Here is a 57,671-nt window from a genome sequence, read left to right on the forward strand (position 1 = left end):
TAGGGAACCGCCAGGTTATTATTAAGTGAAGAAGCCACCCATTGGGTGGCTTTTTTGCGTTTGGGCGAAAAGAAAAACATCTTTTTCACCTGAATACGTGTTCTGAACCGGATAGAATGAACCAAATTTTGCTAAGATAGTGACGGACAGAAGCAAACAGTATCGGGGTCAGCGTTGAAAGAGAAAAAAAACTGGTCCGTCCGGTATGTCGCAGGGCATCCGGCACGACAAATCCGCCCGATGTCAGCAGACATGCTGGGTAACGGATTACCGGTTGGTTTACCATTATCCGCACCGGATAAAACTATCCGGGTTGTGGTCTGGAATATCTACAAACAACAGCGTCCTGACTGGCGTAAAACACTTGATCGTATTCTGCATGACACACAACTGGTCCTGCTTCAGGAAGCACAGCCCTCTCCTGAACTGGTCAGCCTGGCAGGCAAACATCAGCTGGTTGCCGATCAGGTTCCCGCGCTGCACTTTCAGCAGCATCCTTCCGGTGTGATGACACTGGCTACCTCTCATCCGATTTATTGTTGTCCGTTACAGCAGAAAGAGCCGTTACTGCGTCTGCCTAAGTCTGCATTAGTGACGGTATATCCGCTTCCTGACGGTCGTCAGCTGATGGTGATTAATGTCCATGCTATTAATTTCAGTTTTGGTGTGGATGTTTACCGGCGGCAGCTGAATACGGTTGGCTCTCAGATCCGCTGCCATATCGGACCGGTTATTCTCGGCGGTGATTTTAACGCCTGGAGCAGGCAGCGAATGAATGCCCTGAAGCGTTTTGCCCGTGCCCAGGGACTGAAAGAAGTACTGTTTCCGCATGATATTCGTACCAAAGCATTTGGTCATCCGTTGGATTATCTGTTCTATCGCGGATTTAAACTGATTTTATCGGATGTTATGCAGACAGATGCTTCAGATCACCATCCTTTGATAGCAGAATTTCAATAATTCGCTTTGTATCAAAAAAACAATATATAAGTATAGATTATATAAGTAAGAATGATTAACTAACTGCTATAGTTAACTCTGTGTTGGTGTTGTGTGTCATTTATTTAATTTTAATGTTAAATAATTAACCGGAGAAACTAAATGCAGCGTATTGTTATTGTTGGCGGCGGTGCCGGCGGCACGATGGTCGCAAATATTCTGACCAGAAAGCTGTTAAATGATATTTATCAGAAGAAAGTGGAAGTTGTCCTGATTTCGGACAGTGAATGGCACTATTATAAACCTGCGTTTATGTATGTTGCTTTTAATCTGTATCTGAAAGAAGAATTACGCAAGTCGCAACGCTCCCTGCTTCGCCCGGAAATTCAGTTTATTCATGACCGTGTTGAACATTTTGATTTTGCATCCCAGACATTGCAGGGAAAAAACGGCACCAAATACGGGTATGACTACCTTGTGATCGCAACCGGTTGTCAACCGCGACCTGACCGGATTTCCGGAATGAAAGAAGCGGCCGATCATTTCTATCAGTACCAACCTGCCCGCCAGCTGGCTGAAAAACTGGCTAAGTTTGAAAAAGGGCGGATTTTTATTACTGTTTCTTTCCCGAATACTCCGAATGTACCTCACCAGTGCGGCATCGCTCCGATGGAAACCACGCTGATGCTGGATGATTATTTCCGCCAGCGCCGTGTCCGTCAGGATATCGAAATCGTTTATACCTATCCGACCGTATCGCAACTGCTTCGTAACTGCCTGTTTATGCAGAAAGATGTCTGTGAAGTACTCCCGTCCGTTTTTCAGGAACGCAACATTCAGGCGCAGCGTGGCTTTACGCTGGAGCGGGTTTGCCCGGAGAAAAAGATTGCTTACTCCAAAGAAGGCGAAGAGCAGCCGTTTGATCTGCTGATAGGTACACCGCCGATTTCTGCGGTGGAATCTGTACGTAATACCGGATTATCCGACGGCGACCCGGAAGAAGGCTGGCTGCCGACAGATCCGGAAACGTTGCAGGTGTACGGGCTGAAAAATGTCTATGTCCTCGGGGATACCGTGGATCTGCCGATCAGTAAAGCGGCGGGCAGTTGCCATAATCAGTCAACTGTCGTGGTGGATAATATTATCGGTGAGATGCGTTTCGGCTATACCACGGCTATTTATGACGGACGGGTTCAGGCGGTCGCGCAGATGGGACTGAATGCGGGGATGCCGCTCCAGTATGATTATAAGCATGATGTGTTACCGACACCGGCAACAAAACTGGGCGGTCTGCTGCGTACCGGTTTTAACCGCGGCTTGTACTGGTCAACCGTTCGTGGCCTGGTATAACGGAGGAAACAACAATGTCTGCAACAGAACAAATGAATGAACACGCGGCTGCACCAAAACCTGAATTATCCGCAGAGACAGCGGAAAAACTGGCGGTGTTGATGCAGCTGAATCGCTTTGATAATGTGATCGATCTGCTGTCCCTGGTATCGGATCTGGTTGATATTATCGGTAAAAATGAAGTCAATAAACTGGCCGATAATGCGGAGTCCGGTATTGCATTACTGTGGGAAAGCGGGCTGGCGCTGAATAAGGCTAAAATGGAAATGATGTACAGTGATGAAAAGTACAATTTCCGTAATACCTATAAGTTACTGAAAGATCAGGATACGCTTAAAGGTATTAATATGGTGCTCAGAACATTACAGATTATGGGCTCCCGCATTCAGCGTATTGACAGTGAACCCTGATAACAGGATATAAAAAAACCGGGTGTTTTATTCACCCGGTTTATTGTTTGCTGAACAGATAAATTATCTGTTTATGCCCGTTTTTTTACACCGGCAAAATAACCCACTGTCAGAATCAGCACCCAGGCAATTCCCACCATCAGTGCCACGCGGGTATCCGGGAAGTAACCCAGAAGTGCAATGACAAAGACCATAAAGGCGATGGTCAGAGCGGGTGCAACCGGCCACATCGGTACCGGGAATTTCAGCGTTTTGACCTCTTCCGGCTTCATCTTGCGGCGCATTGCCACCTGAGATAACAGAATCATCAGCCAGACCCAGACGGTTGCGAAGGTAGCGATAGAGGCGATAATGATGAAGATTTTTTCAGGGATCAGGTAGTTCAGAACCACACCGACCAGCAGAACCGCACTCATTACCAGAACAGTCATCCACGGCACACCATTTTTGGTGAGCTTCATAAAGGATTTCGGTGCCTGACCTTCCTGCGCCATACCGTACATCATCCGGCCTGCGCCGAAGATATCACTGTTAATGGCTGATACCGCTGCGGTGATCACCACCAGGTTCAGTATATTGGCCGCGTAAGAGATATTCAGTTTCTCAAAAATCTGCACAAACGGACTGCCGTTATGGCCGATCTGGTTCCACGGGAAGATACACATCAGAATAAACAGCGTCAGCACATAGAACAGCAGAATACGCAGGGGTACTGCGTTGATTGCTTTCGGAATGGTTTTTTCCGGATTCTGCGCTTCGCTTGCGGTAATACCGATAACTTCGATACCGCCGAAGGCAAACATCACAATGGCGAGTGAGGCTATGACCCCGCTTATCCCGTTCGGCATAAAGCCGCCGAATTCCCATAAGTTACTGATACCGGTAGGATGCGCGGTTTCCTGGCCGAAGCCGAACAGCATAATTGCGGCGCCGCCGACAATCATGGCAATAATCGCGGTTACTTTGATAATCGAGAGCCAGAACTCCATCTCCCCGAATATCTTCACGTGACATAAATTCAGCGCGCCAATGAAACAGACGATCCCCAGAACCCAGATCCACTGATCGACATCCGGGAACCAGAGTTTCATATAGAAGCCGAAGGCGGTGACGTCCGCAAGACAGACAATCAGCATTTCAAAAACGTAGTTCCAGCCGGTGAGGAAACCGGCGAGCGGTCCCATATAATGGCTGGCATATTGTGAAAATGAACCCGGGACAGGATGGTGAACGGCCATTTCGCCCAGCGCACGCATCACCATAAAGACTGCCGCACCTCCGATGAGGTAGGCCAGCAGAACAGCAGGACCCGCCTGCTCAATAGAGGCCGCCGAGCCGTAAAACAGGCCGGTGCCTATCGCCGAACCGAGAGCCATAAAGCGGATATGCCGCCCCGTAAGCCCCCGTCGTAGCGCCGTATTATTTTCTTTCATGTATTAATCCTGTCGCTGTCGTGATTAGCAGCGTTTTTACTGATGTGAAACGCGGTCAGAGTCAACCCGGTACTTTAACATAAAGAGTCATGCTGACGGGATAATTATCTGCAATAATACAGTCTTAAACGTAAGGAACAGATGAGTGATGCAATACCCTATTAACGAAATCTTTCAGACATTGCAGGGGGAAGGCGTTTTTACCGGCGTCCCGGCGATTTTTGTCCGCTTACAGCGCTGTCCGGTCGGGTGCAGCTGGTGTGATACCAAACATACCTGGGAACAGCTGCCGGAAAAAGCCTGCACAGCGGAAGATATGATGAGTAAAACACAGGAAGATGACCGCTGGGCTTCTCTGGATGCTGACAGCATTATTATGCAGTTTGAGGCGAAAGGTTATACCGCCCGGCATGTGGTGATCACCGGCGGTGAACCGTGTTTATATGACCTGCGCCCTCTGACAGCCATACTGGAAGCGCGGGGTTACGGGTGCCAGATTGAAACCAGCGGCACACAACCGGTGCAGTGCAGTGAAAACACCTGGGTGACAGTATCCCCGAAAGTGAATATGCGCGGCGGTTATGATGTGCTGACACCTTCTCTGCTGCGGGCTGATGAGGTCAAACACCCGGTCGGGCGGCAGCGGGATATTGATGAACTGGATTTACTGCTGGCAAAACTGCCGGGGGATAAACATCCGGTGGTGGCATTGCAGCCGATCAGTCAGAAACCGGCGGCAACCGCACTCTGTATTGAAACCTGCATCGCGCGAAACTGGCGTTTCTCGATGCAGACTCACAAATATCTCAATATTGCCTGATTATTCACCGCGGTAAACACAACCGGCGGTACAGGTCTCTTTGACCAGCACGGCACTCAGCATCGGCAGCAGCGGTTTGGTCTGCTGCCAGATCCACTCAGCCAGCACTTCACTGGTCGGATTTTCCAGCCCCGGAATCTCATTGAGATAGTGGTGATCCAGACGGTCATAAATCGGTTTGAACGCCTGTTTGACCTCGGCGAAGTCGATCAGCCAGCCGGTATGTGCATCCACTTCACCACTCAGTTCCAGGCGGACAAGGAATGAATGTCCGTGCAGACGCCCGCATTTATGGCCTTCCGGTACGTGCGGCAGGTGGTGGGCGGCTTCAAACTGGAACTCTTTAAAAATCGTGGTGGTCATAACTCTCTCCGGATAATGACGATATAGCGGATGAAAAGCGTCATTTTACGCAATATTCAGTGAAAATGTTACCAAAAAACAGCAAAGTGACAGATAAATAACAGAACCCCTGTGTTATTCCGGCATCGACAAATCACGTTCTTTTCTCTATGTTGAAACGTCAGAATAATAACGAATACACTCATTTACCGGGTTTACTATGACATCGCCGACCACAACCTGTCCGATCTCCGCACCTGACAGGCAGAAACTGCAACCGTTACTTCATACTCTTACCTCCGGACAACTGAACTGGCTATCTGCCTGGTGCCGTGAACGGGCAGAGGATACGCAGCCTGCGGCGGCACAGGAAGCCGCGGATATTCTGCTGATCGCTGCCTCTCAGACCGGTAATGCCCGGCGCGTCGCGGAATCTCTGCGCGATCAGTTATTCAGTGCGCAGCGGGCGGTACGGCTGGTGAATGCCGGGGATATCTCACTCACCGGGTTCCCCGGATCCCCGCTGGTGGTGCTTATCTGTGCGACCACCGGGGACGGGGATGCACCGGAAGAAGCCCTGCCGCTGTTCCATTTTCTTCATTCCGTGCAGGCACCTTTACTGACAGATACCCGCTATGCGGTACTGGCGCTGGGAAACCGGGCTTATCCGCAGTTTTGTCAGGCCGGAAAGAATTTTGATAACCGTCTCCACGCTCTCGGTGCTCAGCGGCTTCTGCCGCGGGCAGAAGCTGACAGTGATTATCAGACCACCGCAGATAACTGGATCTCTCAGCTGCTCCCTGAGTTACTGAATCTGACGCAGCCTGCGGATGAGGAAAAACTCCGCCGTTTTGTTCACAATACTGTGGTGCAGATTGATTCACAGCCGCATCAGCGAAACAAACCACAGTCTGCGGTTTTGCGCCGTGTTGTACGCCTGACCGCGCCGGCGTCGGAAAAACATGTCTGTCAGGTGGTGCTGGATATCAGCGGCACCGGATTACGCTATCAGACCGGTGATGCGCTGGGAGTGTATCCGGAAAACAGTCCGGAACTGGTCAGTGAGCTGCTGGGACTGCTCTGGTTTGATGGTAATGAACGCGTTACGCTGAAAGGAAAATCGTATTCGCTGCGTGAGGCTCTGCTGACACAGTGTGAACTGACCATCAACAGTGCGCCGGTTGTGGCGGCGTATGCCCGTCTCAGTAATGCACCGGAACTGCTGGATATGATTGCAGACCCTCAGCAGCTGACGGCGTATGCGCAGCGCAGACCGGTGGCGGATATGGTCCGTGAGTTTGCGGTACAGACCTCCGCACAGGCCTGGGCCGATTGCCTGCCTCCGCTGATGCCGCGTTTGTACTCCATTTCCTCTTCGCCGCTGATTTCTCCGGATGAGGTGCATCTGACCGCCGGTGTGGTGGAGTACAGCACAGACGGACGCGCCCGTTACGGCGCAGCAACCCGTTATCTGACATACCAGTTACAGCCCGGGGACACCGTCGCCTGTTTTATTGAGCATAATGACCACTTCCGCCTGCCGGATGATCCTGAAAAACCGGTGATTATGATAGGCCCCGGCACCGGTATTGCGCCGTTCCGTGCTTTTCTTCAGCAACGGGCGGCACAACAGTCCGGCGGGAAAAACTGGCTGATCACCGGCAATCCGCATGAAAAAAGTGATTTTCTGTATGAGACGGAACTGACGGATTTTGTGCGTCAGGGCGTACTGACAGAACTGACAACCGCCTGGTCGCGGGATCAGCCGCAGAAGATTTATGTGCAGGATAAACTTGCAGAAAGGCGGGAAACGGTCTGGCGCTGGCTGGAGCAGGGCGCATATCTGTATGTGTGCGGGGATGCCTTCCGGATGGCAAAGGATGTTGATGCCGCACTGCTGGGTATTATCCGCAGTGAAGGAGCCATGTCCGCGGAAGAAGCGCTGGTTTTTCTGAACGGATTACGGACAGCAAAGCGTTATCAGCGGGATGTTTACTGATCTTCTGTCCGAATAACGGACGGAACAGTAGCATCCGCGCCGATCTTATGGGAAGATTAGCCGATCTTTTCGGGGGCAGTGATGGGCAAACTGACGCTATTACTTTTGGTTATTCTGGGCTGGCTGCAATATTCATTGTGGCTGGGGAAAAACGGTATTCACGACTATGTATTGGTCAGTGAAGATGTTGTTGCATCAGAACAGGCAAATGTGAAGCTCAAAGCCCGTAATGAGCAGTTATTTGCTGAAATCGGCGATCTGAATGACGGGCTTGAAGCTATCGAAGAACGCGGCCGCAGTGAATTAGGCATGATCAAGCCCGGCGAAAGCTTTTACCGTGTCCTGTCCGAAAAACGGACTCAGCAGAATGCGCAGTCACAAAGTCGCAGTAACTAATCGCTATGACAATACTTTCTTCCGCAATGACCGGTTCACAACCGGCACCGGACTTATCCGGTATTTCTGATGATGCTCCGGTCACGGCATTGATCCCGGCTGCCGGTATCGGTACCCGGATGCAGTGCGAATGCCCCAAGCAATACCTCATGATTGCCGGAAAAACCATTCTGGAACACACACTCGCTATTCTGCTGGAACACCCGCGTATTACTCAGGTGGTGGTGGCGCTGCATCCGCACGATACAGTGTTCAGTACATTACCGGTGGCGCGCCATCCGCATATCAGAACTGTCACCGGCGGCGGCGAGCGCGCAGATTCTGTTCTGGCAGGCCTCGATTATCTCGCGGATCATACGCCGGAAAACAGCTGGGTACTGGTGCATGATGCTGCACGCCCCTGTTTGCAGTTATCCGATCTGAACCGGCTGCTGGCGGTTATGTCTGACACTCAGACTGATAACCGCGTGCAGGGCGCGATTCTGGCCTCACCGGTACGCGATACCATGAAGCGGGGGGTAACATCTGCCGGACATACCGGTATTGATCATACCGTTGAGCGCACACAGCTCTGGCATGCGCTGACCCCGCAATTTTTCCCGCTTCATCTGCTGCGCACCTGTCTGCAACAGGCGCTGTCTCAGCAGGCGGTGATCACCGATGAAGCTTCCGCACTGGAGTTTTGCGGCTATCAGCCTTTGCTGGTGCCCGGCCGGGCGGACAATATTAAAGTCACACAGCCGGAAGATCTCGCACTTGCCGGGTTCTACCTGTCCAATAACAATAAGGAACAGACAACATGATGAGAATCGGACACGGTTTTGATGTTCATGCCTTCGGCGGTGAAGGCCCGATTGTGATTGCGGGTGTCCGCATTCCTTACGAGCAGGGATTACTGGCGCATTCCGACGGTGATGTCGCCCTGCATGCCGCCACTGATGCATTGCTGGGCGCTGCGGCGCTGGGGGATATCGGTAAATTATTCCCGGATACTGATCCTGCCTATAAAGGCGCGGACAGCCGTGTGCTGCTGCGTGAAGCTTTCCGCCGTATTCAGGAAAAAGGGTACCGGCTGGGTAACCTGGATGTCACGATTATCGCCCAGGCACCGAAAATGCTGCCGCATATCCCGCAGATGCGTGTGAATCTGGCGGAAGATTTACAGTGTCATATGGATGATATCAATGTGAAAGCCACGACTACCGAGAAACTCGGTTTCACCGGCCGCAAAGAAGGGATCGCCTGTGAGGCGGTGGCGTTACTTGTGAAGGCTGAAGCATGAGTCTCCCGGTCAGTTACTTTCACGGTAAACCGGCGGCAACCGGTGTGCTGAAAGCGCAGCCGGAAGATTTTCTGGTACAGGAAGATTTGGGGTTTGAACCGGACGGTGACGGCGAACATGTGATGGTCCGCATCCGGAAAACCGGCTGTAATACGCGGTTTGTGGCGGAAGAACTGGCGAAGTTTGCCAAAATCGCCGCCCGTGCTGTCAGTTACGCCGGGCTGAAAGATCGCCATGCAGTCACCGAACAGTGGTTCTGTCTGCAGATGCCGGGAAAAGAAACACCGGATTTCACGCAGATGCAGCTTGAAGGCTGTGAAGTTCTGGCGGTTAACCGCCAGAAACGGAAACTGCGGATCGGCGCACTGAAAGGTAACCACTTTACCATTGTGCTGCGCCGGATCAGTGATCGTGCCGCGACAGAACAGCGTCTGCAACAGATTGCACAGTCCGGGGTGCCGAATTATTTCGGTGAGCAGCGTTTCGGGCGCAACGGACAGAACCTGTATTTTGCCCGGCGCTGGGCTGACGGCGAAATCAGTGTGAAAGATCGCAGCAAACGCGGTTTTTATCTCTCCGCTGCCCGCAGTGCCATGTTCAATGCGGTAGCGGACGCGCGTCTGACACAACATCTTCAGGCAACGGTATTGCAGGGAGATGCGGTACAACTCGCCGGTCGCGGCAGCTGGTTTGCGGTTCAGGCGGATGAGCTGGCGGATGTGCAGCAGCGTCTGGATAACCGTGAACTGCGTATTACCGCACCGTTACCGGGTAAGGGTGATTTGGGAACGCTGGATGCGGCACTGGCGTTTGAAACGGAACAGCTGGCACCGTGGCAGTCTCTGTGGCAGCTGGCGGCGAAAGAGGGGGCAGATAATGCCCGTCGTGCGCTGATGCTGTATCCGGAAGATTTCACATCGGAATGGATGGATGATGAAACCGTCCGTTTATCCTTTTTCCTGCCGGCCGGCAGTTTCGCCACCAGTGTTGTCCGCGAAATTATTGAGCTGGAAGCGGATCAGGCGGCAGAATTCAGTGAATAATCAACTGACTGATTAAAATGAAAAGGGCAGAAATAATATTTCTGCCCTTTTTTTGTCCTGTTTTTTTGACTGTATTTTTATTCTGTTTTTGCCGCGGCGGCTTTGTCTGTTTCAGTCAGCAACTCAGTCAGGTAAATTTTTGCATCCACCGGGTCGTTACCCGGCAGTTTCACCTGATACGGTTTACCGCTGACAGAAGATCCTGACGCCACTTTATCCACGAACTGCTCTGCGGTTTTCAGACGTTTTTTCGTTTTACTTAATTTCAGGCGCAGATGCGATTCTGCATCGGCGGCATTATGCTCACTGCCGTTGCGGATAAAAATCAGCTGTTCCTGCTTCCCGACCGCAGTCAGTAAATTTTCCACCCGCGTCTCTTCCTGAGGAGACAGCGCGAGTGCCTCTGAGACCAAAAGCAGTCCGGCCGTTAGTGCCGTAAGCAGGGTTGCTGTGATGCGTTGGCAGATAGCCATACAGAAATCCTTTCAGTTATAAATAATAATAGCAGTATCATGCAGGTGAATATGAAAAAAGCAATCAGACTAAATCTGTTATAACCCTTTTTTATCGCGGCTAACTTGATAAAATAGTTTTCTGTCGTGATAAATGATCTGTGACTGATAAAAAGGATACCGTTGTGCTGCGAATTCTGGTGAGTAATGATGACGGCGTCAGTGCGCCGGGTATCCGGACACTGTCTGAGGCACTGCGGCGTACTTATCATGTGCAGGTGATTGCACCTGACCGCAACCGCAGCGGGGCATCCAATGCGCTGACGCTTGATCGTCCGTTGCGTACGGTGGTGCATGAAAACGGCGATATTGCGCTGGTGGAAGGCACGCCGACCGATTGCGTCTATATTGGTGCGAACCTGCTGATGCGTCCGCGTCCGGAAATTGTGGTTTCCGGGATTAACTGCGGCCCGAATCTCGGGGATGATGTGATTTACTCCGGTACGGTGGCGGCAGCAATGGAAGGGCGCCATCTGGGATTGCCCGCGATTGCGGTCTCCCTGAACGGCGACACCCATTATGATACGGCGGCGGAGATCACCTGCCGTCTGCTGACCATGCTGCAACAGGTACCGCTGCGGGCCGGTAATATTCTGAACGTGAATGTCCCGGATATCCCGCTCAGTGAGATCAAAGGGATGAAAGTCACCCGCTGCGGAACCCGCCGGGCACCGGATGTGGTTTACACACAGACGGACCCGAAAGGAAATCCGCTGTACTGGCTCGGCCCTCCGGGGGAGAAACTGGATACCGGGCCGGATACCGATTTTGCGGCTGTCGATGCCGGTTATGTTTCCGTCACACCACTGCATGTTGATCTGACAGCCTACAGCGTGCAGGAAAAATTAGAAGACTGGTTACAAAAAGCAGGGGTGATACAGGAATGATCCGCCGGGTGGTACAGGATCTGATTACACAGTTACGTCAGGCCGGGATCCGCGATGAACGTCTGTTACAGGCGATGGCGGCTGTCCCGCGGGAGAACTTTGTCGATGAGGCGCTGACACACAAAGCCTGGGACAACACCGCGCTGCCGATAGGCTACGGGCAGACTATCTCCCAGCCGTTTATGGTGGCGAAAATGACAGAACTGCTGGAACCGGCTCCGCAGGCGCATGTGCTGGAAATCGGCACCGGCTCCGGCTATCAGACGGCGATACTCGCACATCTTGCGGCACATGTTTATTCGGTAGAGCGGGTCAAAGGATTACAGTGGCATGCCAAACGCCGCTTTAAACAACTTGATTTGCACAATATTTCCACCCGTCACGGCGACGGCTGGGAAGGATGGCCGTCCCGTGGTCCGTTTGACGGCATTATTGTTACCGCTGCCGCCAGTGATATTCCGCCCGCGCTGCTTGGTCAGCTGGCGGATAACGGGCGGATGGTGATACCGGTGGGGGAACAGCAGCAGATGCTTAAACTTATCCGCCGCCGGGGCAATGATTTTCATACCCAATCGATCGGAACAGTCCGGTTTGTTCCCCTGATCCACGGGGATCTTGGATAAAAATGGCTATTTTAGTAACAAGACTTTTTCATTTCGCTTAGTATCTGTTTTAATAATACAATCCTGCCATGCGGTCTGCGGCCGCGTGGTGAATTTCTGATTGTCAGTTTTCGCACTATTTCCAGTTTCGGGAGAAGGAATATGAACTCAAGAAACCCTATGAAAACAATACGATGGGTTGCTATTGGGTCACTGATGAGCACGGTTCTGGCCGGATGCTCAACGCCGTATCATGCCGCACCAATCAGCAGTGTGGAAGAAAGCAGCAGTGCTCCGGTTATGACAGCAGGTAATGATAACAACAGTACTTCTGTATCCACGCCGATGCCGGTACGTCCTCAGCTCAGTTCTGCCAATAATACACAGCCGGTAAGCCGGAGTGTACAGCAGCCGCGTGCCGCTGGTGTGCAGACCAGTAACGATGGCCGGATTCAGTACAACCGCAATTATGATGCGATCCCGAAAGGCAGTTACAACGGAAATACTTATACCGTTCAGCGTGGTGATACTTTATTTTACATTGCCTATATCTCCGGGTCTGACTTCCGCGAACTGGCAGCACAAAATAATATTCCTGAGCCGTACAGCCTGAACGAAGGGCAGGTGATTCGGTTAAGCAACGGCGGCAATACCGTTGCACCGGTCAGCAGCGGAACTCAGGTCGCGACAAATAAGAATACTCCGCAAAACAGGGTGGTTGATTCTCAACCAACTAATGCGTATTCTGAATCTTCAGGCGCTAAACCGGCCGGCGGTAAGATGCTCTCATCTCAGGTCACCGCACAGGCAAAAGCGAATAACGGCACTGCTGCTGCCACAGCGGCAACAACTGCAGCCGTTACCGCTCCGGCAACAACAACCAGCGCGCCTGTCGCCGTAAATAGTGGTTCCTTTAAATGGGGCTGGCCAGCGGAAGGCAAAGTCATTTCCAACTACACAGGACCTACCAGCGGTAACCGGGGTATTGATATCGGTGGTACACGTGGACAGCCTGTTTTTGCTTCAGCACCGGGTAAAGTGGTGTATACCGGTAATGCGTTACGCGGCTACGGCAACCTGGTCATCATCAAACACAACGATGATTTCCTGACCGCCTATGCACATAACGATTCCATCCTGGTTAAAGATCAGCAGGACGTCGCAGCTGGTCAGAAAATTGCCACGATGGGCAGCAGCGGAACCACATCCGTAAGATTACATTTTGAAATTCGTTACAAGGGAAAATCAGTCAACCCGCTGCAGTACTTACCGCAGCGATAAACGGCAGAACAGCTTGTTCTGCCTGAATTATCGGGGTAGGAGCAAGCTGATGAGCCGTAATCCACTGAACGCTAACGAGTTATACGACGAAGATTTTGCCGCCGGGCAGAATGAAGATGAAGAGCTGTTTGATGAGAAACAGCTGGCAGAGGAGAGCGAATCTGACGATCCGGGTCCGGACATTGAGTTCGTGCAGAATGTCAGTCAGCGTGTCCTCGACGCCACTCAGCTTTATCTTGGTGAGATAGGCTTTTCACCGCTGCTCAGCGCAGAAGAAGAAGTCTTTTTTGCACGGCGCGCCCTGCGGGGTGATCCCGCAGCGCGCCAGCGTATGATTGAAAGTAACCTCCGCCTGGTGGTTAAAATCTCCCGCCGTTACAGTAACCGCGGGCTGGCACTGCTTGATCTGATTGAAGAGGGTAACCTCGGCCTGATCCGGGCTGTGGAGAAATTTGATCCCGAAAAAGGCTTCCGTTTTTCTACCTATGCCACATGGTGGATCCGTCAGACTATTGAACGGGCTATCATGAATCAGACCCGCACCATCCGTCTCCCTATCCATATTGTCAAAGAGCTTAATGTCTATCTGCGTACCGCCCGTGAACTGGCTCAAAAGCTGGATCATGAGCCGACAGCAGAAGAGATTGCCGAACAACTGGATAAACCGGTGGGTGATGTCAGCCGTATGCTGCGCCTGAATGAGCGTATCACCTCAGTGGATATCCCTGTGGGCGCGGATTCAGACAAAGCACTGCTGGATATCCTGTCTGACGAAAATGATGTCACACCGGAAAACCGGTTGCAGGATAACAACATGCAGCAGAGCATTGTGAAGTGGCTGTATGAACTGAATCCGAAGCAGCGGGAAGTGCTGGCACGCCGTTTCGGCCTGCTCGGCTATGAGGCCGCGACACTGGAAGATGTGGGGCGTGAGATTGGTTTAACCCGCGAGCGTGTGCGGCAGATTCAGGTGGAAGGTTTACGCCGCCTGAAAGATATCCTGCATAATCACGGGCTATGTGAGAATTCACTGTTTAACTGAGTGATCCGTAAAACAACGTTCTCATGCTGTTATAAAAATTATTCATGCAAAAAGGGGGGGGATTTATTCCCCCCCTTTTTCTTTTGTCCGGCTGTCAGAGCATCTCTTTCAGACGGTAAAGCCAGTCCAGTGCCTGACGCGGTGTCAGTGAATCCGGATTAATCCCCGCCAGCGCATCCAGTACCGGAGCCGGTTCTTCCGGTGCATCCAGCAGATTCATTTGCGGTGTTTCCACATGGCTGGCGGTGGCATTCAGTGACAGAGATTCCAGCTCGCGCAGTTTCTGTTTCGCGCGTTTAATCACATCACGAGGCACACCGGCAAGCAGCGCCACTGCGAGGCCGTAACTTTTGCTGGCAGCACCATCCTGCACGCTGTGCATAAAGGCGATGGTATCACCGTGCTCAACCGCATCCAGATGGATATTGGCCACACCTTCCAGTTTCTCCGGCAGCGTGGTCAGCTCGAAATAGTGAGTGGCAAACAGTGTCAGTGCTTTGATCCGGTTTGCCAGGCTTTCCGCACAGGCCCAGGCCAGCGATAAACCATCATAGGTGGATGTCCCGCGCCCGATTTCATCCATCAGCACCAGGCTCTGTTCCGTGGCATTATGCAGGATATTGGCGGTTTCTGTCATTTCCACCATAAAAGTGGAACGGCCGGACGCCAGATCATCAGATGCGCCGACGCGGGTGAAAATCCGATCCACCGGGCCGATAACCGCTTTTTCCGCCGGGACAAAACTGCCGATATACGCGAGCAGCGTGATAAGTGCTGTCTGCCGCATATAGGTACTCTTACCGCCCATATTCGGGCCGGTGATGATCAGCAGGCGGCGCTGTGGTGACATTGCCAGCGGGTTAGCGATAAACGGTTCTGTCAGCACATGTTCGACAACCGGGTGACGTCCGCCGGTGATCTGAATACCGACTTTATCCGTCAGTTGCGGACAGGTGTAATTGAGGGTTTCCGCGCGTTCGGCCAGGTTGGTGAGCACATCCAGTTCCGCCAGGGTATCTGAGCTGCGCTGAAGCGCTTCCAGGTGCGGCAGCAGCAGATCAAACAGCTCCTCATAGAGGGCTTTTTCAATCGCCAGCGCTTTGCTTTTGGAAGTCAGAACCTTATCTTCATACTCTTTCAGTTCCGGAATGATATAGCGCTCGGCGTTTTTCAGCGTCTGGCGGCGTACGTAATGGATCGGTACCAGATGGCTTTGTCCGCGGCTGACCTGAATATAGTAGCCGTGCACACCATTAAATCCGACTTTCAGTGTATCGATACCGAGTTTTTCGCGTTCGCGGATTTCCAGTTTGTCGAGATAATCACTGGCGCCGTCCGCCAGGGCGCGCCACTCATCAAGCTCTTCATTGTAGCCGGGGGCGATAACACCACCATCCCGCACCAGCACCGGCGGCGCTTCAACTACCGCGCGTTCCAGCAGTGACTGTAATTCATCAAACTGACCGATACGCTGTTGCAGTGTCTGAATATAAGGATCAGAGACGGCGCTCAGCTGTGCCTGAATATCCGGATACTGAGAAAAAGCGTGACGCATCCGCGCCAGGTCGCGCGGGCGGGCAGTACGCAGCGCCAGACGCGCCAGCACCCGTTCCAGGTCGCCTATCTGGCGCAGAACCGGTTGTAAATCCGGGCTGATATCCGTCAGTGCCGCAATAGCCTGCTGGCGGTTGGTGAGTACGGCTCTGTCACGCAGCGGGGAGTGCAGCCAGCGTTTGAGCATCCGGCTGCCCATCGGGGTTACACACAGATCCAGTACGGAGGAGAGCGTATTTTCGGTGCCGCCGCTGAGGTTCTGGGTGATTTCCAGATTGCGGCGTGTGGCAGCATCCAGAATCACATTTTCCTGAAGATTTTCCAGTGTCACACTGCGGATATGCGGCAGCGAGGTGCGCTGGGTATCTTTGACATATTGCAGCAGACATCCGGCGGCCTGTAAGGCCAGCGGGGCATTTTCCACACCAAAACCGTGCAGATCGCGGGTGCCGAACTGTAATGTCAGCTGCTGACGTGCAGTTTCCAGTTCAAATTCCCACAACGGACGGCGGCGCAGCCCTTTCTGATTCTGAATAATGGCGAAATCCGCCATATCTTCCGGATAGAGCAGTTCCGCCGGGCGGGTACGCTGCAATTCTGCGGCCATCGCGTCTTTATCCTCTAACTGGAGGATACGGAAACGGCCGGATGTGATATCCAGGGTGGCATAACCAAACCCGCGCGCATCCTGCCAGACAGCAGCGAGCAGGTTATCCTGGCGCTCCTGTAACAGGGCTTCATCACTGACGGTTCCCGGTGTGACGATACGGATCACTTTACGCTCAACCGGGCCTTTGCTGGTGGCCGGATCGCCGATTTGCTCACAGATAGCAACAGATTCCCCGAGCTGAACCAGTTTTGCCAGATATCCCTCAACCGCATGATGCGGCACCCCGGCCATCGGGATCGGCTGACCGGCGGTCTGGCCGCGTTTGGTCAGTGAAATATCCAGTAACTGCGCAGCCCGTTTGGCATCATCAAAGAACAGCTCATAGAAGTCCCCCATCCGGTAAAACATCAGAATATCCGGATGCTGTGCTTTGAGCCGGAAATACTGCTGCATCATAGGGGTATGGGATTCGAAGTTTTGGTTGTCAGTCATAGGGATTCTGTTAACACACTGAGAGAGTTACGGTTTATCAACTGCCCGCCCCGGGTACAGTCTTCATTAATGTGCTTAAAATAACACAGATTCTGATGAAAAAGGGGATTCCTTCCCGCACTGCGGTGAATTATTGAAAAGGGTGGAGGAAGATCGCAAAACCAGCGAAGGATGAAGAATCCCGCCTGGCTTGCACCGATAGATAATATGTCGTCTGACTGACAATAATATATTGAAATGATGTTTTAATCGCCACGTATAATCCGGACACTTCCGAGCCGTTGACAATACTGGTTTTCATATTTAGTCGGTGGCATTTTATCGTTTGAACCATGTCGACGCTTACTGTTATAAAATATTTCTATGTAATCAAAAAGATCATTGTGGGCTTCTTTCCGCGTTCGATAGATCTTTTCCTTTATCCGCTCAGTTAGTGGTGGATCAGAACTATACGGTTGCAGATGCCGCAAACGCCATGAATGTCGGACTTTCCACTATGACCCGGTGGGTAAAGCAGTTACGGGATACTTACAACTCAGTGGAAATGACAAAAACAGGGCCATTTCCATGCTCCGGGGCGGATAACCCTGATGCGTATTTGACAGAGTATTTCGGTCTTTATCCTGACGGGTGTCGGTTATTACTGTTCTGCTATTATTAGGTACATATGAAATGTAAATCTTTATACCCCATATTTTTAAACAACTAATTATGGATTACTTTTAAATTCATTAAACCCACCATCACAGAACCAATCACTATTCATCATCGCCTGATAAGCTGCAGTGTTCCATGAATTAATATGATTATTTCTTCGAGATTCTTCCTCTTCTTCAAGGTAGGCCTTCACAGCATTTTTCCCACCTTTTTCATGGAGTCTGCTTAATCGAAACTGAATTTCCGTCACTGTTGAATTTGCATTTGACATATACAAATTCCCAAGAGCTAATTCTCTAAAGTGAAATTTAATTCTTTCATTGAGTACATCATCATAAGCATCAACATCCGACGTATAGAAATGAATAGTTCCAGGGCTTTCTTCTTTTACTTCGGCAAAGAGCCATTGCTCACTAGTAACATCATCGTAATAAGGGTGGAGTGTTTGTTTGCTTTCGTGGTCAGGGACTTTATCTAATTTTGCTTTGTTGCAATCCGAGCATGCTGGTATCAAATTAAGGGGAACGACGACCAATGAGGAGAAATCAGCTTTTGGTAGAAAATGGTCTAAAGTTGAGACTGTTCGCTGTCCACATAATGGACAGATTCCATTTGGCGCAGCGTTTATAAGTTGGTTATATAAAACTCTTCCTGGAGCGTTTTTTCCAACCATTCTTTGCGTATAAACTTTCTCCATCTCGGACTTGTTTACTATGCCGTCAACACCATCGCTACTCTCAATCAAGAACCATTGTTTATCCTCGGCCTTTTCTTGATACTCTTGAGCAGCTACCTCAATAGAACTCGAAATTTTACAAAGCTTCTCTTTTAGATCCTTATTTCTAACCTTACTTATACAAGTTTCATATACCTCTTTTGCAACTAGACTTGGCTTATCGATTACTCTCATTCTTCACCTCTCCCTACTTCCTTGTCGAGAAATAGTCCCCGCAATACGCCTCTAGCCTCAGCGCCAAGCTGTCCGTTGAACTTTCTCAGTGCTTGCTTATAGGTATCTGTAGACTCTGCTTCTTTCTGGAGCATCCGGTGGAATCCTGAATCGGTTACTTCCAACCCAAACACCTCACGTGTTAATACCCCCACATTTTCACCAAATGTTTCAGTTTCCAGCCTTTCAGCAACGGCATCCATTCCACTTCTCCTCAACTTCCATACACAACTTTTAGGTACCTCTTGAAGTATTACAGGTGAATGTGTGGCAATAACCGCCACAGCATTTCTATGAGCGAGTAATTCAGATAAAGTACGTATAAACGCCGAAAGTAGTGGAGGGTGTAGGTGAGATTCAGGCTCATCTAAAAGAACCAAAGTTTTTTCCTCAATTTTTTCAACTAGCTTAGCAATTGTCAGTAAAACAATTGCATGTCCTGAACTTAGCTTGGAAAAAATTTTCTGCGTATTCTTCTCCAAGTCATCATTTGAAGACATTACTACATCGGCAAGTGCAATATCTTTAAAAAGACTATCCGTTTCTAGACCTCGAATTGCCTCAACTAATCGATCTTGGTATCCAAATCGACGAATATTGCTCAAGCAATAGGAGAACTCTCTATTAAGCATTTGGCGACTCATAGGAATATGTTCGCCACCTTCGGTAGTTGATTCCTGTTTTAAACCTATATAAGCGTAATGTAATCCCTCTGTTTTATCTTGTCGCTCAGGTATCGGTTCAAAAGGATCAAATGCGCTAAATGCAACAGACACTACACCAGCAAACATTTCTAGGAGATCTTCACTTTTAGTTGACTCCTTACGATCAGTTACAACTGAAAAATACCCGTCACTCTCTTGAGATGTGCCACTATCCACGAGAGCCTTAACCATTTTATGAAGAAGGTGGGTTTTACCAACACCATTTCGACCAATTAAGACATGAATATTCGAAGGTGGGTTAGATTCCGGATCGACATAAAAATTCAGATCTAACCCAGCAGTACGCTTTCCTTGCGGAAGCGAATAAGAAAAATCAAATTCTGTACGCAGCTTACCGCCATCAAGTAATCGTTTAAATTGTCCCTTGATTGAAGCAATACTCACTTCACGAAGTAAAGATTCTTTCATTACCTTTTCATTGAAAGCAAGATCATAAGCGCTATGGTCATACACGACATCATTTAGGCTATTTAAAATGCATTCTCTTAATTCTTGATCTAAAGCGTACAGATTTTGATAGTATTCGTCACTTTGACCAAGCGCAAAGAAGGTTTTATCTAATGTGATGAATTCTTTGGGAAGTTTCTCATTAGTCCATCCGCTCTCTTGACCGATATAGCCAATTTTTACTCCTCCAATATCATATTCCACTCCATTTTCATCATAGACCTGAAGATGAAATGTTGATTTAAAACCAAAATCATCCCAGTTATTCGCATCCAAATATGCAGTACTTACAGTACTATTTCTCTTAGATTTGTAGCGCGAATAAGGGGGAACGTTAAATATCAGTTTAGCCATATCATCTGCCAATTTAATTTATAAGTTTTAGAACGTTAATCTAAATAGCTGCGCCAAATAAGAGATAACCCTAAAGGAACTCAGTCCGGATTGTGCAATCGGCAAGCCAACCAGAATCATTAACCAGACTGTGCGATGATAATCATCGCACCGACACCTGATCCAGCCTACCAGTAGTGGACACACGATTAAGTGAGTAAACTCTCAACCAGAGGTTTTCAGTAGAATGTTGTTAACTGAGCCCGTTTCTGCATGGGTGCAATACCGCCCAGACCCATATGTGGTTGCTCATGATTATAATGCCATAACCAATGTGTTGCGGCTTCTTGTACTTCACTAATATGACTGAAAAGTGTCTGATTCAGCCAGCTTTAAAATACTGACAATCTGAAATTCGGTAAAACGTACTTTTTTCATCATGACTTCTGCTGTTTTCAGGACAGAAAGTCTAATTATAGTATTCCATTTTAGGAAAAGTGGGCAGTTTGGTCGTCAGGCTAGAGCACATCAATAGTAAAGGATTAACCTCAATAAATCTGAATAATTATAAGTAATACTTGGAAATTATGAGCGAATTTTATTGAACACTACACTTTGCTGATTATGCTACGTAGTTTATAGTGATTAGTTATATATGATATACCCTTGTAAGGGGCTTAAAAAGGCATACGGCAATGAATGTTATCAAAAGGAAGACAACGAACACAGGGCGAAGTGTTTTGAGCCAGTTAGAGAGCTTAGCTCCAAATAAGGCACTCTGTGAGTATGTTTGGAATGCCTTCGATGCAGGGGCTAAGAATATCTATATTAAAGCCATCCCTAATGGACTGAGTGGATTATCAGAAATTTCGGTTTATGATGATGGTGAAGGAATGAGGTATTCAGAGCTCGATCAAACCTTTGATAGATTTCTGGATTCTCAGAAGAAGACATTAAAAACGCCTGTAACTAGAGGAAGGAAAGGTAAAGGGCGCTTCTCATTTGTAAAATTTGCTGCCAGAGCCCGTTGGAATACTACTAGCACTGACGGAGAAAAATTCTCAATCGAATTAGTATCTAGCCATGTTAATGAGTATTCTGTTTCACCGCCAACTATATCAAGTAAAGATCCTTCCGGAACACTTGTAACGTTTGATTCTATTTCTATAGGAATTGATGAATTTGAGCAATATATAGTTCCTTACGTTCAAAATGATGTATCTTGGCTAATGTTGGCACATAAAGATATATCTGTTTATATTAATGATGAAAAAATAAAACCAATTGATTATATTAGTCAGGTTTATTTTAAATCAATTAATGATTGTTCATTCGACATCAAAACGGTTCAATGGGCTGATAAGCCGGTAGTCGAAAAATCATATATATATTTTTTAAATTCAAATGGTAGAGTTGTACATAAAGAACTTTCGGAGTTGAATGGTAAGCAATTTTATTGTTCTGCCTATGTTCAATCAGGGTGGTTTGATACATTTGACATTAACAACGATTTGATAAGTGAATCATTTCACAATATTGATGCAGATGAATTCAAGTTTATACTGTCTTCTGTCAGAACCTGTTTGCGTGAAGAATATAGAAAATTTAAAACGAATGTAGCAGATCAATTAATTAGCCAATATTTGGCTGATGGGATATTCCCAGATTATACAAGTGATAATGTAATGTATAATGAGTTTAGAAGGGCTCAACTTATTGAGACTGTTAAGATTATTTATGAGGCTGAACCTGCCCTTTTTTCAAAGAATTTAAATAAGAAGCAGAAGAAGATACTAATAAAGCTGTTGGACAGAATTGTTGAAACTAATAACTTATCTAACCTCTTTGATATTTTTGAAGGTATAATTGAATTGTCAGATGCGGAAATTAATAAGCTTTCAGGGGTAATAAGAAGAAGCTCGCTATCTAGTATTACAAAAACAATTTCATTTATTAATGATCGTCTAGACGTCCTTGACTATTTTAGTAAGCTACTCAATGATCCTAACAAAGATACTTATGAAGTTAAGCATATTCAAAAAGTAATTGAAGGTAATTTGTGGCTTTTTGGTGAGCAATATACGTTATTAGCTTCTGAAGAAGATAAGTTTGATCATGCATTAAGGGTTTTCTTAAAAGATGTTAAAGGGTTTGATGAAGAACATTATAATAAGTATTCAGTAGAACACCCAGATAAGAATAAAGAAATGGATATTTTTGCAGCACTAAAAGGTAAACGTTGTGATGATAAGGATAATACTTATTTTCACTGTATTGTGATCGAGCTTAAGAGGCCTAGTGTTAAGCTTACTGATAAAGAATTTGAGCAAGTAAAACGATACAAAAATGTTATAAGCTCGCATTCGGAGTTTATGGGTGATAATACTCGTTGGGATTTTATATTAGTCGGAAATGAAATATCGGATAGCAGAATTACATCTGCAAATATTATGGATGAGATTGAGAGCAATAGGCAACATGGCGAGTTTGGATTGGTACAAAAGAGTGGGAGTAAGAGAATATATATAAAAACCTGGAAACAGATTATAAATGAATTTGAACTTCGTTATCATGAGCTTACTGATAAACTTAAATTGAAAGAACTTAATATTCAGGAAAATACACCAGATGCTCTTACATCTAAGATTTTGGAGTTGAACGAGGTTAGTTAGATAGCTGGAGCTAACTAAGTTGAATCTATATCTGAAGAGTAAAATCTAACTTCAAGCTTTATGCTGCCATAGCTTTATGTTGCCATATAAAACAACGGTGATAAAATGCACTATCGTCCGTTTGAAGTGAGACTACCATGAAAAAGATTGAATTAATTCAGGCAACAAAACCAACCCATACTCAGCTCATTCGTTCGGTGGCAACCTCTACAGCGATTGAAACAGGGCAGGAGTCCCGTCGCCTTGAAGAAGAAATGAAAGCAAAGCGTGAGAAGTTTGGGCATTTGAAACTGGCGATTTAGTTCGCTTTCAAGGCTTTATTAACCCAATATTTCATGGGTTCATAGTTCAGGTTTAACCCTGCGTGGATTGCTGCAATATACTGCTCGGGGTGTTGAGTCCAACTTTCATAGTCTAACGGCTGGAAACCAGCTTGTACTGCCATCACATCTGCGAGTAAACGCGATAAGCGCCCATTTCCTTCCCTAAATGGATGTATCAGAATTAATTCCACATGTACCGTTGCTATAGCTTCTATGACTTGTTCTCGGCTCATATTGGTGCAGGGGGTGTACTTCGCTAGAAACTCTTTTTCAACTTGAGCAAGTAACTTTGCAACACGACCCGCAGGGGTAAACATAAAGCCACCCTTGCTAATATTCACCGTACGTAACTGACCAGCCCACTCGTAAACATTCCCTAACCATTGGCGGTGCCAACGCTGAATAAGTGATACGGTAATTTGCTCAGTGGGAAATTGTTTTTCAAAAATGACTTGATACAGTTTTTCTAACAGGACAAGTTCAGCATCATTGATATCATCAACGTTTGAAAGCCCTAGCTTATTAGCTAGCACTTCTTCATCAGAGCCATCAGCAAATTTTCCTTCGCTGTTAAACACATCGTATTTATTCATATAAGCGTGTTCTTGTGGTGTGGGTATGAATTTTGTACGTTATAATGCTAAAAACATCAAATAAATAATAACTACCTATAAATCAAAGGATTAATTAAGTATAGGTTAAATTATAGGTTTTGCTGAAAAATTAATAAATATCGTTATATATCAATACTAACACACCCATGCATCATGGGTGTATGGGATTCGAAGTTTTGGTTGTCAGTCATAGGGATTCTGTTAACACACTGAGAAAGTTACGGTTTATCAACTGCCCGCCCCGGGTACAGTCTTCATTAATGTGCTTAAAATAACACAGATTCTGATGAAAAAGGGGATTCCTTCCCGCACTGCGGTGAATTATTGAAAAGGGTGGAGGAAGATCGCAAAAACCGGCGGAAGGATGAGAATATCACGCGAAAAGCCGCGCAATATACATTTACGCGGCTTCACCATGTTGTGCTGCTCTGCTCCCTGAGCAATCACACCTGGTTTATACAAACAGACCGCCGTTCTGATCGGGAATAACAGATTAAAACCCTGTTTTAAAACTAATCAGAAATCCGGCGTAATAATGAATATCTGATATATTCAGATATCATCCTGTTATATTTAATAGATATTATTCAGCGATATAATTTTTATTATTCTTCGGTCACACGAATAGAAGTTACGGTATATTTACCATTGCATCTTCACCACCCTGGTAAACATACAGACGTCCTTCGATGAAGAAGAAGTTAAATGTCTTACGATCATCAATGACATAGTCAAATTCAAATCTGCTGACCAGTCCGAGTGTGGTGGTCGCATAAACTTCCATGGTTTTACCGGCTAAGCTGACCGCACAGATATAAGTGGTTGCAGTAACATCATCATAAGCAGCCTGAATAATGTCATAGTAACAACCGAAGTTTTTACTGACAATGCTGTCACCCAGTGTACCATTTTCATAAACAGGCTTAACCAGGTAATTACCTTCTTCATCTTCTGCCAGAAGGTAATTTTTTCTGCCGACATTATAAACTACAGTCTGCGGATAAATATGACCAAGTTCGCCTTTATCAACCATGGTTAATTTAACTTTACGAGCCATTATATTACTCCTTTTATATTAAGCGCACTCTGATGTGGTGCGGTTATAGTTATAAAGAAATGGCGTAACTCCCGCAATATTGAAAGTTAATGATCTTATTATTTAAATTGTCTCACTTAAAATAAGATATACAGATTGCCTGTGAAGAATAATAATTCTCATTTTAAGTGACATCTGCTCTTTATAATCTGATGGTCAATTCGCGTTATTGTAACTTAAATGGATAATAACTTACCGGATATAGCAATTATTACTAATTATCGCACGTAAAGTCCGTGATTTAGTAAAATTAGCCGTTAGAATTCATCACCATTTAATTAAACGAAACCGGCTTATATTATGTTACGCCCGATATTTCATACTCTGATTATTACCGGCTCACTGAGCCTGAGCGCTTTTTCTTATGCGGACGGCCCTTCATTGTCATTAAGTGTCAGCCAGTCCGGCGGCTCAGTACAAAAGGAAGATGGTTCTCTTGATGCTACCCGTCCTTCTGAATCCCAATCCCGTATTCTGCCTATCTGGGGCGATGAAGCCCGTGCCCGCGGTTATGATATTCCGGAGCCGTTTGGTGTCGGTTATAACTATATGAATCTGCGGCAGGATATTGTGGTGGATAAAATCGGCTTTATTATGCCGAAAAACCCGGAGACAGCGGGTGCATTATCAGTCGATGCGGGCCATACCCGGGAAAAAAGTGAAACCCATATGCTGAAAGTGGATTCCTGGATTTTTCCGTTTATGAACGTGTATGGTTTATACGGTAAAACCAAAGGTAAATCCCATACTATTCTGAATGGCGGCGCCTTTGATCTCGGGTTTGCTAAATTGCCGCTGAAATTCCTGGAAGGGCAGCCGTTCGATTTGGATTTCGAAGGTAAAACCTATGGTGCCGGTATGACACTGGCCGGCGGATATAACCAGTTTTTCGGAACGGTCGATCTTAATTATACCAAAACCAATCTGGATATCCTCGACGGCGATATTAAAGCACTGGTGATTTCTCCGCGTGTCGGCTATGAATTTGTCTTCTCACCATTAATTGCCGGGCAGGGAAATACCAAGTTACAGGTCTGGACAGGGGCAATGTACCAGGATATTACTCAGCGTTTTAAAGGGGATATCAGCGGGCTGAGTTTACCGGGACAATTCCAGGATTTTGTGAATGCGCTGGATGATCCGGGAATGAAATTCGATGTTGAACAGCATCTTGCCCATAAATGGAGCAATTTGGTCGGTGCCCGGTTAGAAGTGACCCGCAATTTTAATATAATTTCAGAAGTGGGCTTTAATAACCGTAACAGCTTCTTTATTTCCGGAGAATTCCGTTTTTAATGATATTTCGTCATTGCGCTGCCGGGCTGGTAATTTCCTGTCTGGCAGCGGTTCACACAGCAAAGGCCGGTTTTTTACCCTCACGGGAGCAAATTGATGATGCACTGTCCGGACTGGGCAGTAATAATCAGTTTGACCGCAGCAAAACAATTGACTGGGGAGTATTACCCGGGCCGTTTTATACACCTGAACTGGAAGCGGGTATCGGGGTGGCCCTGGTCGGCCTGTATCAGGCAGACCATAATCCGGACAGTAAAATATCCACGTTATCACTCAGCGGGTTTGCTTCCTCAACAGGGGCTTTCGGTCTGAACCTGAATAATTACACCTATCTGGATAATGATAACTGGCGTTTTTACCTCAGCGGTACGCTTAATAATGTGCCGACGGATTACTGGGGAAAAGGCTATCAGGCCGGGCGCGTTAAAGATCATTTCGGTGAATATAAGTCACAGCAACTGCGTCTGACACCGTCGCTGCTGCGCCGTGTGACGGATAATACCTATCTCGGGTTAGGCTGGGATTTCAGCACACTGAATGCCGCGTCTCCGGACAGGCCGTTCAGCCGTTATATGGATGAACATGATTATGAACGGCATGCGGTCAGTTCCGGTGTCAGTGCCACATTCAGTTATGATAGCCGGGATTTTCTGCCGAATGCCCGCAAGGGGCAGGCACTGGATCTGCGTTATACGTATTATGCACCGTCACTCGGCAGTGATACGCGGTTTAATACCACTGAGATTCAGTACAACTATTATTATCCGCTGAATGACAAAACGGTGCTGGCATTTGATAATTATGCGCGGTTTGCATCCGGTGATGTGCCGTGGGATCAGTTCTCCCGCCTCGGGAACGGGCGGCAGATGCGCGGGTATTATGACGGCCGTTATCAGGATAACCACGTCTTCGCCACCCAGGTCGAGTACCGGCGTAAGCTGGACTGGCGGCACGGTGTTGTGCTCTGGGCCGGGAGCGGGACGATGAGTGAGAGTGCGCGTCATCTCGGCGGCGGCCACTGGCTGCCTAACGTTGGTGTCGGGTATCGCTTTGAATTCAAACCGCGGATGAATGTGCGGCTCGATTTTGGTGTCGGAAAGCAGAGCAGCGGTTTTTATTTCCAGGTCGGGGAAGCATTCTGATGCGGGTATTTATCACCGTAATTGCCATGATGATGCTGTTATCCGGCTGTCAGAGCCGGATGAGGGACGTTCCGGTTGTCCGTGCCGATCTTTCGCCGCAGACAACAGAAACCGCTGCGCAGGTATTTCCGGTTGCAGATGAGGTGAACGCACCCGACGGGCTGCGTCCCTGCTGCGCATTCGGTTATGATCTGCGGGCAAAGCTGGGACCAGTTCCGGTGCCGTTTTACACCATCGGTAATGTGCTGGCCGCAGAGAGTCTGGGGGAGCATGTCTACAATGACAGCTTCTGGTTTGGCGTGGCAGAGGTTATCGGCCTGAGTAATGAAAACCTCGGAATCATCTATTCCCGCCGCGGCGGATTTATCGATATTGCACATGTCCGGGATACCGCTGATTACACGTATTATCTGTTTACACTGATTTATCCGCACCTTGGCGAAGCCCGCATGCTGACACTGTCAGACGAGCTCTCTTCCCGCCGTATTCAGTTCCGCCGTTTTACTCCGCCGCAGGACCCGGCAGAGCGTTATACCCTGAGTGTCTATCTGGCGGCGCGGCTCGCGTTTCGTCTGGCAGCATGGCATGAGATTGCTCAGTGGTACGGTTATCATTCAGTTCCCGGTTTTTCTGAGGAAATCTCTGCATTTACACCTGAAGACCTCTATTCCAACCTGCTGGGCGCACGCCTTGCCATCACGTTGCTGTTGCAGGGGCACGGTGGTTCAGTGGCGGATTTTAACCGGGGGATGGAAGGTATGCTCCCGCAGGCACTGGCACAGCTGGATGCACAGCCCGCTGAGGTGACCCGGCAGATGTTTGACCGTATCGACGGGCTCTGGTGGGATAAACAGCAGCGGGTGCCGGAGAAATTTCTGGTGCTGCGCCGGGATTACAGTGTGAGTGATGACCGGCTGCCGTCACAGCCAGAGCAGGAAACCGCCACCGGGATGAGGCTGGCACTGCCTCAGCATTATCTGCACTGGTCTCTGTCGGATCTGGCGTCATTTGAACTGTGGCGGACAAACAATCCCGGGAACCTGCCGGTGACCGCACTGCCGTTTACTGAAGCTGATTTTCCGCGGCTGACAGAACATGCGGCAGCGGAGGATAAAAAAACAGCGCCGGTATCAGTGCAGCGAAATCAGTAACAGCGGGAGCACACGGCCGGGCAGGGACTCAGACGGCGTTTCCCCGATACGGATGGCACCCTGGCGGATATAAAATGCTTCCGCGTTGGGGTCCGCATCGACCAGCAGCGCGCTGACACACTGTGTCCGGGCGGAGGTGACTGCCCACTGATACAGTGCGCTGCCTATCCCCTGATGCAGATAATCCGGATGCACAAAGAGCTTGGAAAGCTTTCCGTTCTCTTCCTGGCGGTTGATGGTCAGTTGTACCACACCGGCAATTTTGCCGTTAATCCGGGCTGTCATCAGCCGCGAACGGTCAAAATCAGCGGAGGTAATCGTCAGTTCATCGCGGCAGGTCGCCATAAATTTCTCATCATATCCCCAGTGCTGTTTTGAACGCAGGCACAGGCGGGTCAGATAATCTGCTTCATCACGCTGAGGCGGGGCGAGTAAAAAAACGGGTGCTTCTGTGGTCATAACGATCAAATCCGTGATTTTGCTGAGACGAATAATAATAGCAGATCAAATGTCAGGCTGCGTAAGGCGGCGGTGTGTTATTTCACCGCAGCCGGATATCATTTTGCACCGGGGTTATCAGCGCGGAAAAGCTGAACGGCGGATTGTGCATCTGCCCGCAGTCACAGTGGCGCGAAAACCGGGATGCTCTGAGCGGCAGCAGATCCTGACGGCCGTAGCAACCGAGAGTCTGTAACTGCCCGGGCCGGTATCGGGCGGCCATCTTCAGATGTTCTGCCGGATCACCGGTAATCAGGTTAAAACCGTACGGCAGCCAGTGCGCCGGCTCAAACGTCCTCCGCAGTGTCAGCCCCCAGCCGGATGCCGTACTGTAAACCGGCGGCCGGAGATCAGGTGTCAGCACATGACGCAGTGACAGTTCCCGTGCCTTTACCATCTGGTGTAAACGGGTATGCTGCGGCAGACAGGGCAGTTCATTCAGTACCTGTGACAGTGAGCTGTACAGCCGTTCTGCCATCATCGGGCTGTCGAGCAGAATAAAGCGTGGTGAATCATTGACTTCCCTGAGGAACAGGCAGGTGTCCCACAGGATCAGTTCCGGTGCGGGTAAATCCGTGCCGCAGATTATCATTGCGCTGATTTTCGGGCCGTTTTCGATCAGGCGGACAGGCGGCGGGGTAATTTTCCGCCAGTGGCGGATCAGGGCGTCGCTCCCAGTCACCACGACGGTATCCGCGCTGTGCAGCAGTGCGGTGTCATGCTGTTCCGGCCCGGCAAATTCGCAGGTGACAGAGTCTGTGCCGGGCTGTCTGCACAGCATATTCAGCCAGTCGCAGTGGTTGCGGGTTTTGATGCGGAGTGCCGTACCGGTGATATAAGCGGCGATGATAAGCTCCGCGGTGATCAGCGGGTTATCACCCTCATCAATGATCAGTACCTGTTCTGCCGCATACCGGGATGTGCCGCTGAGGGCATGCTCTGCTGCGGTATCAATAGCACGGGAGTCAGCCAGCCATTGCAGACGCATCCGGCAGAATGAGTGTGTTGCCGGATCTGCGGAGAATTCCGGTTTCCGGCTCAGTATGGCGGACAGGCGGTCTTTGATGGCAGCAATGCGCCGGGGGATAGTGTCTGTCATCATATCTCATCTCCGCTGAGGTCGTCCCGCGCGGCGATACTGCCGCAGTAAGATATCCAGGGCAATGTACTGCCGCAGGCACAGCCGGTTCCCTGTTCACATATATCTGTCGTCAGCAGGCGCTGGGCAGGCAGCGGTGTAAGCAGCGGGGTATTCAGCTGTAACAGGCCGCTTTTGTCTGCCGCAGCCGGACTGCCGTCCTCACTGATCAGCATAAAGCGGGAAAATTGCGGGATGTGAAAATGCCCTTTCCGGCAGCTGATATAGTGCAGCGGATGCGCCGGTGTGCTGTAGATTTCACGGATGATGACAGACGGTGCCTGAAGTATCTCCGGCAGTTTATCTGTAATCATCCGGCAGTGGCTGCTCCGGCCGTGACTGCTCAGTATGCGGATCTCCCCTTTCAGGGTAAAAGGTGCCGGACTGTTCTGAGCAAACCGGGCCGCATGATGTGCGGCAGCAATGATATACACCGGATCGCTGTGTTGCGCCCATTCCATCAGCACGGCCCAGGCCAGCATGGTATTCGGCTGGCCATCCGCGAAGACGGCGGTGACACACTCTTTCACCGGTGCGAATTGTGTCAGTTCAGGGAACTGCGGGGTGTCGTATTCCCTGTGTCCGGCAGGCTGCGGTGGTGTCAGCAGCAGAAAACGGGCCGGATGCGTGCTGGTGAGTCCGCTGAGGCGGAGGAGGGATGCCATGGCCCTTTCAGCCATATCCGCGTATTTTGTATCCATGTGCGTGGCCGGGCATCCGTTGCGGAACAGGGCGGCAGGGATCACCGGTGCAGGCTCCGCCTTATCCAGCAGGGTATAAGACGGATTATAACGGCGGTGATAATGATCAGTTTGTGCCATCGCTTTCAGATAGCGGGTTTCTGCTGACGGGGTCAGCGGCGCACAGGGCGACGGATTATCCGCGAACTGCTCAATCACACCGGTATCCGCAGAAACCGGCTGCACAATTTCCTTTTGCATCATCTCCCCTGATATTACTGATAAACACTGCGGGGTCAGTATATAAGTATTCTTTATGCGATAATTCTTAATTCGGCAAAGAATACATTCAGGGCGATAATGCGGGCCGGTCTGTTACCAGTATCCGAGGAACCGCCACCACAGACTGCCGGCGATAATCCAGATAACCAGGTTGACGATGCTCATCACCAGACCGGTTTTCCACCATTCCCCGAGCGTGGTGTAACCCGAACCGAAAATAATCGGGGCGGTGCCGGTGCCGTAGTGGGTCAGGGACATCATCAGTGAGGAGGAGAACGCCAGAGTCAGCCCGAGCAGCATCGGCGGTGCGCCGAGTGCCAGTCCGGCGGCATAAAATGCGGCGAACATCGCGGTGATATGCGCGGTGGTACTGGCGAAAAAGTAGTGAGAATAGACATAAAATAACACCAGCAGCAGCATCCCGCCGGTCCAGCTTATCCCCAGGTGGTCAATACCGTTGCCGACCGTCAGGGAAACCCATTTGATCAGCCCGAGCTTGCCGAGAAACGATGCCATCATCACCAGTGCGGCGAACCAGACTACCGTATCCCATGCCCCTTTGTTTTTCAGAACATCATCCCAGCTGAGCACGCCGCTGCACAGCAGGGCGGCAAGGCCGATAAAGGCGGCGGTGGTCGGATGAACGTTATATTCGCTGCCGAACAGCCAGCCGGGCACACCGGCCCACAATGCCAGCAGCAGAATAAAGACCCCGAGTGTGATTTTTTCCGGCAGGGAAACCGGGCCGAGCTCGCGGATACGCTCACGGGCAAATTCAGGTGCATCCGGGGTGGCGGTGATTTCCGGCTTATACAGAAAATAGATCACCAGCGGCATGGTGATCAGCGAGATAAGCGCAGGTAAAAATGCGGCCACGGCCCACATCGACCAGCTCAGTTCCGCCCCTTTTCCGGCTTCCTGCACAATCAGACTAACAATCAGCGGGTTAGGCGCGGTTGCCGTGATAAACATCGCGGACGTAATAGGATTGGTATTGTAATTAACCAGGGACAGATAGCGGCCGATTTTCCCGCTGGTGCCGTCATCCGCTTTCGAACCGAAACTGTCAGCGATTGAACGCATAATCGGGTGGATAATTCCGCCGCCGCGCGCGGTATTACTGGGGGTAACCGGTGCCAGCACGGTTTCGGCAATCGCCAGCGAATAGGCGATGCCCAGCGTTTTTTTGCCGAACAGAGAAATAAAATAATAACCGATACGCGCCCCCAGCCCGGTTTTATTCAGACTGAGAGAAACCATAATAGAGATCCCGATGAGCCAGATAAGCTCATTGGAAAAGCCGCTCAGGGCATCAGCGAGCGCCGCTTTTGCCGAACCGGGATTAGTGACGCCGGTCAGGGCGACAAGCGCAATCGCCACCATGGAAACCGCACCGATAGGCAGTGCTTTACCGATAATCGCGGCGATAGTGCCGACAAACAGCGCGAGCAGGTGCCACGCGTTAGGATCAACACCGTCAGGTACAGGAACAGCGAACCAGATAATACAGGTAATAAGAATCGCAATTAAGGAAGGAATGAGTTTCAGCGGAGTCAGTTTATTCATAGGTCCGTCCGTGGTAATTGTATTTAACTGCCGGAGGATGACGTATTGATATTGAATGACAGGATATATTATATAACAACCTGAAAATAACAGTGCTGTTGTTTGCTGATAATAATCAATGTTATGTCAGATACCGGTTATTTATTCTGTAACAGAAAATAACCGGTATGAACAGGGAGAAAATGAGGGGGATCACAGAACCGGAATATAATAATCCACACACAGATGTTCAGGCGGATTATCACTCATTGCTTCGGTACGGGTATATTTTTCGATATCCGAACCGGGACGACGGCATAATCCGAGTTGCGGTAACGCGTACAAATACACATTAAACGTGAAATCCCGGTAATCACTGAACAGGCCGTTAAAATGGAATTTCGCATATTTTCCGCTGCCGATCACCGCCGGGGTCAATTCATTTTCCTGTACAATAAACGCCGGATCATCCACACCGATATGATAGCCGATAGCAATACAGTCCGGCTGCTCTGACGTCCGGTCATAGTCTGTGCGGACATAGCAGTACGGAAGCTCCGGTGATACCAGGCGGATAAAATCACGCCAGAATGTTGTGCGGATCTCTTCATGCAGATGGCCGATTTCATCCAGCGGAGACTGGTAGTGATAACCTTTTTCCAGTACCGGGATATTATCCAGCATAACAATGTCCGGCTGCGGCAGCGGCGGCATTTCCAATTGTACCGGTGGTTGCAGCGTCGTCAGATCCCAGTTTGGACTGCGGCGGTATGCCGTCGGCGTCATATTAAAAACCGCTTTAAAACGGCGGGCAAAAGATTGCTGGGAATCAAACTGATACTTCAGGGCAATATCGCCGATATTCTTTGTGGTCAGCCGTAATTCGGTGGCTGCTTTTGTCAGACGGCGGCGGCGGATATAGCCTGCCAGGGTCATATCGGTGAACCGTTTAAAAATCCGCTGAAAATACCATTTGGTATAGCCGGAACGTTCCGCCACCACATCCAGTTGCAGCGACTTATCCAGGTTATGCTCAATCCACAAAATAATGTCTTTTATCACACTGAGATAGAAGGCATTTTCATCCTGTTCTTTACTGGTGACCGGCGCGGAACCAATAAATTCCGTGACAGTGCTATCATGTTTAAGCATAAGGATTCCCGTTTGTTGGCACCCAAAAAAATACTGTGATACGATTACATACTGATAGTATGTAACAGGGCATTTTTACCATGAACACACTGACCAGGCAACAGGAAAATTCAGCACGGACGCGGCTGGCATTACTGATTTCAGCGCACAGACTTTTTATTGAAAAAGGCTATCAGTCCGTTTCGATTGATGAAATTGCCCGCGATGCGCGGGTCACAAAAGGGGCGTTTTATCACCACTTTAAAAGTAAAAGTGACCTGCTGAAACACTGTTATGAAATGCAGTTGCAGAAGATCAGTGAGGCTCTCGGTAATAATGAACCGCTGGCGGATAAATGGGAAGAGCTGAAGATTATTGTCCGCAGTTTCATGAATTATCTGGAGCAGCATTACCGGGAATTAATTCCGGTTCAGGAAGTGATGCCGGTGATCGGCTGGTATGAATTTGAGGATATTAACCGGCGTTATATCAGTAACCGTGTGGATAATATTGTGAATCAGCTGATAGCAGAGCAGATAATTAAAAGGTATGACTCTTATCTGTTATGCAGTCTGATCCACGGCTTTATGATGCATATTACCCTGAATATTAACAGTCTTGCCGAATTCCCCGGTTTTAAAGATGACTTTACTGAGATTTATAATAACTTTCTGCAAACACTGAAAAAACCGTCCTGATATACCATTTTTACAGATATCTGTTTTCACAGACACCGGTTTTCGCTGACATCAGTTTTCCGCTGATACGGCATCAGCGGCCGGATAAAAACCGGGTAATAGCCGGAACCAGCTCCGGGTGCAGCGGCAGCGCCGGATTATTGTAACTGCTGATGGCGGCTGCGCAGTCCGCGGGTGTTTCTTTCAGAACGTGATTCATCGTCGCGATCTCCGCATACTGATTATCCGGCGCGGTGCGGATAAGACGGGCGCCGTTATCCGGGCTTATCTGGCAATCATGCCCGCCCTGAATAATGACTCCAGGTACGGTGACCTTTGCCAGTTCTTCCGCAGGATCATACTGCATCCACACCATGAAATAGCGCTGTAATTCCGGTGAAAATAAAATATTGAGGGAGGGCGGGATATTATCCGTGGTTTTCTCCGCTTTCAGCCGGTCAATGACATCGTTGATATAGGTCAGTGCTTCCGGCGGAAATGGCTGGGTACTCATTTGTTTTTTCAGGATAATATCGATGGTATATCCCGCAGGAGAGACCAGGATGATCCCGGCCGGTTTCTGTTCCTGAGCCATCAGGGTGGCAAATAACGCCCCTTCACTGTGACCGAGCAGGTATACCGGAATATCCGGATAACGCTTCTGCAGAAAATCAAACCACGCCTGATAATCCCGCAGATAACCGGCAAAGGTGATATCTGCCGGTGTGACGGTTGCGGCACCGGCACCTGTACCGGTTTTATCTGTCCGCAGTGTGATATATCCGGCGTCACTCAGGGCATCCCCCAGCATCCGCAGACTATCCGTCTGACTGGCCGGACTGTTACCGTCACGATCAACCGGACCGGAACCGGCAATAAACAGAATGGCACCTTTTGGTGCGGTATGTTCCGGCAGAGTCAGTGTGCCGTTAAGGCCGTTTATTTCAGCCGGGATATTTTTCCCGGCGGCAGCCGTTTGCAATGAAATAAAAATAATCAGCAGGGCGGTAAAACAATGGCGTAAAACAGCAGTCACAGTAATATCCTGATTAAGTTAAGGCGTGCTTTTAAATGTTATATGAATAATTTTCAGTCCGACCAGACCGAGAATAATACCGGCAGTTTTATCAATCCAGAAGGCACAGCGATTAAATTGCTGACGTACTGCGGGACGGGTCAGAAGATACATAATCAGACTGTCCCAGATTAATACAGCCATCACCATCCAGAGTGCAATACCGGTTTTAAATAGTGCGGAATTATCCTGACTTTCCAGTACAACAGTAAACAGACTTAAATAGAATAATAAATTCTTGGGATTTAACAGGCCGGAGGATAAGCCGACCAGAAATTCTTTGGTAAACGTACTCTGCGGATGCGTATTTTTATCTTCTGCCGCCTGTGCCATCAGGAAACGGTAATCAGATTTTTTTGCCCGTAATGCCTGCCACGCGATAAAGAGCAGGAATACTCCGCCGAACAATTTAATCAGAATCATCAGCGTGACAGATTGTGCAAGGATAGCGCCTGCACCGGCCAGACAAAGTACAATATACAGTGCATTGGCAGTGGCAATACCGGAGACAACACCGAATGCCACCCGTCTGCTGTTACGCAGGGTACTTTTTATAATCAGCAGAAAATCAGGCCCGGGGCTTATCAGAGCGATAAAGTGAGCGAGCGCCACAGCAAAAAAAATCATCATGATGATTATCCGGCACAGAAATGAAGTAATAAAAAAAACATATCACTGAACCGGGGATTGTCATACAGAAATATTGCCGAGGTGCACATAATGCGCGATATCATCACCGGATGAAGAATAGTTAAATATTAATAACGAATTAAAATAATCTGCTTTTTTACTATTCTGCTGGTTGTGACAGTAATAATGCGGATTGGCGATAACAGAAAAGAAACTGCGGAAAAAACACAATAACTCCTGATGATATAAGTCATCATTCTGTTATTTTCCGGCTTTTCCTGATTATTGTGTTTTTAGCCGCCGGAATTTGGCAGTAATTTATCCTATGCCGGGTAAATAAGGATTGATAACATCGGGGCTGTGTTCAGAACAATATGATGAGACCGATTATGAAAACCGCAATAAAACTAAGTGTATTAGGTTCTGCCGTATTATTAATGGCGGCCTGTGACAGCCTGGACCCGGACAGTACCAAAAATGAATTCTGGTACAGTAATCCGGCTGACAGCACACTGACATTTAAAGTGGATGACAAAGAATACACCACTGAGCCGGGGACTGCCGGAAAACTGAAATTATCACCGGGTATGCACAGCATTGAAAATGCCGCGGGTGAGAAACAGAACTTTATGGTGTATGACAATAACAGCGGCGGCATTATTAACCCGGATAATCACGTCTATTATATGCTGTCTGAAGTCTACGCGGTCGAAGGGCAGAGTAACCGTTTTAAACCGGCAATGTATGATGTCACCATTAACGGCCATGATATACAGATGCCGGTACGCAGCAGTAATGCCACGGTGATTGACCATAATCTGTTTAATTGCAGTTACCCGGTCGGCACGCCGTTCCCGGCAGAAATTACCACCAGTAACCGTCAGTCTGTCGGCAACATTAAAACCAAGTGTTTTGATAAAGCGGAGCTGGTGGCGTATGTCGAATCCGATTACGGTGAAAAATTACAGCCGCCTGCACCGGGTGATGAGCTGAAAGACTCCGTTAATATGACCTTCGATTACACCATTCCGGAGCCGCAGTTCAAAGACGCTGAAACACAGAAGCAGGCACTGAAATTAACCGGCCTGCTGAAGCAGATTAAAGAGTCTGACGATCCGGATATTCACGATAAGCTGAATAAAGAGATCCATCAGGTCACTATGGATCTGGTTTCTGCCTCTGCCGGGTCCGCGTCATCCAATACGGTGGCGGAGAATGAATACTACAACACATTTATCACACAGACCGGTAATTTCCGCGCCTTTGGTATCCAGCCGAAATAAGCATTTTTTCTTACCGTAGTCCTCTGAGGGCGGCATTCAATGCCACCCTTTTTTATTAATTTATTTAATGAAAAATAACGGTGTGCTTATTTTATCAGCAACAAAAAATTAAAAAATAAAGAGAGGGACATCAAATAAAAAAGGAGTATGATTTCAGGAGAGCCGTATTTTTTATCTGAAAAACGGCCGGTAGTATAAAAAAACAACATCAGCGTTAATCTGATGTAAATAATGGTTTAAAACACACTTTATTACGTAACATCTGTTATGTAATTCTTTATCTGCGACAAAGTAATGGCGGAATTATGTACAGTCCGCCCGGTAAAATAACACATCACTATGTCAATAGCGGTGTATTTTATTGATCATTTTGTTAAAGGCAGATGTCAGTTTTGTTCTGAACTCCCTCACTTTCTGCTTGTTATTTTTTCTGCGGCCGTCAGGCTCAGAAGAAATTAATCAGATTTTTTTAAGTCTCCGGGGGATTAAGTACATCAGCATTATGGAGATAGTATGAAGTCAAAAAGTTTAACGACCTGGATAGTGGCGGCATTATTTATCGGGGTGATTGTCGGTGTTGCGCTGAACAATCTGGCCACACCCGGGTTCAATCAGCAATATTCTGCCGATATTTCAGTGGTGACGGATATTTTCCTGCGACTCATTAAAATGATTATCGCGCCGCTGATCCTCTCCACGCTGGTGGTGGGTATTGCAAAAATGGGGGATGCGCAGACACTCGGGCGGGTTTTCTCCAAGACACTGTTTTTATTTGTATGTGCTTCTTTTATTTCCATTACGCTCGGGTTACTGATTGTTAACCTGCTTAAACCGGGTGCCGGTATTAACTTTGTGGCACCGGCGGATACGGTGGTGGACAATATGGCGACCGCCGCGTTTTCGGTGAAAAACTTTATCGCCCATTTGATCCCGACCAGTATCGTTGATGCGATGGCCCGCAATGAAATTTTGCAGATCGTTGTTTTTTCTATTTTTATGGGCGTTGCGCTTTCCGCTATCGGTGAAAAAGGTAAACCGATTCTGACGCTGCTGGAATCGGTGGTCAGCCTGATGCTGAAACTGACCGGTTATGTCATGCTGTTTGCGCCGCTGACCGTTTTTGCCGCCATTTCCGGGATGATTGCCGAGCGCGGGCTGGTGGTACTGCTGGAAGCCGGTATTTTTATGGGCGAGTTCTATCTGACGCTGGCCACATTATGGCTGGTGTTAATCGGCCTGGCGGTTCTGATTACCGGACGCTGCATTTTACATCTGACCAAAGGGATCACCGAACCGGCGCTGCTGGCATTTACCACGTCCAGTTCTGAGGCAGCGTTCCCCGGCACACTGAAGCAGCTCGAACAGTTTGGTGTTTCCAATAAAATTGCCAGCTTTGTGCTGCCGATTGGCTACTCCTTTAACCTTGTCGGTTCAATGGCATACTGCTCTTTTGCGGTTATCTTTATTGCCCAGGCCTGTAATATTGAGATTTCCATGGGCGATCAGATCACCATGCTGCTCATCCTGATGCTGACATCCAAAGGTATGGCCGGTGTGCCGCGCGCCTCACTGGTGGTGATTTCCGCCACGCTGACACAGTTTAATATTCCGGAAGCCGGATTAATTCTGCTGATGGGTGTCGATCCGTTCCTCGATATGGGCCGCTCTGCGACCAACGTGATGAGTAACGCGATGGGGGCGGCGATTGTCGGCCGCTGGGAAGGCGAGCATTACGGTGAAGGCTGTCACGGAAAACCGCCGGTAACGGTTGTTGATATGGCAGAGCCGGAACTGCTGAAAAAAGCAGGCTGAAGAACCTGTTTCAGGTATGAAAAAAACACAGGTACGGATTTTTACCTGTGTTTTTTTATATTCGCAGTCTGTATCTCATGACCCGCTTAACACTTTTACATTTTCATTATTCTGTATTTCCGTATTAAGATCTCATTTTTATTAAAATAAACTTTGGTTTTTTATTTTATAAATTTAATTCAATCATCAAATGTAACAATAATATGTTATTTTCTCATTTTGAAATCGTTAATTTATGGTTTATCGTATTGTTTTTAAATGGGTTTGATAATGATATTAAAATGGCGTGATACGTGTCTGTTCCTTCATGAAATTCACCAACTTCTTCATTTTAATCATTTGTTTTCGTGTGTAATAAGCCACCATAATCGTGGCAGGTAAATTTATTTTTAAATTGTGCGTCAATACGTTCTTCATTTTTCTGATTTAATACGAGTGAATATAATGACAAATAAAACTTTTGAGTATCAGGAGCCATTCCCGTTATCGGAAGATAAAACGGACTATTATTTGCTGAGCAGGGAGCACGTTTCCACGGCGACATTTGAGGGCCGTGAGATGCTTAAGGTTGAACCTGAAGCGCTGACACTGATTGCTCAGCAGGCCGTGCATGATGCCTCCTATTTCCTCCGTCCGGCACATCAGAAACAGGTCGCACAGATTTTAAGCGATCCTGAGGCCAGCGAAAACGACAAATACGTTGCGCTGCAACTGCTGCGTAATGCGGAAATCTCAGCCAAAGGTGTTCTGCCGAACTGTCAGGATACCGGCACCGCGACTATCGTGGCGAAAAAAGGTCAGCAGGTGTGGACCGGCGCCAATGATGCGGAATGCTTATCCCGTGGTATTTACAACACATTTCAGCGCGAAAACCTGCGTTATTCACAGAACGCGGCACTGGATATGTACACGGAAGTGAATACCGGCACCAACTTACCGGCACAGATTGATATTCTGGCGACTGAAGGCGCGGAATATCACTTCCTGTTTATCAACAAAGGCGGCGGTTCTGCCAACAAAACCGCGCTGTATCAGGAAACCAAAGCGATTCTGGAACATGATCGCCTGAAAGCATTCCTGATCGACAAAATGAAGTACCTCGGCACCACGGCCTGCCCGCCGTACCATATTGCGTTCTGTATCGGCGGTACGTCACCGGAAATGAACCTGAAAACGGTGAAACTGGCCTCCACCAAATATTATGACAACCTGCCGGATACCGGTAATGAGCTGGGCCGCGCTTTCCGTGACCGTGAGCTTGAGCAGGAACTGCTGGAAGCAACCCGTGAATTCGGCTTCGGTGCACAGTTCGGCGGTAAATATTTCGCCCATGATATCCGTGTGATCCGTCTGCCGCGTCACGGCGGTTCCTGCCCGATTGGCCTGGCGCTGTCCTGTTCGTCTGACCGTAATATCAAAGGGAAGATCACCAAAGACGGGATCTGGCTGGAAAAACTGGAATACAATCCGGCAAGTTACATTCCGGAATCCATGCGCAAAGAGAATGAAAGCGATATGGTCAGCATCGACCTGAACCGGCCGATGGCGGAAATTCTGAAAGAGCTGAGCAAATATCCGGTTTCCACCCGCGTCTCTCTCAGTGGTCCGCTTATCATTGCCCGTGATATCGCGCACATGAAACTGAAAGAGCGTCTGGACAGCGGACAGGGATTACCGCAGTATTTTAAAGATCATATGGTGTACTATGCAGGTCCGGCGAAAAAACCGGAAGAACTGGTCTCCGGCTCTCTCGGCCCGACCACCGGTAACCGGATGGACCCGTATGTGGACTTGTTCCAGTCGCAGGGCGGCAGTATGCTGATGCTGGCAAAAGGCAACCGCAGTCAGGCGGTGACCGATTCCTGTAAAGCACACGGCGGCTTCTATCTGGGCAGTATCGGCGGTTCGGCGGCGATTCTGGCACAGGAATATGTGAAGAGTCTGGCGATTCTGGAATACCCTGAACTGGGTATGGAAGCGGTCTGGAAAATGGAAGTGGAAGGGCTCCCTGCCTTTATCCTGGTGGATGACAAAGGGAATAACTTCTTCGAACAGGTTCAGACGAAAAAATGTGAGAAATGCGTGGCAGGCCAGCCTGCCTGATCCAACACTTTCCCTGAGGAGTTTGCATGAGCGACGAACGTTATCAACAACGGCAACAGAAACTGAAAGAGCATGTCGACGGGCGCGTTGCCGCGGCTCAGAAGACCGGCGGAGTCCTGATGGTCTTCACCGGTAACGGGAAAGGGAAATCCACAGCGGCCTTTGGTACTGCGACCCGCGCCGCCGGGCACGGCATGAAAGTGGGCGTGGTGCAGTTTATCAAAGGCCAGTGGGAATGCGGTGAACGCAACGTGCTGGAAAAACTGGGGGTTGAGTTCCATATTATGGCCACCGGTTTTACCTGGAACACACAAGATAAAGAGGGTGATACCAAAGCGGCACAGGAAGTGTGGCAGTACGGCAAAGCGATGTTACAGGATCCGTCCTATGATCTCGTGGTGCTGGATGAGCTGACTTACATGGTGCGCTATGGTTATATCGACCTGGATGAGATTATCAGTTATCTGAAAAACCGCCCTGAAAATCAGAGCGTGATTATTACCGGCCGGGGATGTCACCGCGACATCACCGATCTGGCAGACACCGTCAGTGAACTGCGCCCGGTCAAGCACGCGTTTGACAGCGGTATTCAGGCGCAGAAAGGTATCGACTGGTAATCAGTTTCATCAATACAGTATTATCAATACAGTATTCATCAATACATACTGTTATAAATAATCGCTCCGCTTATACGGGGCGATTTTTTTTGCCGGTACGGCGGTATTATACCTGCTTTTCAGAATAGACCGCTGGTGCCGGATAAACCGGAATTGCTATTTTTACAAATCGGAGAAATACCCTGTAAAAAAACGGAAACTAATATAATGAAATTAAAGACAATCTCTGCTCTTGCTGTATCTGCTGTTGTTCTGGCCGGTTGCCAGAATATGAATTATGACAGCCTGGCACAGTCCGGCGGCCAGTTATTTCAGGCAGCAACCCTGTCTGATGCGGATATGATAAAGCTGTCTGATGGCGCCTGCAAAGAGATGGATGCGCAAAATCAGGTTGCACCGGCATCCGGAAAATATGCGGCCCGCATGGAAAAAATCGCCAAATCATTAGGTTCTGATGTAAACGGAACCAAAGTGAACTACAAAGTCTATATGACCAATGAACCGAATGCCTGGGCGATGGCGAACGGCTGTGTCCGTGTCTACAGCGGCCTGATGGATATCATGAATGATAATGAAATCGAAGGTGTTCTGGGACATGAATTAGGGCATGTCGGTCTCGGTCATACGAAGAAAGCCATGCAGGTCGCTTATGCGGCCGTGGCGGCAAAAACCGCAGCAGGTTCAGCAGGGGGGATCGCGTCCCAGCTGAGCAATTCTCAGTTTGCTGATATGGGTGTAAAACTGGTTAATGCCCAGTTCTCTCAGCTTCAGGAAACAGAAGCGGATAATTATTCTTATGATCTGCTGAAAAAACGCGGTATTTCCACTGAAGGTCTGGCAACCGGATTTGAAAAGCTCTCGAAAATGGACAAAGGGCAGAACAGTATGTTTGATTCTCACCCGCCGACCACAGAGCGCGCAGAAAATATCCGTAAACGGATTGCAGAAGATAAAAAGTAATTATTCCTCATAATAAAGACGTGATACCGTTTGGTATCACGTCTTCAGGGATAAAAACATAAAATTATCTTATTTTTATAATCTTAATTTTAAATTATGCAATATTAAATATTGCATGGTTGGGTATTTGGATATAAAAAATATTAGTTATTTTTCAATAAATCATTAGTATGTATAATTATTTTTAATATAATTATTATTGCTGATATTTTATTAAAAAGGATGTATGTTGTGGCTTATAGATATGATAGTGATCTGACTTTTCTTTCTGAATGTAGTGATAAAGAGTTAGATGACCTGGTGTATTGTTTGACGCATGATAAAGACGGTGAAAAACGATGGACTGAGGAATTAACTGAAACGGCAAATTATAAAAATAATTATCCGCAGCATAGCCTGTATTGGCAAGAGATTGCTGCTGAAATTCAATGCTTTGGCGCTAATACGTTTGCTACCATGTTCAGAGGCGGAAAAGGTGTTTTTTACCGTGAGGTTCTGACTGATGTCTGTGACAAATTAAAGGTTAACTATAACAAATCCTCTGAAATAGAAGTTATTGAAAATAATTTACTGATGAAAATAATGACTGATGCCCTTTCTTCTATGTCTCCGGAACAAATCAGTGAACTGGGCGCTGAGCTTGGTATTAAAAACACGTCAGGATTAACATCTCAAATGTTAACTGCAAGTTTTCAGGCTATATTCAGAGCTGGTGGATTTAAGTCGTATCAGCTGACTGTTATTATTGTTAATCAGATAATGAAAGCGTTAATAGGCAGAGGACTGACATTTGCTGGAAATGCCACCTTAATGAGGACGATGTCAATTTTAGCCGGACCGGTAGGATGGGCAATTACAGGTATATGGACGGCAGTGGATATCGGCAGTGCTGCATACAGGGTCACTATTCCTGCTGTTATTCAGGTTGCTTTTCTCAGGACACAGCAGGCTGCAAAATTAGCCAATGAAATCAGCTTTGATTAACCGGATGTTCTAAAAAACAGCTCCCGGTATTAAGAAACCGGGAGCTGTTTTGATCATTAAGACAAAATCAGTTCTTTTTCCCGTGATTTCTCATGGATCCAGTCACTGAATTTCCGCAGGTTGAGTGATCCTTTTTTGTCCTCTTTATAGGTGAGAACAAAGCGGTTGCCGGTACTCATCGGCAGGTCACACGGGATCACCAAATCGCCGTTTTCCAGATCTTTCTGGATAGCGAAGCGCGGCAGCAGCGCCACACCGAGATTCGAACGGATAGCAGAGATCAGCATTGAAAGCAGATCAAAGCGCGGGCCGACCCGGGTTTTCGGGTTGTGAATACCCGATAGCTGGAACCAGTCACTCCAGGCGTCGAGGCGGGTGGTCTGATGCAGCAGGGTGAATTCTTCCAGCAGCTGACCGGTGGTGAGTTTGATCGTGTCATCCCGCCACAGCATGCGGCTGCACACCGGTACCAGTTCTTCCTCAAACAGATATTCAAAATCCGGCCACGGATTGCAGAAATCCTCACGCATGATCGCGGCATCGTATTTCAGACTGGTAAAATCGGCCGGTGTGGTTAATGCACTGATACTTAATGCGATTTCCGGATGTTTTTCACGGAAACTCTGTAAGTTCGGGATCAGCCAGTGTGTACTGAAGGTTGGTGTCACCGCCAGTTCAAACAGTTGCTGTGATGACTGCCAGGACATAATATCCTGGGTGTCTTTTTCCAGTTTATCCAGGGTGTCATGCACCAGTCCGAGGTAATGTTTGCCGGCATCACTGAGGAAAATACGTTTGCGGACGTGATGAAACAGCGACACATTCAGAAATTCTTCCAGCGCGGCAATCTGGCGGAAAACCGCACTCTGAGTCAGTGATAATTCTTCCGCTGCTCTGGTGTAGCTTTCATACTGTGCAACAGCTTCAAAGGTGATCAGTAAATCCGTTTTCGGGATCTTCTTTCGCATAGCGTTTTACTCCCTAAAAATATAATCCATTTTACCGGATGGGGGATGGCGGCAGGGTGAAACCGCTGCCGGCCTGATGCCCCATATGACAATACATGCTGCATGCGGCATCAATGACGGACATGGCTAATGCCGCGCCGCTGCCTTCACCCAGCCGGAGATCCAAATATAAGAAAGGTTTGATACCGAGTTGCTCAAGCGCGATACCCGCGCCTTTCTCGGCAGAAAAGTGGGACGGGATCAGATAGTCCCGGACCGCAGGCGCCAGACGGCAGGCTGCGATTGCGCAGGCGTAAGATAAAAAGCCGTCGAGCACGACAGGAATACCGCAGGCCGCGGCACCCAGAATGACACCGGTCATCCCCGTCAGATCATATCCTCCGACTTTGGCGAGCACATCAATGGCATCTGCCGGGTCAGGATTGTTGACTGCGATAGCCTGCCGGACCACCGCTTCTTTGTGGGAAACGCGATCCAGCGGCAGATTGGCGCCAATCCCGACCGTATCATGCGGATCAAGCCCGCACAGGACACTGATCATAGCAGAGGCCGGTGTGGTATTGGCAATGCCCAGCTCACCGGTGCCGACAACACGGATACCGGCGGCAACCCGTTGTTTTACCAGCTCTGCACTGGCAACCAGCAGATGTTCCGCATCGGCGTAAGACATTGCCGGGCCTTTGGCGATATTGCCGCAGCCGCGTGCCAGTTTCAGGGAAATCATGTTATCGATAGGGTCGCAGTCAATACCGATATCCACCGGCAGCACGCTGGTTCCGTTACTGCGGGCAACGGCACAGACGCCGGTCAGCTGTTTCTGAATATTGCGCGCCTGGATCGCGGTGACTTCCTGCGGGGTGACGGCGACGCCTTCTGCAAATACGCCGTGATCCGCGCACATCACAATAATTTCTTTCTGCAGATTATCCGGATGCTCAATCCCCGGCATACCGGCAAGACGAATCGCGAGCTCCTCAAGCCGTCCGAGACTGCGCGGCGGTTTTGCCAGTCCGTTGATATGCTGCTCTGCCGCCTGCATGGCTGCGTGATCCGGGGATGGGATCGCCCGGATCAGGTCTTTCAGTGTTGTCATTTTTCTTATGCTCACATTCTGTTTTTATAATCAAACAACAGGCGTAAAACAGGATCGCCCGTTAAATACAGCTAATGTCATAAATCCGTCGCGGCATTCCGCCACACTGTAACTGTCCTGTTCACAGGGAAACTGCCACATGGCCTCTGCGGGCAGGCCGAACCAGCGGGTAATAATCAGCCCGAGCACGCCTTTGTGGGCGACAATCAGGCGGGTTGCCGGGGTTTCTGATGCTTCCCGGCGCAGTTCGTCCGCTGCCGCCTGAACCCTGGCCGCAAACTGCGGAAACGGCTCTCCGCCGGTGGGTGCGGCATGCTGCCAGTCCTTCATCCAGGTGTCCCAGTCAGCCGGGAAACGGGCGGCAATCTCACTGTAATGCTGCATTTCCCACTCTCCGAAGTGCATCTCATTGAGGCGCGGATCACAGTGATAGTGATGATTTTCCGGCGGGCGGATGTATTCCGCTGTCTGTCTTGCCCGCTGTAATTCACTGATCAGTATAGTATCTATCTGAATATCCCGCAGATAAGAGGCCACGGTTGCCGCCTGATGGTGACCGTGTTCCGTCAGCGGTAAATCCGTGCTGCCGTAGAACAGACCGTCTTTGTTTCCTGCGGTTTCCCCGTGGCGGACCAGGATAAAGCGGCTGATGCTCATCCCGTCTACATCCAGAACAGTGCGAGCAGAAAGATGATTTCCCCGCACTCTTCAGCAGCACCGAGGGTATCCCCGGTCTGCCCGCCGAGGTGGTGGCGGAAATAACGCCCCAGCCCGTAAATGATAAAGGCGGTGACAATCAGGGCACCGAGGGCTTTCATCCCGCCCGCAACAGTGACAATCACCGCGCCGGTGGCGAGAGTGATGACAAACTGGCGCAGACTGATGCGGCCGATATAAATATTACCCATGCCTTCCCCCTCACGGGCATAGCGCTGGTTGTACATCACCAGCGACATACAGGTGCGGCCTGCGACCGGGGCGCAAATCAGTAATCCGGCGGCGGCAGTCAGCGAAAGGGAAGAGGAGGCGAGGAGCTCATACGCGGCTGCGGATTTTGCCATCAGGGCAAAAATCAGTGCCAGACAGCCATGTGTACCGATACGGCTGTCGCGCATGATCTCCAGCATTCTTTCACGTTTGCGGGCGGAAAAAATACCGTCACAGGTATCCGCCAGGCCGTCGAGGTGAAAACCGCCGGTGATCAGGATCAGCGCCAGCACATAGCCCAGTGCGGCAATCAGCGGACTGTGTGCCGCTCCTGCTATCCATACGGTAAGCAGTGCCGCAATCACCCCGGCAATCAGTCCGACGACCGGGAAAAAGGGTACGCCGCGCCCGTACTGCTGAAATTCAGTACCTTCACTCCAGCGCTGCGGCACCGGAATACGGGTGATAAACTGAAGCGTGGCCCACAGGTATTTCAGATTCATTTGATCTGAACTCCGATCCCGGAAACCACCAGCCAGACCTGTTCGGCCTGACGGGCGAGTTTTTGGTTAATACGTCCGGCGATATCGACAAAATGGCGTGCCAGCCGGTTTTCCGGTGTGATGCTCATTCCCAGTTCGTTGGTGACGATATATACCGGACATTCGCTCTCTTTGCAGGCGTCAATAATATGGTCGATTTCGCTGTTGATGCCGATCTCCAGTTTCGCATAATCCAGCGTGTCCGGGTCCGCACCGCCTGATGCGTCATACAGCAGATTGGCAATCAGCGTGGTGATACATTCCAGCATCACCCCTTCGCCGGGTTTGCGTTCATAGCGGATCGCATGAGCAATGTTTTTAAAACCCTCCCACGTACGCCAGTGCTGCGGGCGATCGGCTTTATGGCGTGCCACGCGGGCAGCCATTTCATCATCCGTTATTACGGAGGTGGCGATATAGAGTGCACTGTGACAGCGGTTATCCACCAGTTCCTCGGCAAAACTGCTTTTACCGCTGCGGGCGCCGCCGGTAATCAAAATCATGCTGTTTTCTCCTTGTGCGCATACATCAGACGGCAGATTTCATCAATATTGAGGTGTTCTCTCATCTGTTGCGCCAGAATATTAAACTGCTGCTCTTTGTGCAATGCGTAGTCAAATGTGCTTTCAGGCAGCGGTTCCAGCCCTTTCCTGTTCCGCAGCTGATTGAGCAGCGGACGGGTAAAATTATTCCGGTCAAAAATACCGTGCAGATAAGAGCCCATCACACTGCCGTCCGGACTGACCGCGCCGTCAGCATGGTTGCACGGCTCGCGGTTTTTCTCGTGCATTTGTGCGAACGGAATGGCATCCGGGCCGGTTTCAGACACGCCCATGTGGATCTCATAGCCGCTGATCGGTTCACCCTGACAGGCAGACCAGATCCCCGGCAGTGTGCCGCACACGGTACCGGCTGTTTGGGTGGTATTTTTTTCCGGTGAGAAGCGGGTGGTGATATCGAGCAGCCCCAGTCCCGGTAAGTCGGATAATCCGGATTCCACATCGTCATAAATATGTTTGCCGAGGATCTGATAGCCGCCGCAGATCCCTGCAACCGGTGTGCCCTGTGCATGGCGGGTGAGGATGGCTTTATCCATTCCTTTCTGGCGCAGCCACAGCAGGTCACCGAGGGTATTTTTGCTGCCGGGGATAATCAGCAGATCCGGCTCACCGACCAGCAGCGGATCGGATTCATAACGCAGACGGACATCCGGCTGGGCGGCAAGGGCATTGAAATCGGTGAAATTGGCAATGTGCGGCAGCTGAACCACCACAATATCCAGCACTTCTTCGGTTTTGCCGTCATATTTACCGACCTGTAACGCGACGCCGTCCTCATCTTCCAGATCCACATCCAGCCACGGCAGGACGCCGAGTACCGGAACGTGAGTCAGATCTTCGATTTTCTTAATGCCCGGCATCAGCAGAGCGACATCACCGCGGAATTTATTGATGATCACGCCGATCACCCGCGCGCGTTCGTCATCGGCCAGCAGGGCGAGTGTGCCGTAAATGGAGGCGAACACACCACCGCGATCGATATCCGCCACCAGGATCACCGGCGCGTCGATCATCTCCGCCATGCCCATATTCACAATATCACCATCGCGCAGATTGATTTCCGCCGGGCTGCCCGCGCCTTCCAGCACAATGATGTCGTGCTCGGAAGCCAGGTCATTGTAAACATCGCGGATCATGGTTTTCAGCTGCGGTTTATAAAGGTGATATTCCGCCGCATCCATATTTTGCGCGACTTTTCCCATCAGGATGACCTGGGATTTGCGGTCAGAGGTCGGTTTGAGTAAAACCGGATTCATGCGCACATCCGGTTCAATACCGGCGGCTTCCGCCTGAAAGATCTGCGCGCGGCCCATCTCTTTACCGTCACGGGTGATCCCCGAGTTCAGCGCCATATTCTGTGATTTGAACGGTGCACAGCGATGCCCGTCCTGAGAGAAAATCCGGCAGAACCCGGCGACTAATACACTTTTTCCGACATCGGAAGCAGTACCCTGGATCATCAGTGAAAATGTCATGCCATTACCTCGTGTGTTCCGGCGGCGGGGGTTGTCTGCTGCTGCAATTGTGCAAACAGCGCCTGTTCAGTTTTGCACAGCGGCAGTCCGGTTTCGCAGTGAAGTTTGACCAGCCACGGCTGTTCCAGCCCGGCGGCGGTGATCATCTCTTTTTGCAGGAAAACGGATTCCGGTGCACCGTGACCGCACACTTCGCCGTGCGACATCACGTAAATACCATCACAGACCTGATAAATCAGGTCAATGTCATGGCTGGAAATCACAATGTGCTTACCGGCAGCGGCAATGCGGGCAAGCAGATCGATCATCTGCTGCCGGCCGGCCGGGTCCAGTCCGGCGGTGGGTTCATCGAGCAGCAGATAGTCTGACTGCATCACCAGCGCCCCGGCGATAGCCACGCGCTTTTTCTGCCCGAAGCTCAGGTGCTGTACCGGTTTGTCGCGGAAGGCGAGGGCATCGACCAGCCGCAGTGCCTCATCTGTCCGGCGTTTGATCTCATCTTCTTCCACCCCGAGATTGCGCAGGGCAAACGCAATATCACTGTCGACATCGGTGTAGAAAATCTGCATATCCGGGTCCTGAAAGACGGTCACGACGTGCTGACGGAGTTCCAGCAGTGATTTTTTATCGTATTTCAGCGGGTTACCGCGCCAGAGTACCTGACCGTCCTGTGGCTTCAGAATACCGGACAGGTTCATAAACAGGGTGGATTTTCCGCAGCCGTTGGCACCGATAATACCGGTGATCTGAGACGCGCCGAAATCCATGGTCAGGTTTTTCAGGATATTATCGTCCTGATAGCGGAATGTGAGACCGCTGACGGCTAATTGCGGATGATGATTCACAGGTGGAAATCTCCCTGATAGAGCTTCACATTCAGTGCGACGGACATTTGCTGATAGCGCATCATCACGCGGGAAAACAGCATGGTGACCAGCATCGCCAGTGAGCGGTAGCCGGTGCGCAGATTGCGGTAGCCGAAGCGCAGGGACTGTGCGTGATAAATAACGGCGGCCTCTTCCAGAAAAATAAAGATAAAGCGCCAGGTCAGCAGGATCTGTTCGATCAGCACCAGCGGCAGACGGCCGCGTTTCATCAGTTTGATCAGTTGCTCAAACGGCATATTGAGCATAAACCAGAATGTGGCGGCGAGGGCGGCCATGCTGCGCCAGAAAGTCTGATTGGCGGTTGCCAGACCGGCGGGATCAAGACCGGCCCAGTACTGACCAATCTGTACGCCCCACAACATCGTGTCCGGTGTGCGGGAAAAGGAGACAATAATGGCCACCAGACCCACCGCCAGAAAACTGAACGGGATCAGCAGCCATTTCAGATAGCGGAGCGGCGATACCCGCAGTAACCAGCAGGTAAACGCCGCAATACACAACAGCAAAGCCGCCTGGCCTGCCGGCGGCAGGCTCATGGCCAGAACCATCATCACAACCCAGAAAGCGAATTTCGCTACCGGATCGCGCTGGCGCCAGCGGCTTTGATAACTCAGGGCATCAAGACTTTGCATTTTTCCGGCCGCTGCGGTAATAACCGAGCACATAGAAAATCACAGCCGTGCCGAGACAGCCCTGGAGCGTAAACAGCAGGCTCTCGATTTCACCGCTGGCCGGTTCATACAGAGACTCAAACCAGGGTTCATAATCCGGTGCGATAGCCAGGATCTGCTGCTCTGCCTGATCATCTGAACCGCCGTATTCACCGCCGTGGTCGATAAAGAACGGGATGATAAAAATCGCAACAGTCAGAAACAGTAAAATCAGTGTCTTTTTCATGCCCGCACCTCGTTACCCACCAGGTTACGTTTCACCAGCTGATCATAAACCAGTACCGTCAGCAGCCCTTCCGCAATGGCAATCGGTACCTGGGTCAGACAGAAGATCCCCATGAACTTCAGAATTGCCGCACCCATTCCCATCTGCGGATCAGGGAAAGCAACCCCGAGCTGCACCGAGGTGACAAAATAGGTGGTTAAATCCGCTATCACCGCGACAAGGAAGACGCAGATATCCTTACGCCAGCCCAGTTTAGTGGTGAAACGCCAGACCAGATAACCGACGATCGGTCCGATCACCGCCATCGACATACCGTTGGCACCGAGGGTGGTCAGTCCGCCGTGTGCCAGCAATAATGCCTGGAACAGCAGCACGATGGAGCCGAGCACGGCCACCACGGATGGCCCGAACAGGATCACCGCCAGTGCCACCCCGGTAGGGTGAGAGCAGCTGCCGGTCACTGACGGGATTTTCAGCGCGGAAAGGACAAAGATAAAGGCACCGCACAGCGCCAGCAGGACTTTCTGGTTGGCATCTTCCTGAACAATCGCTTTAAGGCGGATAATCCCCGCGCCGAGGAACGGCAGGAATATCAGCCACCAGGCAATCGCCCACATCGGCGGTAAAAAGCCCTCCATGATATGCATGGCAAAGGCTTCCTGGGGTGCAATCATCAGCAGAATTGTGACGGCGGCACCGGTTAACGAGAACTTTGTGAGTTTCTGTTGCATAACAACCTCACCGAATTATTTCCGGGTTTTATTAATTAATACCGTTGAGAAATAAGGCAGTGTCTGTTCGTCGTCGATCTCATCCAGGCGCCGCCAGCACTGTTCACTTTCCAGTGTGGCATCGGCCATCAGGATGGCATGATCAAACAAATCATGGCGGCGGAGCAGATCGCGTACCTGTTGTAAACGACCATAGACTTTCATTAACACAATGCATTCATGATGCGTGATCGCATGCTCCAGCTCTTCCGGAGATGCGGTGCACGACATGACGGCAAGGCTCTGGTTTTCCATTGCCAGCGGGACAATTGCCCGTGATGCGATAGCGGCAAAAGAGGTCACGCCCGGAATCACTTCCAGCCATGGCTGATTGCCGATACGCTCAAGCAGGGAAACCCAGGTACTGAACAGCATGGAATCACCCAGGGTGATAAAGCCGACTTTCTTACCGTCAGCCACATCGTCCTGAATCACTTGCGCGACTTCATCCCAGACTGCTTCTTTCGCTTCCTGCGAGGCTTTCATCAGGAAGTGATAGGTTTTCACCGTGGTTTTACCGGTGATATACGGGGCGACAATGGTATGCGCCAGGCTCGGGGCATCTTTTTTACCGGCCGGTGCATACAGGATATCCAGCTCACCGATAATCCGTGCGCCGCGTACCGTGATAAGATCACTGGCACCGGGACCGGTGCCGATGGCATAAAGTCTGCCCTGTGGTTTTTCTGTTTGCTGACTCATGTGCGGATATTACTCCCCGTTATCCATTGTCTGCGCCAGGTGTTCGACAAACATCTGACGGATCATATTGTTCTCACCCATACCCTGTAACCACGCGGTTGCCTCAATTCCGGCCTGTTCCAGTTGTGTTTTCCAGGAGTCTTCCTCATCGGAGGCCATATCGTTAATCGCGTGGTCACCGGCGACCAGCATCAGCGGCATCAGATGCACTTTGCGGACGTTTTCTGCTTTCAGACCTTTAATAATCAGGTCGATTTCCGGATAGCTTTCCACTGCGCCGACACGGGCCGGGAAGCCGCTGCCGGTCATCATGTGATCCAGACAGGCATAGGCAGAGAAGGCATGGTGAGTGGCACCGTGACCCATAAAGACCACGCGCTCATCTTCTTTCAGTTCCGGCATCTGGGAGTGCAGGGCATCAATCAGGAGGGAATAATCCTCAAAACTGCTCAGCAGCGGTTTGCCCACGCGCAGATAGCGGAAGAACGGACGGTATTTTTCGACCTGGCTGACGATCTTTTCGTACTCATCCCCGTTAATCACATGCAGTGACTGGATAGCCACATCCTCATAACCCTGCTCATGCAGATGGCGTAATGCCTCTTCCGGGTTACTGATATGCAGGTTATCGCGCTCTTTTAACCTGCGGATAATCATGCCGGAGGTGAACGCGCGGAAAAAATCACGGCCGGGGAACGCTGCCGCGAGCTGCTTTTCACAGCTTTCGATATTTTTTTCACGGGTTTCCGCGTAACTGGTGCCGAAACTAATCACTAATAACGCTTTTTTCATCTCATAACCTCAGTAAATCAACAGACAGAAAAACGGGATATCAGATACTGCTCTACCCCATAAAGATCCTGCAATTCAGTCACATCGCCGGATACCCGGGTCTGCGGGCGGACCACGACAATGCAGGGAATACCCAGCGCCAGACAAGGGACGACTTTTTCACTGAATCCGCCCTGTGTGCCGGATTCTTTGGTGATCACCACATCCGCGCCGCAGTAACGGTAAAACGCTTCATTAAACTCCGCTGAAAACGGCCCTTTGAGGGCAAAAATCTGGTCAATGGTCATCCCGTAAGATTCACACTGCGCCAGCACATCCTGTGTCGGCAGTACCCGTGCCAGCACGGTTTTTCCCGGCAGGCGGGCAAGATAATCTGCCAGCTGTTTACTGCCGGTGGTCAGCAGAACCCGCTGACCGAGTGTCATGGCAATCTCACAGGCGCTGTCAATCGATTCCGTTTTATAAATCAGCGGGTTATCAACTGTATCAATATCACTCGGGCGGTTATAGCGCACCAGCGGAATACCCAGTTCGCGCTGCACCTGCAAAATAGTATCGCTGAGTATTGCCGCATAAGGATGCGAGAGATCCGCCAGCAGGCGGACTCCGTGACGGCGGCAGTAATCCGCCATCGCCTGTGCATCCATGCGGCCTTCCCGGATCTCACCCTGCAATCCGGCTGCCTGCTGACGGCCTGCGGCGGTGGCGACAGAGAGCCGGTAGCGGACCCCCTGAGCATCCAGACGCTCACAAAGCAGGCGGGCATCACTCGTCCCGCCGAAAATCAGCAGTCTGCCGTCATTCACAGTTTGTATCCCCGTGGTGTGATCATCAGATCATTACTGATATACGTAGACTGGTTGCCGACAATCACCAGACTGGTCATATCCACGCGGTCAAATTCCATCTCACCGAAGGTGGTGATCCATTTCTCTTCTTTCTTACGGGCAGCGGCTTTCACCACGCCGATCGGGGTGGTGGCAGCTTTGAACGGTGCCATCAGTTCAAAGGCACGGGCCAGATGACCTTCGCGGCCCAGGCTGCGCGGGTTATAGAAACAGATAACAAAATCGGCTTCGGCGGCCGCTTTGATGCGTTTCTCAATGACTTCCCACGGCGTGAGCAGGTCGCTCAGGCTGATGTGGCAGAAGTCATGCATCAGCGGGGCACCCAGCAGAGAGGCGGCGGCGATACTGGCGGTAATGCCCGGCACCACACGGACCTGAATATCGAGCTTCTCTTTGGTGACGATTTCGAGGATAAGCCCGGCCATGCCGTAAATCCCGGCATCACCGCTGCACACCATCGCGACGTTTTTCCCTTCCTGAGCAAGCTCAATGGCCAGGTGGCAGCGTTCGACTTCTTTGCGCATGCCGGTTTTGATCACTTCTTTGTCGCCCACCAGAGGTTTCACCAGATGGGTATAGGTTTTATACCCGACGACCACTTCCGCTTCTTTCAGTGCGGTGACGGCTTCTTCGGTCATCATGGCTTCACTGCCGGGGCCAATGCCTATAACGGTTAACATACTGTTTCTGCTCCTAACGTAATGGTGATCCCCCGGGTCTTACAGGTTTGCCCTATCAGACAGCCTTTGCTCATCAGCCAGGCGACCGGCCGGGATACACTCCCGACACCCGTGGTTTTTTTAACAAATTCTGATTCCGGGAACTGTGCCGCCACAGGGGCCAGCTCCTCAGCACTGAATACGGTAAACGGCACCTGATAACGGGCAGCCAGCGCCAGCAGGGCGGGCTCCTGTGCTTTCAGGGTAATACTGCCGATAGCACGGACGGCTTCCGGCAGCAGGTTGTTCTCAGCCAGTTGTTCAGCAAACAGCTGCTGAACCTCGTCTGCATTGGTATCTCTGCGGCAGCCCATACCGGCAATAATCCGGCGCGGTATCAGCTTGTAAACCGGCACCGGCAGCATAATTTCTTCGCGGCGGTAACTGACATACACCAGCGCATCCAGTTCCGGCAGAGAACGCAAATCAGCCACCGGGATAAGCCCCGGTAACGCGTATTTGTCCTGCTCCGCCGCCATATCCGGATGCCACCAGATACCGATGCGCTCTCCGCTGACCATCATCTGGTTCAGGGTTTTGACGGTGTTGCGGAAATCGGAGAAAGTGGCATCCATATCCCGTGCCAGCAGATCAAAACTGGTGACCTGATTCACGTCCGTGGCGGTGGTGATCACCGCCTGTCCGCCGATTCTGCCCGCCAGCCAGGCGGCCAGTTCATTGGCACCGCCGAGATGGCCGGAGAGCAGGCTGATCACATGCTGTCCTTTCTCATCCATCACGATCACGGCCGGGTCACTCATTTTGTCCTGAATCACCGGTGCCAGTACCCGGACGGTAATACCGGTCGCGCCGATGACAATCAGAGCGTCATTCTCTGCAAATGCCTGCTGTAAGGTCGCGGCAAAGCCGTCACGGAACGGCTCAAAGCCCTCCGACACCAGTTTTTCGCTGGTGTAACAGGTGACAGGGAGCAACGGGCGGATCTTTTCCGCCAGTGCTTTACCGCCCGGTGTCAGGCAAAACAGCGCAATGCGCTTACCGCGAGGCTTTGCGGTACTCATGGCTGAAGCCTGCGTCATACAGTTTTGAATAGTGATACTCGTCGCCGAGGAACGGCCCGACCAGAATCAGCGCGGTTTTGCGGATTTTCGCTTCACGCACGGCAACGGTGATTTCCGCCAGTGTGCTGCGCAGCACCTGACAATCCGGCCAGGTTGCCTTATACACCACCGCCACCGGGGTGGTTTCCGGATAACCGCCTTCGGTCAGTTGTTCCACCACACCTTTGATATCCTGAACTGACAGGAAAATCGCCATTGAGGTCTGGTGAGCGGCAAAGCTGCGCAGACTCTCTTTCGGCGGCATCGGTGTGCGCCCCTCGATACGGGTAATAATCAGGCTCTGCGATACTTCCGGTACGGTGTATTCCACACCCAGTTCCGCAGCGGCACCGAGGAATGAACTGACGCCCGGGATCGCGCTGAAACCGATATTGTGTTCTGACAGCACTTCACCCTGTTCGCGGATAGAGCCGTAAAGGGAGAGATCACCGGTTTGCAGGCGCACCACCAGTTTGTGGCTTTTCACACCGTCAACCATCACGGTGATGATGTCGTCGAGGGTCATCGCGGCGCTGTCGTAGCTTTCGACGCCGTCTTTGCAATAGTCCAGCAGATCAGTATTGATAAGCGAACCGGCATAAATGACGATGTCAGCCTGTTGTAAAATACGGTAGCCTTTCAGGGTGATAAGACTGATATCCCCCGGACCGGCTCCGACAAACCAGACTTTCTGACGGTCAAACTGTTCAGCCACAACGCGCCTCCTTACGGCAGGAAATAAGATAGGTAGGATTATTCGGTTTAAAATAATAACTGTGTCCCAGCGCGGTCATATTTCCGGCCTGTAATTCACAGCAGTCCAGTTCGCTCACCACACACTGTTTCAGGTGTGCGATGGCTTGTGTCAGGTTATCCAGCAGGATAAAGGTCATCACCAGGGTGCCGTCGCTGTGCAGATGATCAAGAGACCAGTCGATAATCTCCGTGAGATTGCCGCCGGTGCCGCCGACAAACACGGCATCTGCTTTTTCAGCCAGTTCCACCGGTGCATACGCGTCAATTACGCGGATTTGCGGGCAGCGGAAGTGATGGCAGTTCTCTTTGATAAGTGCGATGGCTTCCGGTTTTTTCTCGATAGCAATAATTTCAAGCGCCGGATGGCTGAGTGCCGCTTCAATCGAAACACTGCCGGTGCCCGCACCCACATCAATCAGGCGCTGCGCACCCTGTAAATCCAGCCGTGACAGGGCGAGTGCTCTCACCGGCTCTTTGGTCATCGGGATCTGCTGCCCGCGTAAAAACAGTTCGTCTTTCATCAGGCCACGCTGCCCCGCTTATCAATTAACACCACATTCATGTTGTAATCACCGGTGACCTCTTCTGCATTGAGAATGGTGATCCGCTCATTCCGGCCGGAAAGATTTTCCCCGATGATCATCCGCCGGGTCTGGCCGCGCAGCAGGATTTCGGCGGCGATTTCTTTCGGGCCGATCTTACTGTCGGTCACCATACCGATACGCTCATGGGCGAGCAGCCAGTCAAAATCGGGGCTGCGGTTGTGGCTGCTGGTGAGATAAATATCATTCATATCCATCCCCGCGCGGGAACACAGATATTGTACCGAGCTGATACCCGGCACTATCTGCACCTGTTCC

General features: G+C 49.9%; 59 protein-coding genes and 1 pseudogene (1 of these 60 running past the window's edge). 25 read left to right on the forward strand and 35 right to left on the reverse strand.

Annotated elements, in window-relative coordinates; genetic code table 11:
* Positions 1–174: 174 nt before the first annotated feature.
* The 3 genes from R5268_RS16540 to R5268_RS16550 all read left to right on the forward strand — a co-directional run bounded on the left by R5268_RS16540 (position 175) and on the right by R5268_RS16550 (position 2,699).
* Entirely contained in the window at positions 175–960 is a 786-nt protein-coding gene (locus tag R5268_RS16540) for an endonuclease/exonuclease/phosphatase family protein (protein WP_317419797.1), read from the forward strand.
* A 141-nt stretch (positions 961–1,101) separates the two neighbouring features.
* On the forward strand, positions 1,102–2,289 hold the full coding sequence (locus R5268_RS16545) for an FAD/NAD(P)-binding oxidoreductase (RefSeq protein ID WP_046891958.1): 1,188 nt from the start codon (positions 1,102–1,104) through the stop codon (positions 2,287–2,289).
* 14 nt (positions 2,290–2,303) lie between these two features.
* Positions 2,304–2,699: a hypothetical protein gene (locus tag R5268_RS16550; protein ID WP_052926987.1), complete on the forward strand. Its 396-nt coding sequence runs from the start codon at positions 2,304–2,306 to the stop codon at positions 2,697–2,699.
* Between the two features lie 71 nt (positions 2,700–2,770).
* On the opposite strand, the gene R5268_RS16555 is transcribed toward R5268_RS16550, so the two are convergent.
* The gene (locus tag R5268_RS16555; protein WP_046891959.1) at positions 2,771–4,132 is read right to left on the reverse strand and encodes an amino acid permease; all 1,362 of its coding nucleotides are present in this window, start codon (positions 4,130–4,132) and stop codon (positions 2,771–2,773) included.
* A gap of 148 nt (positions 4,133–4,280) precedes the next feature.
* Between R5268_RS16555 and queE the strand changes: the two genes are divergently transcribed.
* On the forward strand, positions 4,281–4,952 hold the full coding sequence (gene queE / locus R5268_RS16560; protein ID WP_317419799.1) for a 7-carboxy-7-deazaguanine synthase QueE: 672 nt from the start codon (positions 4,281–4,283) through the stop codon (positions 4,950–4,952).
* On the opposite strand, the gene queD is transcribed toward queE, so the two are convergent.
* Positions 4,953–5,315, reverse strand: coding sequence for a 6-carboxytetrahydropterin synthase QueD (gene queD / locus R5268_RS16565; RefSeq protein WP_046891961.1), 363 nt, complete (start codon positions 5,313–5,315; stop codon positions 4,953–4,955). It lies immediately after the preceding gene.
* A gap of 199 nt (positions 5,316–5,514) precedes the next feature.
* Between queD and R5268_RS16570 the strand changes: the two genes are divergently transcribed.
* From R5268_RS16570 to truD, 5 genes are all read left to right on the forward strand, one after another.
* Positions 5,515–7,293: a sulfite reductase flavoprotein subunit alpha gene (locus R5268_RS16570; RefSeq protein ID WP_317419801.1), complete on the forward strand. Its 1,779-nt coding sequence runs from the start codon at positions 5,515–5,517 to the stop codon at positions 7,291–7,293.
* An 81-nt stretch (positions 7,294–7,374) separates the two neighbouring features.
* The gene (ftsB, locus tag R5268_RS16575) at positions 7,375–7,689 is read left to right on the forward strand and encodes a cell division protein FtsB (protein ID WP_046891963.1); all 315 of its coding nucleotides are present in this window, start codon (positions 7,375–7,377) and stop codon (positions 7,687–7,689) included.
* 26 nt (positions 7,690–7,715) lie between these two features.
* Positions 7,716–8,492 carry a 2-C-methyl-D-erythritol 4-phosphate cytidylyltransferase gene (gene ispD / locus R5268_RS16580; protein WP_218455576.1) on the forward strand — a complete coding sequence of 259 codons (777 nt, stop codon included), beginning with the start codon at positions 7,716–7,718 and terminating at the stop codon, positions 8,490–8,492.
* A complete protein-coding gene (gene ispF, locus R5268_RS16585) occupies positions 8,492–8,971 on the forward strand; it encodes a 2-C-methyl-D-erythritol 2,4-cyclodiphosphate synthase (protein ID WP_024472856.1) in 480 nt (159 codons plus the stop codon). The genes ispD and ispF overlap by 1 nt, the downstream gene beginning before the upstream one ends.
* Positions 8,968–10,014 (forward strand): tRNA pseudouridine(13) synthase TruD, encoded by a 1,047-nt coding sequence (gene truD / locus R5268_RS16590; RefSeq protein WP_218455030.1) that lies wholly within the window; start codon positions 8,968–8,970, stop codon positions 10,012–10,014. Before ispF ends, truD begins: the two co-directional genes overlap by 4 nt.
* Positions 10,015–10,091: 77 nt before the next feature.
* On the opposite strand, the gene R5268_RS16595 is transcribed toward truD, so the two are convergent.
* On the reverse strand, positions 10,092–10,487 hold the full coding sequence (locus R5268_RS16595; RefSeq protein ID WP_218455031.1) for a DUF5329 domain-containing protein: 396 nt from the start codon (positions 10,485–10,487) through the stop codon (positions 10,092–10,094).
* Between the two features lie 164 nt (positions 10,488–10,651).
* On the opposite strand from R5268_RS16595, the gene surE reads away from it, so the two are divergent.
* The 4 genes from surE to rpoS all read left to right on the forward strand — a co-directional run bounded on the left by surE (position 10,652) and on the right by rpoS (position 14,338).
* Positions 10,652–11,413, forward strand: a complete 762-nt coding sequence (surE, locus tag R5268_RS16600; RefSeq protein ID WP_046891967.1) for a 5'/3'-nucleotidase SurE — start codon at positions 10,652–10,654, stop codon at positions 11,411–11,413.
* Entirely contained in the window at positions 11,410–12,036 is a 627-nt protein-coding gene (locus R5268_RS16605; RefSeq protein ID WP_046891968.1) for a protein-L-isoaspartate(D-aspartate) O-methyltransferase, read from the forward strand. The genes surE and R5268_RS16605 overlap by 4 nt, the downstream gene beginning before the upstream one ends.
* 141 nt (positions 12,037–12,177) lie before the next feature.
* Positions 12,178–13,296: a murein hydrolase activator NlpD gene (gene nlpD, locus R5268_RS16610; RefSeq protein WP_107679508.1), complete on the forward strand. Its 1,119-nt coding sequence runs from the start codon at positions 12,178–12,180 to the stop codon at positions 13,294–13,296.
* Between the two features lie 49 nt (positions 13,297–13,345).
* On the forward strand, positions 13,346–14,338 hold the full coding sequence (gene rpoS, locus R5268_RS16615; RefSeq protein WP_046891970.1) for an RNA polymerase sigma factor RpoS: 993 nt from the start codon (positions 13,346–13,348) through the stop codon (positions 14,336–14,338).
* A gap of 94 nt (positions 14,339–14,432) precedes the next feature.
* On the opposite strand, the gene mutS is transcribed toward rpoS, so the two are convergent.
* From mutS to R5268_RS16640, 5 genes and pseudogenes are all read right to left on the reverse strand, one after another.
* Positions 14,433–16,994, reverse strand: coding sequence for a DNA mismatch repair protein MutS (gene mutS, locus R5268_RS16620; protein WP_317419806.1), 2,562 nt, complete (start codon positions 16,992–16,994; stop codon positions 14,433–14,435).
* 245 nt (positions 16,995–17,239) lie between these two features.
* Positions 17,240–17,422 (reverse strand): annotated as a pseudogene (locus R5268_RS16625) (IS3 family transposase); the annotation flags it as partial.
* A 281-nt stretch (positions 17,423–17,703) separates the two neighbouring features.
* A complete protein-coding gene (locus tag R5268_RS16630) occupies positions 17,704–18,561 on the reverse strand; it encodes a hypothetical protein (RefSeq protein ID WP_317419808.1) in 858 nt (285 codons plus the stop codon).
* A complete protein-coding gene (locus R5268_RS16635) occupies positions 18,558–20,126 on the reverse strand; it encodes an AAA family ATPase (protein ID WP_317419809.1) in 1,569 nt (522 codons plus the stop codon). Before R5268_RS16635 ends, R5268_RS16630 begins: the two co-directional genes overlap by 4 nt.
* 218 nt (positions 20,127–20,344) lie before the next feature.
* Positions 20,345–20,491, reverse strand: a complete 147-nt coding sequence (locus R5268_RS16640) for an integrase core domain-containing protein (RefSeq protein ID WP_410795843.1) — start codon at positions 20,489–20,491, stop codon at positions 20,345–20,347.
* A gap of 309 nt (positions 20,492–20,800) precedes the next feature.
* Between R5268_RS16640 and R5268_RS16645 the strand changes: the two genes are divergently transcribed.
* Both R5268_RS16645 and R5268_RS16650 read left to right on the forward strand, forming a co-directional pair.
* Positions 20,801–22,777: an ATP-binding protein gene (locus R5268_RS16645; RefSeq protein ID WP_317419810.1), complete on the forward strand. Its 1,977-nt coding sequence runs from the start codon at positions 20,801–20,803 to the stop codon at positions 22,775–22,777.
* 137 nt (positions 22,778–22,914) lie between these two features.
* Positions 22,915–23,079 carry a hypothetical protein gene (locus R5268_RS16650; RefSeq protein ID WP_317419812.1) on the forward strand — a complete coding sequence of 55 codons (165 nt, stop codon included), beginning with the start codon at positions 22,915–22,917 and terminating at the stop codon, positions 23,077–23,079.
* Here the strand turns inward: R5268_RS16650 and R5268_RS16655 are convergent.
* Together R5268_RS16655 and R5268_RS16660 are read right to left on the reverse strand one after the other, a co-directional pair.
* Complete coding sequence (locus tag R5268_RS16655) at positions 23,076–23,693, reverse strand: Fic/DOC family protein (RefSeq protein ID WP_317419813.1); 618 nt, start codon at positions 23,691–23,693, stop codon at positions 23,076–23,078. The two genes, R5268_RS16650 and R5268_RS16655, sit on opposite strands and share 4 nt — an antisense overlap.
* A gap of 652 nt (positions 23,694–24,345) precedes the next feature.
* On the reverse strand, positions 24,346–24,771 hold the full coding sequence (locus R5268_RS16660) for a hypothetical protein (RefSeq protein WP_317419815.1): 426 nt from the start codon (positions 24,769–24,771) through the stop codon (positions 24,346–24,348).
* A gap of 339 nt (positions 24,772–25,110) precedes the next feature.
* Between R5268_RS16660 and R5268_RS16665 the strand changes: the two genes are divergently transcribed.
* Genes R5268_RS16665 through R5268_RS16675 form a run of 3 tightly spaced genes read left to right on the forward strand, consistent with a single transcriptional unit; the run spans position 25,111 to position 28,399 of the window.
* Positions 25,111–26,106, forward strand: coding sequence for a hypothetical protein (locus tag R5268_RS16665; protein WP_107679506.1), 996 nt, complete (start codon positions 25,111–25,113; stop codon positions 26,104–26,106).
* The gene (locus tag R5268_RS16670) at positions 26,106–27,248 is read left to right on the forward strand and encodes a BamA/TamA family outer membrane protein (RefSeq protein WP_317419817.1); all 1,143 of its coding nucleotides are present in this window, start codon (positions 26,106–26,108) and stop codon (positions 27,246–27,248) included. The genes R5268_RS16665 and R5268_RS16670 overlap by 1 nt, the downstream gene beginning before the upstream one ends.
* Complete coding sequence (locus tag R5268_RS16675; RefSeq protein WP_317419819.1) at positions 27,248–28,399, forward strand: DUF4056 domain-containing protein; 1,152 nt, start codon at positions 27,248–27,250, stop codon at positions 28,397–28,399. Before R5268_RS16670 ends, R5268_RS16675 begins: the two co-directional genes overlap by 1 nt.
* Here R5268_RS16675 and R5268_RS16680 read toward each other — a convergent pair.
* From R5268_RS16680 to R5268_RS16700, 5 genes are all read right to left on the reverse strand, one after another.
* The gene (locus R5268_RS16680; RefSeq protein ID WP_046891976.1) at positions 28,379–28,858 is read right to left on the reverse strand and encodes a GNAT family N-acetyltransferase; all 480 of its coding nucleotides are present in this window, start codon (positions 28,856–28,858) and stop codon (positions 28,379–28,381) included. The genes R5268_RS16675 and R5268_RS16680 overlap by 21 nt on opposite strands.
* Positions 28,859–28,940: 82 nt before the next feature.
* Complete coding sequence (locus R5268_RS16685; RefSeq protein WP_317419821.1) at positions 28,941–29,999, reverse strand: hypothetical protein; 1,059 nt, start codon at positions 29,997–29,999, stop codon at positions 28,941–28,943.
* Positions 29,996–30,979 carry a hypothetical protein gene (locus R5268_RS16690; protein ID WP_317419823.1) on the reverse strand — a complete coding sequence of 328 codons (984 nt, stop codon included), beginning with the start codon at positions 30,977–30,979 and terminating at the stop codon, positions 29,996–29,998. Before R5268_RS16690 ends, R5268_RS16685 begins: the two co-directional genes overlap by 4 nt.
* A 111-nt stretch (positions 30,980–31,090) precedes the next feature.
* Positions 31,091–32,563 (reverse strand): anion permease, encoded by a 1,473-nt coding sequence (locus R5268_RS16695; RefSeq protein WP_317419825.1) that lies wholly within the window; start codon positions 32,561–32,563, stop codon positions 31,091–31,093.
* A gap of 192 nt (positions 32,564–32,755) precedes the next feature.
* Complete coding sequence (locus R5268_RS16700) at positions 32,756–33,694, reverse strand: helix-turn-helix domain-containing protein (protein WP_317419826.1); 939 nt, start codon at positions 33,692–33,694, stop codon at positions 32,756–32,758.
* Between the two features lie 80 nt (positions 33,695–33,774).
* On the opposite strand from R5268_RS16700, the gene R5268_RS16705 reads away from it, so the two are divergent.
* Positions 33,775–34,371 carry a TetR/AcrR family transcriptional regulator gene (locus R5268_RS16705; RefSeq protein WP_317419827.1) on the forward strand — a complete coding sequence of 199 codons (597 nt, stop codon included), beginning with the start codon at positions 33,775–33,777 and terminating at the stop codon, positions 34,369–34,371.
* 73 nt (positions 34,372–34,444) lie between these two features.
* On the opposite strand, the gene R5268_RS16710 is transcribed toward R5268_RS16705, so the two are convergent.
* Positions 34,445–35,386 (reverse strand): alpha/beta hydrolase, encoded by a 942-nt coding sequence (locus tag R5268_RS16710; RefSeq protein WP_317419829.1) that lies wholly within the window; start codon positions 35,384–35,386, stop codon positions 34,445–34,447.
* 18 nt (positions 35,387–35,404) lie between these two features.
* Positions 35,405–36,055, reverse strand: coding sequence for a LysE family translocator (locus R5268_RS16715; protein ID WP_107679498.1), 651 nt, complete (start codon positions 36,053–36,055; stop codon positions 35,405–35,407).
* A gap of 389 nt (positions 36,056–36,444) precedes the next feature.
* On the opposite strand from R5268_RS16715, the gene R5268_RS16720 reads away from it, so the two are divergent.
* From R5268_RS16720 to R5268_RS16745, 6 genes are all read left to right on the forward strand, one after another.
* Positions 36,445–37,338, forward strand: a complete 894-nt coding sequence (locus R5268_RS16720) for a hypothetical protein (RefSeq protein WP_317419831.1) — start codon at positions 36,445–36,447, stop codon at positions 37,336–37,338.
* Between the two features lie 513 nt (positions 37,339–37,851).
* Positions 37,852–39,150: a dicarboxylate/amino acid:cation symporter gene (locus R5268_RS16725; protein WP_317419832.1), complete on the forward strand. Its 1,299-nt coding sequence runs from the start codon at positions 37,852–37,854 to the stop codon at positions 39,148–39,150.
* Between the two features lie 444 nt (positions 39,151–39,594).
* Positions 39,595–41,253, forward strand: coding sequence for a fumarate hydratase (locus R5268_RS16730; RefSeq protein ID WP_166707023.1), 1,659 nt, complete (start codon positions 39,595–39,597; stop codon positions 41,251–41,253).
* Positions 41,254–41,279: 26 nt separating this feature from the next.
* On the forward strand, positions 41,280–41,870 hold the full coding sequence (gene cobO, locus R5268_RS16735) for a cob(I)yrinic acid a,c-diamide adenosyltransferase (RefSeq protein WP_046891984.1): 591 nt from the start codon (positions 41,280–41,282) through the stop codon (positions 41,868–41,870).
* Positions 41,871–42,077: 207 nt separating this feature from the next.
* Complete coding sequence (locus R5268_RS16740) at positions 42,078–42,830, forward strand: M48 family metalloprotease (protein ID WP_107679495.1); 753 nt, start codon at positions 42,078–42,080, stop codon at positions 42,828–42,830.
* A gap of 222 nt (positions 42,831–43,052) precedes the next feature.
* The gene (locus R5268_RS16745) at positions 43,053–43,814 is read left to right on the forward strand and encodes a DUF3944 domain-containing protein (RefSeq protein ID WP_410795842.1); all 762 of its coding nucleotides are present in this window, start codon (positions 43,053–43,055) and stop codon (positions 43,812–43,814) included.
* A gap of 56 nt (positions 43,815–43,870) precedes the next feature.
* On the opposite strand, the gene R5268_RS16750 is transcribed toward R5268_RS16745, so the two are convergent.
* The 18 genes in view from R5268_RS16750 to R5268_RS16835 are tightly spaced (at most 31 nt apart) and all read right to left on the reverse strand, a layout consistent with a single transcriptional unit that may run on beyond the window.
* Complete coding sequence (locus tag R5268_RS16750; protein WP_046891986.1) at positions 43,871–44,782, reverse strand: LysR substrate-binding domain-containing protein; 912 nt, start codon at positions 44,780–44,782, stop codon at positions 43,871–43,873.
* Positions 44,783–44,813: 31 nt separating this feature from the next.
* Entirely contained in the window at positions 44,814–45,875 is a 1,062-nt protein-coding gene (cobT, locus tag R5268_RS16755; protein WP_046891987.1) for a nicotinate-nucleotide--dimethylbenzimidazole phosphoribosyltransferase, read from the reverse strand.
* Positions 45,876–45,905: 30 nt separating this feature from the next.
* Positions 45,906–46,532, reverse strand: a complete 627-nt coding sequence (gene cobC, locus R5268_RS16760; RefSeq protein ID WP_317419840.1) for an alpha-ribazole phosphatase — start codon at positions 46,530–46,532, stop codon at positions 45,906–45,908.
* A 5-nt stretch (positions 46,533–46,537) separates the two neighbouring features.
* Positions 46,538–47,305, reverse strand: coding sequence for an adenosylcobinamide-GDP ribazoletransferase (gene cobS, locus R5268_RS16765; protein ID WP_046891989.1), 768 nt, complete (start codon positions 47,303–47,305; stop codon positions 46,538–46,540).
* A complete protein-coding gene (cobU, locus tag R5268_RS16770; RefSeq protein ID WP_045139127.1) occupies positions 47,302–47,847 on the reverse strand; it encodes a bifunctional adenosylcobinamide kinase/adenosylcobinamide-phosphate guanylyltransferase in 546 nt (181 codons plus the stop codon). The genes cobS and cobU overlap by 4 nt, the downstream gene beginning before the upstream one ends.
* Complete coding sequence (locus R5268_RS16775) at positions 47,844–49,379, reverse strand: cobyric acid synthase (protein WP_317419844.1); 1,536 nt, start codon at positions 49,377–49,379, stop codon at positions 47,844–47,846. Before R5268_RS16775 ends, cobU begins: the two co-directional genes overlap by 4 nt.
* Positions 49,376–50,224 carry an ATP-binding cassette domain-containing protein gene (locus tag R5268_RS16780; protein WP_054424501.1) on the reverse strand — a complete coding sequence of 283 codons (849 nt, stop codon included), beginning with the start codon at positions 50,222–50,224 and terminating at the stop codon, positions 49,376–49,378. The genes R5268_RS16775 and R5268_RS16780 overlap by 4 nt, the downstream gene beginning before the upstream one ends.
* Positions 50,221–50,898, reverse strand: coding sequence for an energy-coupling factor ABC transporter transmembrane protein (locus tag R5268_RS16785; RefSeq protein ID WP_277313202.1), 678 nt, complete (start codon positions 50,896–50,898; stop codon positions 50,221–50,223). Before R5268_RS16785 ends, R5268_RS16780 begins: the two co-directional genes overlap by 4 nt.
* Positions 50,885–51,163 (reverse strand): energy-coupling factor ABC transporter substrate-binding protein, encoded by a 279-nt coding sequence (locus tag R5268_RS16790; protein WP_046891993.1) that lies wholly within the window; start codon positions 51,161–51,163, stop codon positions 50,885–50,887. The genes R5268_RS16785 and R5268_RS16790 overlap by 14 nt, the downstream gene beginning before the upstream one ends.
* Positions 51,160–51,894, reverse strand: coding sequence for an energy-coupling factor ABC transporter permease (locus R5268_RS16795; protein WP_314047391.1), 735 nt, complete (start codon positions 51,892–51,894; stop codon positions 51,160–51,162). The genes R5268_RS16790 and R5268_RS16795 overlap by 4 nt, the downstream gene beginning before the upstream one ends.
* 15 nt (positions 51,895–51,909) lie before the next feature.
* Entirely contained in the window at positions 51,910–52,635 is a 726-nt protein-coding gene (locus R5268_RS16800) for a cobalt-factor II C(20)-methyltransferase (protein ID WP_317419849.1), read from the reverse strand.
* 9 nt (positions 52,636–52,644) lie between these two features.
* Positions 52,645–53,427 carry a sirohydrochlorin cobaltochelatase gene (gene cbiK / locus R5268_RS16805; protein ID WP_107679488.1) on the reverse strand — a complete coding sequence of 261 codons (783 nt, stop codon included), beginning with the start codon at positions 53,425–53,427 and terminating at the stop codon, positions 52,645–52,647.
* Positions 53,428–53,444: 17 nt separating this feature from the next.
* On the reverse strand, positions 53,445–54,233 hold the full coding sequence (locus tag R5268_RS16810; protein WP_317419852.1) for a cobalt-precorrin-6A reductase: 789 nt from the start codon (positions 54,231–54,233) through the stop codon (positions 53,445–53,447).
* Positions 54,230–54,955: a precorrin-3B C(17)-methyltransferase gene (locus R5268_RS16815; protein ID WP_046891998.1), complete on the reverse strand. Its 726-nt coding sequence runs from the start codon at positions 54,953–54,955 to the stop codon at positions 54,230–54,232. The genes R5268_RS16810 and R5268_RS16815 overlap by 4 nt, the downstream gene beginning before the upstream one ends.
* Entirely contained in the window at positions 54,949–56,016 is a 1,068-nt protein-coding gene (locus R5268_RS16820) for a cobalt-precorrin 5A hydrolase (protein ID WP_317419854.1), read from the reverse strand. The genes R5268_RS16815 and R5268_RS16820 overlap by 7 nt, the downstream gene beginning before the upstream one ends.
* A complete protein-coding gene (locus R5268_RS16825; protein WP_036408525.1) occupies positions 55,991–56,770 on the reverse strand; it encodes a cobalt-precorrin-4 methyltransferase in 780 nt (259 codons plus the stop codon). The genes R5268_RS16820 and R5268_RS16825 overlap by 26 nt, the downstream gene beginning before the upstream one ends.
* On the reverse strand, positions 56,763–57,332 hold the full coding sequence (locus R5268_RS16830; protein ID WP_317419856.1) for a decarboxylating cobalt-precorrin-6B (C(15))-methyltransferase: 570 nt from the start codon (positions 57,330–57,332) through the stop codon (positions 56,763–56,765). Before R5268_RS16830 ends, R5268_RS16825 begins: the two co-directional genes overlap by 8 nt.
* A protein-coding gene (locus R5268_RS16835; protein ID WP_052926969.1) for a cobalt-precorrin-7 (C(5))-methyltransferase crosses the window boundary here: on the reverse strand, positions 57,332–57,671 show its 3' portion. It continues 272 nt past the right edge of the window; only the last 340 of its 612 coding nucleotides appear in the window; its start codon lies off the right edge, out of view; the stop codon is at positions 57,332–57,334. Before R5268_RS16835 ends, R5268_RS16830 begins: the two co-directional genes overlap by 1 nt.

Origin of the sequence: Morganella sp. BCCO 40_0007 (assembly GCF_032989665.1) — a bacterium.
Taxonomy (GTDB): Bacteria; Pseudomonadota; Gammaproteobacteria; order Enterobacterales; family Enterobacteriaceae; genus Morganella; species Morganella sibonii.

Bases quoted from the DNA above. Each gene is read 5' to 3' on its own strand.
- R5268_RS16545 (WP_046891958.1), top strand. From the start codon at position 1,102: ATGCAGCGTATTGTTATTGTTGGCGGCGGTGCCGGCGGCACGATGGTC.
- R5268_RS16550 (WP_052926987.1), top strand. From the start codon at position 2,304: ATGTCTGCAACAGAACAAATGAATGAACACGCGGCTGCACCAAAACCT.
- R5268_RS16555 (WP_046891959.1), bottom strand. From the start codon at position 4,132: ATGAAAGAAAATAATACGGCGCTACGACGGGGGCTTACGGGGCGGCAT.
- queE (WP_317419799.1), top strand. From the start codon at position 4,281: ATGCAATACCCTATTAACGAAATCTTTCAGACATTGCAGGGGGAAGGC.
- queD (WP_046891961.1), bottom strand. From the start codon at position 5,315: ATGACCACCACGATTTTTAAAGAGTTCCAGTTTGAAGCCGCCCACCAC.
- R5268_RS16570 (WP_317419801.1), top strand. From the start codon at position 5,515: ATGACATCGCCGACCACAACCTGTCCGATCTCCGCACCTGACAGGCAG.
- ftsB (WP_046891963.1), top strand. From the start codon at position 7,375: ATGGGCAAACTGACGCTATTACTTTTGGTTATTCTGGGCTGGCTGCAA.
- ispD (WP_218455576.1), top strand. From the start codon at position 7,716: ATGACCGGTTCACAACCGGCACCGGACTTATCCGGTATTTCTGATGAT.
- ispF (WP_024472856.1), top strand. From the start codon at position 8,492: ATGAGAATCGGACACGGTTTTGATGTTCATGCCTTCGGCGGTGAAGGC.
- truD (WP_218455030.1), top strand. From the start codon at position 8,968: ATGAGTCTCCCGGTCAGTTACTTTCACGGTAAACCGGCGGCAACCGGT.
- R5268_RS16595 (WP_218455031.1), bottom strand. From the start codon at position 10,487: ATGGCTATCTGCCAACGCATCACAGCAACCCTGCTTACGGCACTAACG.
- R5268_RS16605 (WP_046891968.1), top strand. From the start codon at position 11,410: ATGATCCGCCGGGTGGTACAGGATCTGATTACACAGTTACGTCAGGCC.
- nlpD (WP_107679508.1), top strand. From the start codon at position 12,178: ATGAACTCAAGAAACCCTATGAAAACAATACGATGGGTTGCTATTGGG.
- rpoS (WP_046891970.1), top strand. From the start codon at position 13,346: ATGAGCCGTAATCCACTGAACGCTAACGAGTTATACGACGAAGATTTT.
- mutS (WP_317419806.1), bottom strand. From the start codon at position 16,994: ATGACTGACAACCAAAACTTCGAATCCCATACCCCTATGATGCAGCAG.
- R5268_RS16630 (WP_317419808.1), bottom strand. From the start codon at position 18,561: ATGAGAGTAATCGATAAGCCAAGTCTAGTTGCAAAAGAGGTATATGAA.
- R5268_RS16635 (WP_317419809.1), bottom strand. From the start codon at position 20,126: ATGGCTAAACTGATATTTAACGTTCCCCCTTATTCGCGCTACAAATCT.
- R5268_RS16645 (WP_317419810.1), top strand. From the start codon at position 20,801: ATGAATGTTATCAAAAGGAAGACAACGAACACAGGGCGAAGTGTTTTG.
- R5268_RS16650 (WP_317419812.1), top strand. From the start codon at position 22,915: ATGAAAAAGATTGAATTAATTCAGGCAACAAAACCAACCCATACTCAG.
- R5268_RS16655 (WP_317419813.1), bottom strand. From the start codon at position 23,693: ATGAATAAATACGATGTGTTTAACAGCGAAGGAAAATTTGCTGATGGC.
- R5268_RS16660 (WP_317419815.1), bottom strand. From the start codon at position 24,771: ATGGCTCGTAAAGTTAAATTAACCATGGTTGATAAAGGCGAACTTGGT.
- R5268_RS16665 (WP_107679506.1), top strand. From the start codon at position 25,111: ATGTTACGCCCGATATTTCATACTCTGATTATTACCGGCTCACTGAGC.
- R5268_RS16670 (WP_317419817.1), top strand. From the start codon at position 26,106: ATGATATTTCGTCATTGCGCTGCCGGGCTGGTAATTTCCTGTCTGGCA.
- R5268_RS16675 (WP_317419819.1), top strand. From the start codon at position 27,248: ATGCGGGTATTTATCACCGTAATTGCCATGATGATGCTGTTATCCGGC.
- R5268_RS16680 (WP_046891976.1), bottom strand. From the start codon at position 28,858: ATGACCACAGAAGCACCCGTTTTTTTACTCGCCCCGCCTCAGCGTGAT.
- R5268_RS16685 (WP_317419821.1), bottom strand. From the start codon at position 29,999: ATGATGACAGACACTATCCCCCGGCGCATTGCTGCCATCAAAGACCGC.
- R5268_RS16690 (WP_317419823.1), bottom strand. From the start codon at position 30,979: ATGATGCAAAAGGAAATTGTGCAGCCGGTTTCTGCGGATACCGGTGTG.
- R5268_RS16695 (WP_317419825.1), bottom strand. From the start codon at position 32,563: ATGAATAAACTGACTCCGCTGAAACTCATTCCTTCCTTAATTGCGATT.
- R5268_RS16700 (WP_317419826.1), bottom strand. From the start codon at position 33,694: ATGCTTAAACATGATAGCACTGTCACGGAATTTATTGGTTCCGCGCCG.
- R5268_RS16705 (WP_317419827.1), top strand. From the start codon at position 33,775: ATGAACACACTGACCAGGCAACAGGAAAATTCAGCACGGACGCGGCTG.
- R5268_RS16715 (WP_107679498.1), bottom strand. From the start codon at position 36,055: ATGATGATTTTTTTTGCTGTGGCGCTCGCTCACTTTATCGCTCTGATA.
- R5268_RS16720 (WP_317419831.1), top strand. From the start codon at position 36,445: ATGAAAACCGCAATAAAACTAAGTGTATTAGGTTCTGCCGTATTATTA.
- R5268_RS16725 (WP_317419832.1), top strand. From the start codon at position 37,852: ATGAAGTCAAAAAGTTTAACGACCTGGATAGTGGCGGCATTATTTATC.
- R5268_RS16730 (WP_166707023.1), top strand. From the start codon at position 39,595: ATGACAAATAAAACTTTTGAGTATCAGGAGCCATTCCCGTTATCGGAA.
- cobO (WP_046891984.1), top strand. From the start codon at position 41,280: ATGAGCGACGAACGTTATCAACAACGGCAACAGAAACTGAAAGAGCAT.
- R5268_RS16740 (WP_107679495.1), top strand. From the start codon at position 42,078: ATGAAATTAAAGACAATCTCTGCTCTTGCTGTATCTGCTGTTGTTCTG.
- R5268_RS16745 (WP_410795842.1), top strand. From the start codon at position 43,053: ATGTATGTTGTGGCTTATAGATATGATAGTGATCTGACTTTTCTTTCT.
- R5268_RS16750 (WP_046891986.1), bottom strand. From the start codon at position 44,782: ATGCGAAAGAAGATCCCGAAAACGGATTTACTGATCACCTTTGAAGCT.
- cobT (WP_046891987.1), bottom strand. From the start codon at position 45,875: ATGACAACACTGAAAGACCTGATCCGGGCGATCCCATCCCCGGATCAC.
- cobC (WP_317419840.1), bottom strand. From the start codon at position 46,532: ATGAGCATCAGCCGCTTTATCCTGGTCCGCCACGGGGAAACCGCAGGA.
- cobS (WP_046891989.1), bottom strand. From the start codon at position 47,305: ATGAATCTGAAATACCTGTGGGCCACGCTTCAGTTTATCACCCGTATT.
- cobU (WP_045139127.1), bottom strand. From the start codon at position 47,847: ATGATTTTGATTACCGGCGGCGCCCGCAGCGGTAAAAGCAGTTTTGCC.
- R5268_RS16775 (WP_317419844.1), bottom strand. From the start codon at position 49,379: ATGACATTTTCACTGATGATCCAGGGTACTGCTTCCGATGTCGGAAAA.
- R5268_RS16785 (WP_277313202.1), bottom strand. From the start codon at position 50,898: ATGCAAAGTCTTGATGCCCTGAGTTATCAAAGCCGCTGGCGCCAGCGC.
- R5268_RS16790 (WP_046891993.1), bottom strand. From the start codon at position 51,163: ATGAAAAAGACACTGATTTTACTGTTTCTGACTGTTGCGATTTTTATC.
- R5268_RS16795 (WP_314047391.1), bottom strand. From the start codon at position 51,894: ATGCAACAGAAACTCACAAAGTTCTCGTTAACCGGTGCCGCCGTCACA.
- R5268_RS16800 (WP_317419849.1), bottom strand. From the start codon at position 52,635: ATGAGTCAGCAAACAGAAAAACCACAGGGCAGACTTTATGCCATCGGC.
- cbiK (WP_107679488.1), bottom strand. From the start codon at position 53,427: ATGAAAAAAGCGTTATTAGTGATTAGTTTCGGCACCAGTTACGCGGAA.
- R5268_RS16815 (WP_046891998.1), bottom strand. From the start codon at position 54,955: ATGTTAACCGTTATAGGCATTGGCCCCGGCAGTGAAGCCATGATGACC.
- R5268_RS16820 (WP_317419854.1), bottom strand. From the start codon at position 56,016: ATGAGTACCGCAAAGCCTCGCGGTAAGCGCATTGCGCTGTTTTGCCTG.
- R5268_RS16830 (WP_317419856.1), bottom strand. From the start codon at position 57,332: ATGAAAGACGAACTGTTTTTACGCGGGCAGCAGATCCCGATGACCAAA.